The following is a 57,671-nucleotide window of genomic DNA, read 5'->3' on the forward strand; positions in this document are numbered from 1 at the left end:
GCCCCGGGGCGTACGCCCCGGGGCACCTGTCGTCTCACCCGGTCTCACCTGGCCGTCTCACTGCAGCGCGGCGAACGCCACCGTCAGCAGCGCGATCCCCGACCCCCCCAGCAGCCACCCCACCCGCGTCAGCCGCAGCCCCCCGGCCACCACCACGGACGCCAGCAGCAGTGCACCGCCGAGCGGCACCCAGGCGTACAGGATCCCCGCGGGGCCCGACCGCACCACATCACTGGTACCGGGCTTCACGATCACGTCGTACGTCTGCCCCTTGCGCACCGCGACCGACTTGCCGATGACGACACTCGCGCGCTTCGACGCACCGGCCGAGACGGGCGTGAACGGCCCCGTGCAGGTGTCGTCCCCGCACGCCGTCACCTTGACGGTGCCCTGCTCCTTGCCCCTGGTGAGCATCACGTCCTGGGCGGTGCCCCAGGACCCCCACACCCCGGCGACCAGGATCAGCACGGCGACCGCGCCCATCGACAGGACACGCAACGCGTTGACCGAGGCCGCACGGGAGGAGGCGGCGGAGGCAGCAGGCATGGCCGGGATCATTGGCCATGTCCCTACGGCCGGTCAACTGCCGTGGGGGACAAGTCAGGAGTTGTACGTGCTTTGCGCCCGCTCCAGCCCCTCGGTGACCAGCGCCTCCACCGCGTCGGAGGCCCGGTCCACGAAGTAGTCCAGTTCCTTGCGCTCGGCCGAGGAGAAGTCCTTCAGCACGAAGTCGGCGACCTGCATACGACCCGGAGGGCGCCCGATCCCGAACCGCACCCGGTGATAGTCCGGGCCCATCGCCTTCGTCATCGACTTCAGCCCGTTGTGCCCGTTGTCGCCGCCGCCCAGCTTGAGCCGGAGCACGCCGTAGTCGATGTCCAGCTCGTCGTGGATCGCGACGACATTGGCGAGCGGCACCTTGTAGAAGTCGCGCAGCGCGTTGACGGGGCCGCCGGAGAGATTCATGAACGACATCGGCTTCGCCAGGATCACCCGCCGGTTCTCGGGCCCGGGCGCCCCGAGCCGCCCCTCCACGACCTGCGCCTGCGCCTTCCCGGCCCGCTTGAACTTGCCCCCGATCCGCCCGGCGAGCAGGTCCACGACCATGAACCCGACGTTGTGCCGGTTCATCGCGTACTCGGGCCCGGGATTACCGAGCCCGACGATCAGCCAGGGGGCGTTGGCGGGGGTGGTCACGTTCATGTCTCCTTGATACGCGCCAGCCGCCGCTCCCGGGGGAACGGCGGCTGACCGTTGCTCAATGCTTGCCGCATAGTTACTGCTACTGCTGTGGGCAGGCGTTCCGCAAGGCGATGGGGGTCCCCCCGCGCGAGCGAAGCCGAGCGTGGGGGAGGGTGGGCACAGCCACCAGCGCCGGGCGCCTGCTCAGCAGACGGCACCTGAACCGACGGCTCAGGCCTCCGCCGCTTCCTCGGCCGCACCCTCGCCCTCGGCGGCTTCCTCGGCCTGCGCGGCCAGGACCTGGAGGACGACCGCGTCCTCGTCGACGGCCAGGGTCGCGCCGGACGGCAGGGTGATGTCCTTGGCGAGGACGGAGGCGCCGGCCTCCAGGCCCTCGATCGAGACGGTGACGGCCTCGGGGATGTGGGTGGCCTCGGCCTCGACCGGCAGCGCGTTCAGCACGTGCTCCAGCAGGTTGCCGCCGGCGGCCAGCTCGCCCTCGGTGTGCACCGGGATCTCGACCGTGACCTTCTCGCCGCGCTTGACCAGCAGCAGGTCGACGTGCTCCAGGTAGCCCTTGATCGGGTCGCGCACCACGGACTTCGGGATCGCCAGCTCGTTGGACTTGCCGTCGATGTCCAGGGAGATCAGGACGTTCGGCGTACGCAGCGCGAGCAGCAGGTCGTGGCCCGGGAGGGTCAGGTGGATCGGGTCCGAACCGTGGCCGTACAGGACACCGGGGACCTTGCTGTCACGGCGGATACGGCGCGCGGCACCCTTGCCGAACTCGCTGCGGGTCTCGGCGGAGATCTTTACCTCGGACATGGTGATCACTCCTCGTAGAGGTAGAAACGGACGTGGTCACCCGGCCACGAACGGCCTGCTACGAAGAGCGCGTCGATAACGGACCGCCGACACCTGTACGGAACAGGTACGGCCTCCCTCGCCGAGCAACTGCAGCAGTCTACTCGGAGGTGGAGGCCGTACCCAAAACGATCACCGCGGGCTGTGCAGAAACCTCACTGCACGGTGCTTACGGCGCGAAACTCACTGCTCGTCGAAGAGGCTCGTCACCGAACCGTCCTCGAACACCTCGCGCACCGCACTCGCGATCGTCGGCGCGATCGACAGCACCGTGATCTTGTCCAGATCCCGGCTCAGCTCGCCCGGCGTCGGCAGCGTGTTCGTCAGCACGAACTCGCTCACCCGCGAGTTCTTCAGCCGGTCCGCCGCCGGACCCGACAGCACACCGTGCGTCGCCGTCACGATGACGTCCTCCGCGCCGTGCGCGAAGAGCGCGTCGGCCGCCGCGCAGATCGTGCCACCCGTGTCGATCATGTCGTCGACCAGGACGCACACCCGGCCCTTGACCTCACCCACGACCTCGTGGACGGTCACCTGGTTCGCCACGTCCTTGTCGCGCCGCTTGTGCACGATGGCGAGCGGCGCGCCGAGCCGGTCGCACCAGCGGTCGGCCACCCGGACCCGGCCGGCGTCCGGGGACACGATCGTCAGCTTGTCCTTGTCCACCTTCGCGCCGACGTAGTCCGCGAGCAGCGGAAGCGCGAACAGGTGGTCCACCGGGCCGTCGAAGAAGCCCTGGATCTGGTCCGTGTGCAGATCCACGGTCAGGATCCGGTCGGCACCCGCCGTCTTCATCAGATCCGCGATCAGCCGCGCCGAGATCGGTTCACGGCCGCGGTGCTTCTTGTCCTGCCGCGCGTAACCGTAGAAGGGCACGATCACGGTGATGGACCGCGCCGACGCACGCTTCAGTGCGTCGATCATGATCAGTTGCTCCATGATCCACTGGTTGATCGGAGCCGTGTGGCTCTGGATCACGAAGCAGTCGGCACCCCGCGCCGACTCCTGGTAGCGGACGTAGATCTCGCCGTTCGCGAAGTCGAAGGCCTTCGTCGGGACGACCCCGACACCCAGCTGGTGGGCGACCTCCTCGGCAAGCTCGGGGTGGGCGCGGCCGGAGAAGAACATCATCTTCTTCTCGCCGGTCGTCTTGAACCCGGTCACAGCACTGTCTCCTCAGAGGTGTCTCAGCCGTACAGCTGGATCTCCAGCGCCCTGAGTGCCGGGCGCGGGAGGCCGAATCAGCTGGTTAGGTGCGGGTGTGCACTTATCACGGTACGACGTCTTCGGCGCACCTGTTTCCGGTCAGTCCTCGCTCGCGCCCCGCCGGGAAGCCGCTTCGGCGGCCGTCGCCGCCGGACTCCCCGGACGCTTCCGGGCCACCCAACCCTCGATATTCCGCTGCTGACCGCGGGCCACGGCCAGCGAACCGGGCGGCACGTCCTTCGTGATCACAGATCCGGCAGCGGTGTACGCACCGTCCCCGATCGTGACAGGCGCCACAAACATGTTGTCCGAACCCGTCTTGCAGTGCGACCCGACGGTGGTGTGGTGCTTGCTCTCGCCGTCGTAGTTCACGAACACGCTCGCCGCACCGATGTTCGAGTACTCGCCGATCGTCGCGTCACCCACATAGGAGAGGTGCGGAACCTTCGTCCCCTCCCCGATCGACGCGTTCTTCGTCTCCACGTACGTACCGATCTTGCCCTTCGCCCCCAGCCGGGTCCCCGGCCGCAGGTACGCGTACGGTCCCACAGACGCGTCCGCACCGATATGGGCAGAATCGGACACCGTGTTGTTCACCCGCGCCCCGGCACCCACCCGGGTGTCCTTCAGCCGGGTGTTCGGCCCGACCTCGGCGCCCTGTGCCAGGTGCGTCGAACCGAGCAGCTGCGTGCCCGGGTGGACGACGGCGTCCTGCTCGAAGGTCACGGTCACGTCGACCCACGTCGTGGCCGGGTCGACGACGGTCACGCCGTCCAGCATCGCCCGCTCCAGCAGCCGGTCGTTGAGGATGCGGCGCGCCTCCGCCAGCTGCACCCGGTTGTTGATCCCGGCGATCTCCCGGTGGTCGCCGGCCACCGAGGCCCCCACCCGGTGCCCGGCCTCCCGCAGGATCCCGAGCACGTCGGTCAGGTACTCCTCGCCCTGGCTGTTGTCCGTCCGCACCTTCCCCAGCGCGTCCGCCAGCAGCCGGCCGTCGAACGCGAACACCCCGGAGTTGATCTCCCGGATCGCCCGCTGGTCGGCGGAGGCGTCCTTGTGCTCCACGATGGCCGTCACCTCGCCGGAGGCGGCGTCGCGCACGATACGGCCGTAACCGGTCGCGTCCGGCACCTCGGCGGTCAGCACGGTCACCGCGTTGCCGTCGCCGTGATGCGTCCCGGCGAGCCGCGTCAGTGTCTGACCGGTCAGCAGCGGGGTGTCCCCGCAGACCACGACCACGGTCCCGTCGACCGCCCCGCCCAGCTCCTCCAGCGCCATCCGCACGGCGTGCCCGGTGCCGTTCTGCCGCTCCTGCACGGCGGTACGGACGGCGGAGTCCACCTCACCGAGGTGCGCGGCGACCTGCTCGCGCGCGTGCCCGACGACGACGACCAGGTTCTCGGGGTTCAACTCACGGGAGGCGGCGAGCACATGACCCACCAGGGAACGTCCGCAGATCTCATGCAGGACCTTCGGTGTGGCCGACTTCATACGGGTGCCCTCACCCGCTGCGAGAACGACGACGGCTGCCGGGCGAATGGCGCTCACGGAGTTGCCCTTCGGCTTTTTGGATGGGTGGGGGTGACATCCGCAGGATACCGGGGCGTTTCGTGGGGGACATGGGAGCGGGCCCTGACGGAGCTGTCAGGGCCCGAACCGGGTGAGGCTCCCCCGCCAGGACTCGAACCCGGACAAATGGCACCAAAAGCCACGGTGCTGCCAATTACACCACGGGGGAAAATCTCGACTGAACCGGACATTTAGTCAGGTTGCCGAGCGGCGGTTCCTACTATGCCGTACCAGGCGCCTTCCATGCGACGGTACAAGTGGGGCCGCGCTGCCTCTGTCCCCGGTCGCGGTTCCCGGTCCGGCAACTCCCCGGCGGATGCCGTGGCTTTCCGCCGTGCCGCCGCGCGTTCGAGGCCTCTTCGGGCTCTCGAAGTCCCGCCGGCCGCCGCCCGGATACGCCCCGCACATACCGTCCGGGCGGAATGCTCCGGTCCGGGTTCTAACGTGCGTGGTTCCGCAGTTCGAGGGATACGCGGGGGTTTTGGTGTTGTTCGGTTACGGAGTGTGGTGTAGGCGAGTAGACGAAACTCACCGGAAAAGCCCACCCTCGCGCCCGTAGGCTGGAGGCATGACCACGACGGGGGCAGACCACGCGACGGCCTTCACCGGGCCGTGGTGGTGGTCGCGGTGGCGTAGTGCGGTTCTGGACGTGGGGCTCGCACTGGTGTCGGCGCTGGAGTGCGCCGCGGAGGGCATCCCGTTCGCGCGGGACGCGGGAATCCCGCTGTCGGCGGGGATCGTGTTCGGTCTGCTGGCCGGTTCCGTACTGGTGCTGCGCCGGAAGTGGCCGATCGCCGTGGTGCTGGTCGCGATCGCGATCACACCGGCCCAGATGGGCTTCCTCATGGGCATCGTCGGCCTGTACACCCTCGCCGCGGCGGAGCTGCCGCGCCGGATCATCGTGGCGCTCGCGGGGATGTCGCTGGTCGGGACGATGATCGTGACATTCGTGCGGGTGAAGCAGGACATGGCGCGGGGGGACCTGACGCTGGGCGACTGGTTCGTCCCCTTCGCGGCGGTGACCACCTCGCTGGGCCTGACCGCTCCGCCGATGCTGCTGGGACTGTACGTGGGGCAGCGCCGGCGGCTGATGGAGAGCCTGCGGGAGCGGGCGGACAGCCTGGAGCGGGAGCTCCAGCTGCTCGCGGAGCGGGCGGAGGAACGGGCGGAGTGGGCGCGCGGCGAGGAGCGGACGCGGATCGCGCGGGAGATGCATGACGTGGTCGCGCACCGGGTGTCGTTGATGGTGGTGCACGCGGCGGCGTTGCAGGCGGTGGCGCGCAAGGACCCGGAGAAGGCGGTGCGGAACGCGGCGCTGGTGGGGGACATGGGGCGCCAGGCGCTGACGGAACTCCGGGAGATGCTGGGGGTGCTGCGCTCGGGGGAGGCCCCGCAGCGGCGCACCTTCGCGGCACCCGGGCCCGCGCCGGCTTCGGCTTCGGCTTCGGCTTCGGCTTCGGTGTCGTCCGCTTCGGTGCCGCTGGCCGCGGTGGGGGTGGCGGCCGCGGCGGCGGCTTCGCGGGTGGCGGCGGAGGAGGGACCGTGGCTGTCCGAGCTCGAGGTGCTGATCGGGCAGTCGGCGGCGGCGGGGATGGTGGTGGATCTGTCGGTCGAGGGCTCCGCGCGCTCCTATGCGGCGGTCATCGAGCAGACGGCGTTCCGGGTGGTGCAGGAGGCGCTGACGAACGTCCACAAGCACGCGGCGGGCGCGAAGACGCATGTGCGGCTGGCGCACCGGGTGGCGGAGATCGCGATGCAGGTGGAGAACGAACCGCCGCCGGAGCCGGCCTCGGCGGCGTCGGCGAGGCTGCCGTCGGGCGGGAACGGTCTGGTCGGGATGCGTGAGCGGGTGCTGGGGCTGGGCGGCGTGTTCGTGTCGGGTCCGACCGACGCCGGGGGCTTCCGGGTGTCGGCGGTGATTCCGGCGACCTGACCCGACGGCTGCGACCGGGTGGCTGTGACCGGGTGGCTGCGACCGGGTGGCTGCGACCGGGTGGCGGCCTGACCCGTCGGCTGCGACCGGGGCTACGACTTGGTGGTGAGGCGCTGGGGCTCGACGCCTGCGATGAGGGCGGTCAGGGCGTGGTCGATGTCGGGGCCGAGGTACCAGTCGCCGGTGTGGTCGAGCGTGTAGACCCGGCCCTCGGCGTCGATGGCGACGAGCGAGTGGGTCTCGGTCTCCGCTCCGAGGGGACAGACCTCGGTGTCGAGGGCGCGGCCGAGGTCGCCGAGGGTGCGGGCGAGGTGGAGGCCGTGCAGGGGGTCGAGATGGAGGGTGGCGGGGGCGATCTGGCGGCCGGCGCCGGCGGGGGTGACGTGCAGGCCGCCGAACTCGGCCCAGGCCTCCACCGCGGCGGGGAAGACGGCGTGCCGGTGTCCGGCGGGCGAGGCGTGCTCGCGCAGGGCGTCGGCCCAGACCTCGGCCTGTTTTATGTCCCAGCGTCCTGGTTGCCAGCCGGCGGCGCGCAGGGCTGCGTCGACGGGCGCGGAGAAGCGCGAGGTGGGTCCCCCGGGCCGGGCGAGGCCGAGACTGGGGGATGAGGTGCGGTCGGCGTGCATCTGCCCTTCGATCGTCCGGGTGCGGGTGCGGGTGCGGGTGCGGGTGCGGGTACGGGTGTTCGCGGGTCCGTGCGTGGGGGCGTGTGTCAGGCGTCGCCGGTGGTCGGGTCGACGACGCGGACGCCGAAGTGGGCGGTGAGGGCGGCGCAGGCCCGGCAGGGGGCGGCGAAGCTGCCGTGCAGGGGGTCGCCGTCCTCGCGTATCCGGCGAGCGGTGAGTTTGGCCTGCTTGAGGACTTTGCGGGCTTCGCCGTTGGTCATGGGTTTGCGCAGGGCACGTTTGCTGCGGGCGGCGTCGGCCGCGCTGATGTGGCGTGAAATGAGGATGGCTTCGGCACAGCGGCCGGTGAAGCGGTCGCGTTGTCCGCTGGGCAGGGTGTCGAGGAACTCCTGGACCAGCGGGTGCAGCGGAGGCGGCTGGTCGCCGCGGGCGGCGGTGCCGGTGAGGGTGGCGCCGCGGACGGAGAGAGCGGCGGCGACGGTGGGCAGAATGCCGTCGCGGCGGTGCTGCAGGGTGGGCGCGGGAGGTATTTCGTTGCTGCTCCAGCCGATGCGGGGGTCGCCGTCGAAGGCGCCGTGGGCGGCGCCGGGCATGGCGGTGTGCGGTCCCGTCTGTGTGGCGTTCATGATCGTCTTCCCCTCCCGGGCATCCCCCCGAAAGTCACAGACTGCCAAATCCCGTGGCGGGTGCGGTAGCTGGGGCGGTGCGACACGCCCGGGTTTGGGCAGGCTGTCACGGCGGGGTGACGGCTGGTCACGGAACCGGAGGGCCGGTGACCGGGGTTCGTGTACCGCATAGGCTGTCGGCACCGCGATGGGCGCGGTCACGCGTCTGCGACGTGGGAGAGACAGCCGGATACGGGCCGTGGCGCGCCGCAGGGGTGTGGTGTCGGTCCGTACAGAGTGCCGCAGGGGGCAACCGTCATGACGACAGGTCGGCTCGGGCAGCAAGCCGCGCCGCCGAACGTGGCCTATGCCGGGCAGGTCGTGCATTTCCCGGATCCGGTCCGGGCGGCACGTCACCCGAGAGGGGTACGGATCGACGAGCGCGGCTACCCCGACTTCTCGCCCTACGCGCGCGCGGCGGTGGAGATCGCCGATCCGCCGGAGGGTTTCGGGGTCGACGAGTTGCGGCTGACCGACTTCGTGTCCGCGAACGCGGTGCTGTCGGCTTCGGGCCACGAGCTGTGGGACACGGTGCCGGCGGTGGCGACGCCGCACGGCTGGACGTGGCACCACGTGGTGGGGTCGCGGCGGCTGGAGCTGGTCCCGGTCGAGGTGAAGGCGCTGCTGCGGCATCACGGCGGGGTGGCGACCGCGCGGGTGGACCAGGGCAAGCGGGGCACGCGGCCGTTGCAGGAGACGCGTCCGGCGCACTTCGGGCTGCCGAAGTCGGGCGTGGCCGTGTCGGAGTCGCAGGTGCAGGGGGTCGAGGAGGACCTCGGGTACCGGCTGCCGGGTGCGTACCGCTCCTTCCTGAAGGCGGCGGGCGGCTGCGCGCCGGTCGGCACGGCCCTGGACGCCGGCCTCGGGCTGCTGCTGGACCAGCCGTTCTTCACGGTCCGCGACGAGGCCGCGGTGAACGACCTCGTGTACGTCAACAAGTGCCTGCGCGACCACCTGACCAAGGACTACCTGGGCGTCACCTTCGTGCAGGGCGGTCTGCTCGCGGTGAAGGTGAAGGGCGACCGGCTGGGTTCGGTGTGGTTCTGCGCGTACGACGACGCGCGTGACGTGGATCCGGGATGGTCTCCGGCGGAGCGGGTGGAGCGCCTGCTGCTGCCGTGCGGCGAGGACTTCGACGTGTTCCTGTCGCGGCTGGCGGGGTCCCCGCCGGAGTTGGAGACGGTGGCGAACCTGATGGTCGACGGTGGTTTCGCGCGTGCCGCTTCGGTCGGCTCGGGGGAGTGAGGTCCGGCATGGTGACGTTCGCGCAGGCGCAGGAGCGCGCCGAAGAGTGGATCAACGGCGACGTGCCCGCGTACCAGCATCGCGAGGTGCGGGTACGGGAGTTCGGCCTCGGGTTCGTGGTGTGGGGCGAGGACCGTGCGGAGGGCCCGCGCTCGGACGCGGGCGGGCAGCGGCTGGTCATCGCCCGGGACAGCGGTGAGGCCACGCTGTGGCCGGCGCTGCCGGTGGGCGAGGTGATCCGCCGGTACGAGGAGGAGTACGGCCGTGAGGCGGAGATCGCCGACGCGGTGCCGGCGCCTGCCGTCCGGGTGGACCTGAACCAGACGTCGTTCCTGTTGAGCCCCCCGGAGTGGCTCCAGGAGGCGGCGGACAAGCTGGGCATTCAGGATCGGCGCCCGGGGAGTGACGGGGCGTCGGCTGGTGCTGGTGCTGGTGCTGGTGCTGGTGCTGGTGCTGGTGCCGGCTTCGGCGCAGGCGCAGGCGTGGGCGCGGGCTCCGCCGGGCTTGCCGAGACACAGGCCGGGGTGCCGGCGGCTGCCGGTGGGGCCGGTCCGGCGGGCGGTGGTGGTCCTTCCTGGCCGCCGGCCGGAGCGGGTGCGGCCGGCGGGGCGCAGGGTCCGTCGAGCGCGCCGGGTGCGCCTGGGGCGCCGGGCGTGCACAACGTGCCCGCCGGTGCGACTCCTTGGGCCGGCACCGACACGAACGCCGATGCCGGTGAGGACCGTTCCGTCCCGTTGCCCGCGACGGTGTTCGCGCCGCCGCTGAGCGATGCCGACGACGGTGCCCTGGGAGACGCCGAGACGGCGCTGATGTCGGGGGGCAGCCAGCTGCCCCGCACGGCGGAGTCTCCGGCGCTCGACGATTCGGGTGCGCCGGGCGTGCGGCGCGTGCCGGGTGCGCCGGGCGTGCCGGGCGGTGCGCCGCAGGGCGGTACGCCGCCGCGGCCGCCGCAGGACGCCCCGCCGTACGGCTACCCGCAGGGACCGGCGGCCCCGGGTGCGCCCGCGACCCCGCCCGCGCCCTCCTACGGCTATCCGCAGGCGCCGGCCGCCCCGGGCTACGGCTATCCGCAGGCACCGGCCGGTGCTCCGGGCGCGCCCCGGCCTCCGGCGAATCCGGCGAATCCCGCGGGCCCGGCCGCTCCGGGACGGCCTCTCGCGCCCAACGCCAGTGACATCGCGGACGCCGCGACGAGCAAGGCCGCACCGCCGCCGCGCAGGGCGCGTGGTGGGGCCGGTGCGCCGCCTCCGCCGCCGGGCGCCCCGGGAGCGCCGGGAGCGCCGGGCGCCCACCCAGGGGGCACGCCTCAGCCGCCCGCGCCGGGCGCGCCGCCCGCGCCGGTGGGCGGGTACGCACCGACGCAGGTGGTGTCGGCGTTGGGTCCCAAGGGACCTGATGGCCCGGCCGGTGCGGGCGCGGCGCAGGTGCCGGGCGCGCAGACTCCGCCGGGCGCCCCCAGGTCGCACGGTGCGCCGGGCACTCCGGGTGGCACGCCTCCGGGCGACGTTCATCGCGCGGCCACGATGCTGGCCGACCCGAGCGGGATGGGCGGGGGCGCGCAGCAGCCTCCGGGCGCCCCCGGTGTTCCACTCGCGCCGGGCGCACCCCAGCCCCCGAACAGCGCCCTGGGCGCGCCTTTCGCCCACGGCGCACCGCACGCTCCGGGCGCCCCTGGCACGCCTCCCGCGCCTAGTGGTGCGCAGGGCGCCGCCGCCGGCCCGGGCGGACCGGCGGTGCACCGCGCCGAGACCGTGCTGTCCGCGCCTCCGGTGGGAGCTCCGGGTGCCCCCGGCATGCCGCCGGGCGCCGCGCAGATGCCGCCCCCGAGGCCGGCCGGTGCGATGCCGCCGCCTCCTGGCCAGCCCGTGCCCGGTCAGCCCCTGCCCGGTCAGCCCGTACAGGGTCAGCCCTTGCCGGGGCAGCCCGCCCCCGGGCAGCAGCCGCCCGCGTACGGCTACCCGCCGCAGCAGGGGCAGCCGACGGTCGGCCCCGGATACCAGGCGGTGCTGCGCTACCGCGCGCAGGACGGCTCGGAGCAGCAGCTGATCCGGCGTTCGGCGCCGGGCACCCCGCACCCGGAGTGGCAGATCTTCCACGAGCTGCGGGCGATGAACGTGCCGCCGGACCAGGTGCTGGAGCTGCACACGGAGCTGGAGTCCTGCGAGCTGCCGGGTGCCTACTGCGCGCGGATGATCCGGGAGCAGTGGCCGCAGGCGCGGCTGGCGAGCATCGCGCCGTACGGGACGGACCACGCGAGCCGGCAGCAGGGGATGCGCCAGTTGCTGGCGCACCAGGGCGAGTTGCACCAGGTGGCGGCCGGTCCCGCGCGGCCCGCGCCGGTGCGGGCGCCGCTGCCGCAGGTGCAGGCGGCGCCGCCGGTCCCGCCGGAGGCGATCGCGCAGGAGCTGGCGGCGGCGTTCGGTCCCGGCGTGTTCCGGTTCGAGCAGGCGGCGGTGTCGCGGCAGGGGGTGCCGCCGATCGTGGCGCACACCCTGGTCGCGGCTGGACTGCCGCTGGACATGGGGCCGTTCTTCTGGGCGCAGGCGCAGCCGGGCCGTCCGGTGCCGACGCTGGCGGAGCTGGCGCAGGAGCGCGGGTTGCAGCCGGCGCCGGACGCCGCGTCGTACCTCGTCATGGGGACCGACTTCGGCAAGGCGGTCTGTGTGCAGTACGGCACCGCGAACATCGTGGCCGTGCCCGTGGAGGCGGGGCCGGGCGGGGCGTCCGTGCCGCCGCAGTTCGTCAACACGGGGCTCCCGGAGTTCGCCCGCTGCCTGGCCCTGCTGGGCCGGATGTGGCGGCTCAGGTTCGGCCTGAACCAGGAGCAGGCGGGCCGCTGGACCGTCGACTTCCAGGCCCAGCTGGCCTCCCTGGACCCGGCGGCGCTCGGCTCGCCGGAGAGCTGGTGGTCGGTGCTGCTGGAGCAGATGTGGGACGGGCTGCTGTAGCGCGGGCCGCCCGTCTGTAGGACGGCCGTACGGGGGCCGGTCGGGTCGGGAGACCGGACCGGCCCCCACGCGTGCGTGCCCCGCTGTCGTACCCCGCGGGCATGATGGGCGGATGGACTTCGAGCCGTACCGGGGCGAGTTGGTGGCGTACTGCTATCGGATGCTGGGCTCGTTCCACGAGGCCGAGGACCTGGTGCAGGAGACCATGCTGCGGGCCTGGAAGGCCCGTGAGCGCTACGACGCCGCGCGGGCCTCCGTACGGACCTGGCTGTACCGGATCGCGACCAACGTGTGCCTGACGGCGCTCCAGGGGCGGGTGCGGCGGCCGTTGCCGTCGGGGCTCGGGGCGCCCGGTGCCGATCCGGAGGCGCCGCTCACGCCGGCGCTCGACGTGCCGTGGCTGGAGCCGTTCCCGGACGCGCGCTACGACGTGGAGGCGCGCGCGGATCTGCGGCTCGCGCTGGTGGCGGCGTGGCAGGTGCTGCCGGCGCGGCAGCGGGCCGTGCTGGTGCTGCGCGAGGTGCTGGAGTTCAGTGCCGCCGAGGTCGCCGACCAGCTGGAGACCTCGGTGGCGGCCGTGAACAGCGCGCTGCAGCGGGCGCGCGCCGCGCTCGCGGGGGCGGGCGGGGCGGACGAGGTGAGCGAGCCGGACGATCCGGAGGTGCGGGCGGCGGTCCTGAGGTATCAGCAGGCGTTCGAGGCGGCCGACGTACCCGCGCTGGTGCGGCTGCTCACCGACGACGCGGTGCTGGAGATGCCGCCGCTGCCGCTGTGGTACCGGGGCCGAGGCGACTACGGCCTGTTCATGGAGCGGGTGTTCCGGCTCCGTGGCACCGGCTGGCGCACGCGCTCCGGCACGGCCAACGGGCAGCCCGCGCTCGTCGCGTACGCCCCGGAGCCGGGCGGCGGGCACCGGCTGCACTCCGTGCAGGTCCTCACGGTCACCGGCGGCCGGGTCGCGCACAACGTGGTGTTCACGGACCCGCGCGTGCTGACGGCGCTCGCACCGGCGCAGCCGCCCGCGCCCCGCGCCGGCTGAGACGGTCGGGAAGGAATTTCCGGGGACGGCGATGAGCCCGCCCGGTGCCGCCGGTATGTACCGGTGACCATCGAGCGAAGGGACAACCGTCATGAGTGTTGTCGTCATCCAGTTCACCACCCTGGACGGGATCGTGTCCGACCCGGACGGCTCCGAGGGCACGCCGTACGGCGGCTGGCTCTTCCGGTTCGGCCGGGAGGAGATCACCGGGGACAGGTTCGGCCTGGGCCGCACCCTGGACGAGGGGGTCGTCCTGCTGGGGCGGTCCACCTGGGAGGCCTTCGCGCGCCTGTGGCCGGGCCGCGACGACCCGTTCTCCGCGCGTCTGAACGCCGCGCCGAAGCTGGTCGCCTCCCGCACCCTGACCGACGTGTCCGCGTGGGCGAACTCCCGTCTCCTCGACGGCGATCTCCTGGACGCCGTCAAGACCGAGCAGCGGGACGTCGTCGTCATGGGCAGCCTCGGTGTCGTCCACGCCCTGGCGGACGCCGGCCTGGTCGACGAGTACCGGCTGCTGACCTTCCCCACCGTCCTCGGCACCGGCCGGCCGCTGTTCCCGGCCGGCGGCCCGCCCGCCGAACTGGAGTGCCTGGCGGCGGAACGCGCGGGCGCCCTGGTGCTGACCCGCTACCGCAGGGCGCGCGACTGAGCGTGCACGCCCCCTGACGTGCTTGCCGTCCCCTCGCGTGGCGTGCGGTGGTTCGAGCGCGGCATGCGGAGTGTCGCGTTATGAACACTTACGTCCGATCCATCAAGATGTCCGCGAAATCATCATTTCGTGCGGGTCCGGCGGAGAGGGGTTCCAGGTGAGCAGCGCATCGATGTCGCCGTACGACTTCGTGACCGTCCGGGGGCGTGGCTACCGCCCCGATCAGGTCGACACGTTCATGGCGGAGCTCTGCGAGGACCGGGACGCGGCGTGGGAGCGTGCCGCGCGGCTCACCGTGCTCGCCAAGGAGATGGAGGCGGAGGCCGAGCGGCTGCGCGCCGAGGTCGAGCAGCTCCCTCCGCAGACGTACGAGGCGCTCGGGGACCGCGCGCACCGGGTGTTCCGGCTCGTGGTGGAGGAGGCGAAGGCCCTGCACGAGGGCGCCCGGCGGGCGCTGACGGACGGGGTCGCGGAGGCCGCGGCGCGTGCCGACAGCGAGCGCTGTGCGGTGCAGGAGCAGGCCGACGCGCTCCGCGCGGACACCGAGGAACGCGCCCGGCAGTGGCTCCTCGCCGCGCGCGCCGAGGCGGACGACATCCGTATCGGTGCGCGCCTGGAGGTCAAGGAGCGGCGGGGCGAGGCCCTTTCGGCCCTGCGCGAGGTGCGGCAGCGCACCATCGCGATGCTCGCCGACCTGACCAAGGAGCACGCCGAACGCTGGGCCGAGGAGGAGCGCGAGGAGGCCGCGCGCGCCGCCGCGGTCGACGCGCACAACGCCGAACGCGTCGCCCGCGCCGAGGCCGCCCTGGCGGAGGCGGAGCGGGCCCTGGTCGAGGCCGGGGAGTCGGCCCGCCGCTCCGAGGAGGAGGCGCACGCGCGGGCCGGCGAGGTCCTCACGGAGGCCCGGCTCCGCGAGGAGCGCATCGCGCGGGAGACCGAGCGGGTGCTGCGCGAGCACGGCGAGACCTGGGACGACGTCCAGGCGCACATGGACCACATGCGCGACAGCCTCATGTCCCTGACGGGCCGCGCGGCCGCGGCGGAATAGCGCCCACGCCTCCTCGGCTCCGCCCGAGCGGCGCCCGCGAAGTCCGTTGCGGTTCGGCAGCGCCCCGAAGGTGCGCGGGGCTGTACCGATATGCGGCTCCCGCCGCGTGGGCGCGACCAGGCACAGCGGCGCCGCAGCTCGTGGCAGCGCCCCGAAAGGGGCGCGGGGCTGTGTCGATGTGCGGCTCCCGCCGCGTGGGCGCGACCGGCCACGACGGCGCCGCAGCCGACCGACGACACATCGCGGCGCCTTCGGGCGGAACGCCCGCGGCACGTCCGGCGGAGCGCTCAGCTCCCTCGCCGTACCGCCCCCGCGAGGATCCACCCCTCCACCGCCTCGTACTGCCGGCGCTGCTCCGCGGCCCTGCGCCGGCCGGAGGCGACCGTTCCCAGCCAGCCCAGGAGGAAGCCTGCCGGGATGGAGACGAGGCCGGTGGTGGTGAACGGGAACCAGTTGAAGTCGGCGTGCGGGAAGGCGGCGCCCGGCGAGCCCGAGACCAGGTTGGTGCCCGGCATCAGGAGCAGCACGGTGAGGGTGCCGCCGAGGAGGGTGCACAGCAGGCCGGTGCGGGTGTAGCGGCGCCAGAAGAGGCCGTAGACCAGGGCCGGGGCGAGGGCGGAGGCGCCGACGCAGAAGGAGAGGGTGATCAGGGGCTGCAGGCTGTGGTGCTGCACCAGGGTCGCCAGCAGGATCGTGGGGACTCCTATGGCGAGCGCGGAGACCCGGGCCAGGGTCATCTCCCGGCGGGCCGGCATGTCCTGCACGCGGGTCGCGAAGACGTCGTGGGCGAGGGAGTTGGCGCAGGCGAGGATCATGCCGGCGACGGAGGCGAGCAGGGTCAGGAAGACCGCCGCGGTGACGGTGGTGAGGAGCAGGGTCTCCGCCGTCGAGACGCCGGATCCGAACGCCGCGCGGGAGCCCAGCAGATAGGCGGTGTTGCCCTGCGGGTCGGCGGTGGCGATGGCGGCGCGGCCGACCAGGGCGGTGGCGCCGAAGCCGACGACGCTGACGATCAGCACGAACAGGGTCACGCACGACACGGCCCAGGACATCGACCGGCGGACCTGGCGGGCGCCGGCGGCGGTGTACATGCGCATGGTGATGTGCGGCAGGCAGGCGCCGCCGAGGACGACGGTCAGCTCCGAACTGATCATGTCCAGGCGGGGCGCGGGACCGCCGGTGAACTGGAGGCCGGAGTGCAGGTAGGCGGCTCCGGCGCCGCTGCCTTTGGCCGCCGCGGTGAGCAGGGCGCCCGGGTCCCAGTCGAAGCGGTGCAGGATCAGCAGGGCGACCACCGTGCCGGAGCCGAGCAGGGTCACGATCTTCAGGATCTGGATGAGGGCGGTGCCCTTCATGCCGCCGATGGCCGCGTAGCTGATCATCAGGGCGCCGAGGCCGATGACGCAGCCGGTCTGCACGGTCTCGTCGGAGAAGCCGAGGACGAAGGCCATCAGCTGGCCGGCCCCGGCCAGCTGGACCAGCATCAGCGGCAGCAGGGCGGCGATGGTCACCGCGCAGGCCGCGATCCGTACCGACCGGCCGGGCATCCGGCGGGCCAGCGCGTCGCCCATGGTGAACCGGCCCGCGTTGTGCAGCGGTTCGGCCAGCAGGAACATCAGCAGCATCAGCGACAGGGCCGTACTGAGGGCGAGGACGACGCCGTCGTAGCCGCACAGGGCGATCACCCCGGCGCCGGCGAGGACACCCGCCCCGGAGATGTAGTCGCCGGCGATGGCCAGGCCGTTGCGCAGCGGGGAGAGGGAGCCGTAGCCGGTGTAGAACTCGTCGAGGTCGTCGCGGTCCGGGCCGGTCAGCACGCACAGCAGGAGGGTGAGCGTGGCGACGACGGTGAAGGCGACCAGGGACATGGACTGGGCGGAGCCGCCGGAGCCGGTCACCGTACGGCCCCGCGCCTGGCGTCCAGTTCCGCGGTCCTGCGGATGCGGTCGGCGAGCGGGTCCACGTGGCGGCGCGCGGTGTGCTCGTAGAGGGCGACCGCCAGCCAGGTGACGGGGAGCTGGAGGAGCGCGAGGAGCAGTCCCGCGGGTACGCCGTCGGCGACCGCGCTCGTCATCAGGCCCGGGGCGAACGCCGACAGCACCAGGAAGACCGTGAAGTAGCCGAGCGCGGTGAGGGTCGCGGTGCGCCGCTGGAGGCGGTAGGCGCCGCGCAGCACCCGCAGGTCGCTGTGGTGCCCGACCGGCTCCCGGTGCGGCGCGTGCCGGGGTCTCGGCGGCTCGGGCGGCAGCGGCTGCCAGGGGTAGGTGAGGTGTGACGGCTCGCGCGGGGAAGGGCCGGACGGGCGTGCGGGGTCGGAAAGGTCGTCGGACATCCCGGTGCTCCTTGCATGGCTCGGGTCCGTGGCGGCGGACCGCAGGGAGGGGAGGGAGCGGGGGACGCACGTTACTCGCAGGTATCCGGGGTGTGCGGCCATTTTCGGCAACTGGCCGGTCGGTACGCGCTTACTTCACGCGAACGTGTCTGACCTCGGGTGTTACCCGCGTTAACTCCGGGACGGGAGTCAGTCCTTGAGGACCGGGAAGCGTCGCGGTGCCACCGACAGGAGCACCAGGAACGCGAGGGCCGCCGCGCATGCCGCCCCGAAGTACACCGCGTGGACGGCGTCCGCGATGGCGTGCCGGGTGGACTCGGCGGCGGTGCCGTCGTCCAGCGCGCGGGTGACGGAGTCGAGGTCGCCCGTGCCGCCCAGCCGCGCCGCCAGCACCCCGTTGGCGACCGCGCCGAACACCGACGCCCCGATCGTCTGGCCGGTCTGCCGGCAGAACAGCACCGACGCGGTCGTGGTGCCCCGTTCCTCCCAGCCCACCGTCGACTGCACGCCCACGATCAGCGGCAGCTGGAACAGGCCCAGCGCGGCGCCGAGCAGGAGCATCAGCAGCGTCGGCTGCCAGGCCGACCCGGGGTAGGGCAGGAAGGGGAACGCGAACAGGATCAGCGCGGCCGTGCCGATGCCGAGCAGCGCGGTGTCGCGGAAGCCGATCCGCCGGTACACGTGCTGGCTGAGGGCCGCGGAGACCGGCCAGCTCAGCGTCCACACCGACAGCACGAACCCGGCGGCGACCGGGGCGAGCCCGAGGACCGACTGCGCGTACGTCGGCAGGAACACCGTCGGCGCCACCATCAGCAGGCCCAGCGCGCCGAGCGCGAGGTTGACGGCCGCGATCGTGCGGCGCCGCCACACCCACCCCGGGATGATCGGCTCCGCCGCCCGGCGCTCGATCCACACCACGAGCCCCACCAGCGCGAACCCGGTGGCGAACAGCGCGCACGACGTCGCGGACCACCACGCCCACGCCACCCCGCCCTGCACGAGCGCCGTCAGCAGCACGCCCCCGCACGCGAAGACCGCCAGCGCCCCCGCCCAGTCCACCCGCGGGGGCGTGCGCGGCGCGCGCTTCGGCTCGTGGAGGTGACGCACGATCAGCCAGAGCGCGGCCGCGCCGATCGGCAGGTTGACGAGGAAGATCCACCGCCAGTCCGCGTACGCGGCCAGCACCCCGCCGAGCCCCGGCCCGGCGACCGCCGACACCGCCCACACCGTGGACAGCTTCGACTGGATCTTCGGGCGCTCCTTGAGCGGGTACAGATCGGCCGCGAGGGTCTGCACGGTGCCCTGCAACGCCCCGCCACCGAGGCCCTGCACGATCCGGAACGCGATCAGCGCGGCCATGTTCCAGGCGACCGCGCACAGCAGCGACCCCAGCAGGAACACCGCGGCGCCCGCGACCAGCACCGGCTTGCGGCCGAAGGTGTCGGAGAGCTTGCCGTACACCGGCAGCGTCACGGTGACGGCCAGCAGGTAGCCGGAGAAGAGCCAGGAGAAGACCGAGAAGCCGCCGAGGTCGCCGACGATCTGGGGGACGGCGGTGGAGACGACGGTGGAGTCGAGCGCCGCCAGCGCCATGGCGAGCATCAGGGCGGCCACCACGGCCCCCCGCCGGCCCGTCCCGGCCTCGCGCTCCGCCACGCGTATCGCGGGCTTCGTGTTCTCCTTCGCCACGCCGGATCCCCTCCCGATGTGTTCCTCATGTATCTATCTCGCGTACGACAGCTTCCCATCCGCTCCGGCAGTGCGGGAGTACGCGTCCACCTGGTGGAAGTGCGCCGCCACCTGGTCGGTGTCCACGGCGACTTGACCCTTCCGCGATGGGAGGGTGGAGGCTGCCTGGGCCGGTGGGTGGAGCGCGACCCTGAGAAGGGCTCCACCCGGCGGTGGACGTCCCCTAGGGGGTCCTCCGTACCAGGGCTCGGGGAGGGTTCGTACCGCCGGAGGACGAGACGGCACCCCGCCCGTCCTTAACCTGGCTTTACGCCGCCGGGGGTGGTCGACCGAACCGGCGGGGGTGGGGTTTTCCCCCCGGAAAGACGGGGCTTCGCACCAGCGCGGGACAGACCCGCGCACGGACAGACTCATCGTCGTACCAACTCGTCGTACCAACCGCTTCGCAGCAGGGCGCGGCCCAGTGCTGCGCACTCGCTGACCGACTTAGGAGACATACCGTGACATCGGCTGTGACCATTCCCAGGCACGGGGGTACTGGAGGGCGTACGGCCGTTGCCGCGCGGGCGCGGCAGGTCGTCAAGGCGTACGGGGCCGGAGAGACCCGTGTCGTCGCCCTGGACCATGTCGACGTGGACATCATGCGGGGGCAGTTCACCGCGATCATGGGCCCCTCGGGGTCCGGGAAGTCCACCCTGATGCACTGCCTCGCCGGGCTCGACACCGTGACCAGCGGTCAGATCTACCTGGACGACACCGAGATCACCGGCCTCAAGGACAAGAAGCTCACCAAGCTGCGCCGGGACCGGATCGGCTTCATCTTCCAGGCGTTCAACCTGCTGCCGACGCTGAACGCGCTGGAGAACATCACGCTCCCCATGGACATCGCCGGCCGCAAGCCCGACAAGGAGTGGCTGCAGCGCGTGGTCGAGACCGTGGGGCTCGCGGAGCGGCTCAAGCACCGCCCCACGCAGCTCTCGGGCGGCCAGCAGCAGCGCGTGGCCGTGGCGCGCGCCCTCGCCGCGCGCCCCGAGATCATCTTCGGTGACGAGCCGACCGGAAACCTCGACTCCCGCGCGGGCGCTGAGGTCCTCGGCTTCCTGCGCCGTTCCGTGGACGAGCTGGGCCAGACGATCGTGATGGTCACGCACGACCCGGTCGCCGCCTCCTACGCGGACCGCGTGCTCTACCTCGCCGACGGCCGGATCGTCGACGAGATGTTCAAGCCGACCGCGGACACCGTCCTGGACCGCATGAAGGACTTCGACGCGCGGGGGCGTACGTCATGACCGTCATGAAGACCTCGATGCGCAACTTCTTCGCGCACAAGGGCCGCATGGCCCTGTCGGCGGTCGCCGTCCTGCTGTCGGTGGCGTTCGTGTGCGGCACGCTCGTGTTCACCGACACCATGAACACGACGTTCGACAAGCTGTTCGCGGCGACCTCGTCCGACGTCACGGTCAGTGCCAAGAGCGCCTCCGACACCGGGGAGACGACCTCCGACAACGGCAGGCCGCCGGTCATGCCGGCCTCGGTGGTCGGCAAGGTCCGCGCGGCGGCCGGCGTCAAGGCGGCCGAGGGGACGGTCTTCTCGACGTCCGTGACCGTCGTGAACGCCGACAAGGACAGCCTGTCGCCGTCGAGCGGCGCGCCGACCATCGTCGGCAGCTGGAACTCCAACGACGCCCGCACCATGAAGATCACCTCCGGTGCGGCGCCGGAGAACTCCGGCCAGGTCATGGTCGACGCCGACACCGCCGACAAGCACCACCTGAAGCTCGGCGACGAGATCTCCGTCATCAGCGCGGTCGGCACGCACACCGCGAAGATCTCCGGCATCGCCGACTTCACCGTCACCAACCCCGGTGCCGCGATCTTCTACCTGGACACCAGGACCGCCCAGCAGACGCTCGTCGGGCGGACCGGCGTCTTCACGAACGTCAACGTGACGGCCGCGGCCGGGGTGACCGACCCGCAGCTGAAGAAGAACGTGACCGGCGAGCTCGGTTCCGCCTACAAGGTGCAGACCGCCAAGGAGACCGCCGACGCCAACCAGAAGGACGTCGAGAGCTTCCTGAGCGTCATGAAGTACGCGATGCTCGGCTTCGCCGGGATCGCCTTCCTGGTCGGCATCTTCCTGATCATCAACACCTTCTCGATGCTGGTCGCCCAGCGCACCCGCGAGATCGGCCTGCTGCGGGCCATCGGCTCCAGCCGCGGCCAGGTCAACCGGTCCGTGCTCGTCGAGGCCCTGCTGCTCGGCGTGGTCGGCTCGATCCTGGGCGTCGGCGCGGGCGTCGGCATCGCGGTCGGCCTGATGAAGCTGATGGGCCAGATGGGTATGCACCTGTCGACGAGCGATCTGACGATCGCCTGGACGACCCCGGTGTTCGGCCTGCTCCTCGGCGTCGTCGTCACCGTCCTCGCCGCCTACCTGCCCGCGCGCCGGGCCGGCAAGGTCTCCCCGATGGCCGCGCTGCGCGACGCGGGCGCCCCCGCCGACGCCAGGGCGGGCCGCATCCGCGCCCTGGTCGGCCTGGTACTGACCGGCGCCGGCGGCTACAGCCTCTACCTGGCCTCGGCCACGGAGCAGGCCAAGCAGGGCTCGGCCTGGCTCGGCCTCGGCATCGTCCTCTCCCTCATCGGGTTCGTCGTCATCGGCCCGCTGCTCGCGGGCGCCGTCGTCCGCGCCCTGGGCGCCGTCCTGCTCCGGATGTTCGGCCCGGTCGGACGCATGGCCGAACGCAACGCCCTGCGCAACCCGCGCCGCACCGGTGCCACCGGCGCCGCGCTGATGATCGGACTGGCGCTGGTCGCCTGCCTCTCGGTGGTCGGCTCCTCCATGGTCGCCTCGGCCTCCGACCAGCTCGACAAGACCGTCGGCACGGACTTCATCATCCAGTCCGACAGCGGTCAGCGGATCACCCCGCAGGCGGTCAAGGCGATCAAGGACGTGCCGGGCCTTGCCCGCGTCACCGAGTACCGCACGACCACCGCCGACTACACCACGCCCGACGGCAAGACCCTCAAGGACACCGACATCACGGCGGCCGACCCCACCTACGCGACCGACCTGCGCACCAAGACCGTCGCCGGTGACCTCAAGGACGCCTACCTGCCCGACTCGATGTCCGTGCACGACAAGTTCGCCAAGGCGCACGACATCCACCTCGGCTCGAAGATCACCGTCAGTTTCAAGGACGGCCGCACGGCCCACCTCACGGTCCGCGCGATCACCAGCAGCGACGGCCTCATCGACGCCGGCTCCAAGTACACGAACATCACCACCCTCGCCAAGTACGTGCCGGCCGCCAAGATGCCGCTCGACGACCTGGTCTTCGCCACCGCCGAGGACGGCCGCCAGGACGCCGCGTACACGTCGCTCAAGTCCGCGCTGCACGACTACCCGCAGTACACCGTGCGCGACCAGACCGACTACAAGCAGGCGCTCAAGGACCAGATCGGCCAGCTGCTGAACCTGATCTACGGCCTGCTCGCCCTGGCGATCATCGTCGCGGTCCTCGGCGTCGTGAACACCCTCGCCCTGTCGGTGGTCGAACGGACCCGCGAGATCGGCCTGATGCGGGCGATCGGCCTCTCCCGCCGCCAGCTGCGCCGCATGATCCGCATGGAGTCCGTGGTGATCGCCCTCTTCGGCGCCCTGCTGGGCCTCGGACTGGGCATGGGCTGGGGCGCCACGGCCCAGAAGCTGCTCGCCCTGCAGGGCCTGAAGGTCCTGGAGATCCCCTGGCCGACGATCATCGGGGTCTTCGTCGGCTCGGCCTTCGTGGGCCTGTTCGCCGCCCTGATCCCGGCGTTCCGCGCGGGCCGCATGAACGTCCTGAACGCGATCGCGACCGACTGAGCCGACCGAAGAGACCCCGCATACGGGGTTACCGAAGAGACCACCGCATACGGGGGTTGCGGGGGAACGCCCGGCGCCGGGGAGTCCTGGGGGACTCTTCGGCGCCGGGCACGTCTTTGTCTTTCGTCTGTCCTTCGAGTCCCGCCTTTCAACTCACCGAGTCGGGTGGTGCGCGTCTTTGTCTTTCGAGTCCGGCTTCTCTGCTCACCGAGTCGGGTGGCGGGTGGGCATAGGCTTCGGAGGTCCAGGGGGCGGAGCCCCCTGGTACGGCCACCGGGACGGGCGGTACCTCACAGGGCGACGGAGGTTATCCACAGCCCCGGCACCCGCGCCCGCGTAGTCGTAGGCTGGAGACCCCCCGGTCGCAGTCCGCGCCGGGCACTTCGCGTTGCCCACCCCCCGACGAAAGCCGCCCTGAATGAGCCTGCACGGTCTGCTCGACGCCGTCGTCAAGGACCCCGCCCTCGCGGAAGCGATCAAGGCGGCCGCGGACGGCAACCGCATGCACGTCGACCTGGTCGGCCCCCCGGCGGCCCGCCCCCTCGCGGTCGCCGCCCTGGCCCGCGAGGCCGGCCGACCCGTGCTCGCGGTCACCGCCACCGGCCGCGAGGCCGAGGACCTCGCCGCGGCCCTGCGCACGCTCCTGCCCTCCGAGGGCGTCGCGGAGTACCCCGCCTGGGAGACCCTCCCGCACGAGCGCCTCAGCCCCCGCAGCGACACCGTCGGCCGCCGCCTCGCCGTCCTGCGCCGCCTCGCCCACCCCAGCCCCGACGACCCCGAGACCGGCCCGGTCTCCGTCGTCGTCGCGCCCGTACGATCCGTGCTCCAGCCGCAGGTCAAGGGCCTCGGCGACCTGGAGCCGGTGGCCCTGCGCACCGGCCAGAGCGCCGATCTGAACGAGGTCGTCGAAGCCCTCGCGGCCGCCGCCTACGCGCGCGTGGAGCTCGTCGAGAAGCGCGGCGAGTTCGCCGTCCGCGGCGGCATCCTGGACGTCTTCCCGCCCACCGAGGAACACCCGCTGCGCGTCGAGTTCTGGGGCGACGACGTCGAGGAGATCCGCTACTTCAAGGTCGCCGACCAGCGCTCCCTGGAGGTCGCCGACCACGGCCTGTGGGCACCGCCCTGCCGCGAGCTGCTGCTCACCGACGACGTCCGCGCACGGGCGCGTGCCCTCGCCGAGGAGCACCCGGAGCTCGGCGAGCTGCTCAACAAGATCGCCGAGGGGATCGCCGTCGAGGGCATGGAGTCCCTCGCCCCGGTCCTCGTCGACGACATGGAACTGCTGATGGACGTGCTGCCCAAGGGCGCGATGGCCGTCGTCTGCGACCCGGAGCGGGTGCGGACGCGCGCCGCCGACCTGGTGGCGACGAGCCAGGAGTTCCTGCAGGCCTCCTGGGCGGCCACCGCGGGCGGCGGCGAGGCCCCCATCGACGTCGGCGCGGCCTCCCTGTGGTCGATCGCGGACGTCCGCGACCGCGCCCGCGAGCTGGACATGATGTGGTGGTCGGTGTCGCCGTTCGCGGCGGACGACGAGCCGGCCGCCGACACCCTCAAGCTGGGCATGCACGCCCCCGAGACCTACCGCGGCGACACCGCGAAGGCCCTCGCCGACACCAAGGGCTGGCTGGCCGACGGCTGGCGCACGGTGTTCGTCACCGAGGGCCACGGCCCCGCCTCCCGCACCGTCGAGGTGCTCGGCGGCGAGGGCATCGCCGCCCGCCTCGACGTCGACCTGGGCGAGCTGAGCCCCTCGGTCGTGCACGTGTCGTGCGGCTCGATCGACTACGGCTTCGTCGACCCCGCGCTCCGCCTCGCCGTCCTCACCGAGACCGACCTGTCCGGGCAGAAGGCGGCCGGCAAGGACGGCGCCCGGATGCCGGCCCGCCGCCGCAAGACCATCGACCCGCTCACCCTGGAGCCGGGCGACTACATCGTGCACGAGCAGCACGGCGTCGGCCGCTACATCGAGATGGTGCAGCGCACCGTCCAGGGCGCCACCCGCGAGTACCTGGTCGTGGAGTACGCCCCCGCCAAGCGCGGCCAGCCCGGCGACCGGCTGTACATCCCGACCGACCAGCTGGAGCAGATCACCAAGTACGTCGGCGGCGAGGCCCCCACCCTGCACCGCCTGGGCGGCGCCGACTGGACGAAGACCAAGGCGCGCGCCAAGAAGGCCGTCAAGGAGATCGCCGCCGACCTGATCAGGCTCTACAGCGCGCGCATGGCCGCCCCCGGCCACGCCTTCGCCGGCGACTCGCCCTGGCAGCGCGAGCTGGAGGACGCCTTCCCGTACGCGGAGACCCCCGACCAGCTCACCACCATCGCCGAGGTCAAGGAGGACATGGAGAAGTCCGTCCCCATGGACCGCCTGATCTGCGGCGACGTCGGCTACGGCAAGACCGAGATCGCGGTCCGGGCCGCCTTCAAGGCCGTCCAGGACGGCAAGCAGGTCGCCGTCCTCGTCCCCACCACCCTGCTGGTGCAGCAGCACTTCGGCACGTTCTCCGAGCGGTACTCGCAGTTCCCGGTGAGTGTGAAGGCGCTCTCCCGCTTCCAGACCGACACCGAGGCGAAGGGGACCCTTGAGGGCCTCAGGGAAGGCGCGGTCGACGTCGTCATCGGCACCCATCGCCTCTTCTCCTCGGAGACCAAGTTCAAGGACCTCGGCCTGGTCATCGTCGACGAGGAGCAGCGCTTCGGCGTCGAGCACAAGGAGCAGCTGAAGAAGCTGCGCGCCAACGTCGACGTACTGACCATGTCGGCCACCCCGATCCCGCGCACCCTGGAGATGGCGGTCACCGGCATCCGCGAGATGTCCACGATCACCACGCCCCCGGAGGAGCGGCACCCGGTGCTCACCTTCGTCGGGCCGTACGAGGAGAAGCAGATCGGCGCCGCGATCCGCCGCGAACTGCTGCGCGAGGGCCAGGTCTTCTACATCCACAACCGGGTGGAGTCCATCGACCGCGCGGCCGCCAGGCTCCGCGAGATCGTCCCCGAGGCGCGCATCGCGACCGCCCACGGCCAGATGTCGGAGTCGGCCCTCGAACAGGTCGTCGTCGACTTCTGGGAGAAGAAGTTCGACGTCCTCGTCTCCACCACGATCGTCGAGTCCGGCATCGACATCTCCAACGCCAACACGCTCATCGTCGAACGCGGCGACACCTTCGGCCTCTCCCAGCTGCACCAGCTGCGCGGCCGCGTCGGCCGCGGGCGTGAGCGCGGGTACGCGTACTTCCTGTACCCGCCGGAGAAGCCGCTGACGGAGACGGCCCACGAACGCCTCGCGACCATCGCCCAGCACACCGAGATGGGCGCCGGCATGTACGTGGCGATGAAGGACCTGGAGATCCGCGGCGCCGGCAACCTGCTCGGCGGCGAGCAGTCCGGGCACATCGCGGGCGTCGGCTTCGACCTGTACGTCCGCATGGTCGGCGAGGCCGTCGCGGACTACCGGCGGCAGCTGGAGACCGGTGAGATCGAGGAGGAGCCGCCGCTGGAGGTCAAGATCGAGCTGCCCGTCGACGCGCACGTCCCGCACGACTACGCGCCCGGCGAGCGGCTGCGCCTCCAGGCCTACCGTGCCATCGCCTCCGCCAACTCGGAGGAGGACATCAGGGCCGTCCGCGAGGAACTCACCGACCGCTACGGCAAGTTGCCCGAGCCGGTGGAGAACCTGCTGCTGGTCGCCGGCCTGCGGATGCTGGCCCGTGCGTGCGGGGTCGGCGAGATCGTCCTCCAGGGCACCAACATCCGCTTCGCGCCGGTCGAGTTGCGCGAGTCCCAGGAGCTGCGGGTCAAGCGCCTGTACCCGGGGACCGTCATCAAGCCGGCCGTCCACCAGCTCCTGGTACCCCGCCCGAAGACCGCGAAGGTGGGCGGCAAGCCGCTGGTCGGCCGGGAACTGCTGGGCTGGGTCGGGGAGTTCCTCGCCTCGATCCTGGGGTCGTGACAGGCGAACGGGCCGACGGATGACGTGTGACGAGGGGCGCGGGATGTGCGGATCGGTGAGATGGCGCGGGCGACCGGATCGACACCGCGCGCCCTGCGCCACTACGAACAGGCGGGCCTGATCACCTCCGTACGTGCCGCCAACGGCTATCGCGCGTACGACGCCCGGACGGCCGTACGCGTCCGCAACATCCGCCGGCTGCTGGCGGCGGGCCTCACCCTGGACGACGTACGGGCCTTCCTGCCCTGCCTGGACGGCGAGGTCACCGCCGGTCGCGCCTCGGCGCGGGGCCTGCGGATCGCCCGGGACCGGCTGGCGGTCCTGGACGCGCGGATAGCGGCGCAGACGGAGGTACGGGAGCGACTGGCGGCGGCGCTGCGCGAGGCGGGGGAGCCGCGCGAGACGGTCTGACCCGGCGCCGTCCCGGGTTCAGGCGACGACCGCCCCGCCGTCCACCGGCAGCACCACGCCGGTCACGAACGACGCCTTGGGCGAGGCGAGCCGCGTGATGGCCCAGGCGACCTCCTCGGGGCGGCCGATCCGGCCGAGCGGGGTGTGGTCGAGCTGCCATCTGCGCAGGGCGGACCGCTGTTCCGGGGTGTACCCGGAGTGGTCGGCGATCGGTGTCTCGATCGCGCCCGGGGCCACCGCGACCACCCGGATCCCGAGCGGGGCCAGTTCGACGGCCCAGCTGCGGGTGAGCACTTCGAGGGCGGAGGCTCTCGCTCATGCCGGAATCGTCGGACCCTGACACCGGCGTCAAGGTCAAGTCCACCCCGAGCGGCTCCGCGGGCCCCGAGCGGCTCCGTGGGACCCGAGCGGCTCCGTGGGACCCGAGCGGCTCCGTGGGACCCGAGCGGCTCCGCGGGCCCTGAGCGGCTCCACGGGCCCGCAAGACCCCGAGGCTTCGGGAGGCGTTCGGGCATGGCAAGGTGTGCGGCGCGCCATCGGGGGCATTCGGTCGCCGCGGGGAGTGAGCGGGCGCGAAGGTCTGCGGTCCGGGCTTCCCCCCGGGCGGCGATCGGATGCCGATAAGGGCGAGTTGGCGGCATAAGCCCCTTTGGGCGGCATCTGGCCCGAACCGTGCGGCAGTTACCGTTGGACCAGCAGAAATCCGCCCGTGCGGAGGCGGACAGAGGCAAGAAAGAGGGGGCGCACGTGGCGCGTCTGTGGAGCGGGGCGGTCACCGCCGTCGTCGTGTTGTTCGCCGTGGCCGGATGCAACGACCTGGAGGACAAGGGGAGTTCGGGAGCCCAGGGCTCGGGCGGCGGGGGAGCGGCGCTGACCGCCGCCGACTCGCTGACCGTCAAGGGCAGGGCGCCGAAGACCGGTTACTCCCGGGAGAAGTTCGGCTCCGCCTGGGCGGACACGGACTCCAACTCCTGCGACACCCGGGACGACATCCTCAAGCGCGACCTGAAGGAGGTGAAGTTCACCGACGGCGACTGCAAGGTCTCCTACGGAGTCCTGGAGCCGGACCCGTACTCCGGCAAGGAGGTCACCTACCGGCGGGGCCGCAGCCTGGTCGACATAGACCACCTCGTCGCCCTCTCGGACGCCTGGCAGAAGGGCGCCAAGTACTGGGACGCCAGCAAGCGCATAGCCCTGGCCAACGACCCGCTGAACCTCCTGGCGGTCGACGCGAGTGCGAACCGGGGCAAGGGCGACGGCGACGCGGCCACCTGGCTCCCGACGAACAAGGCCTACCGCTGCACCTACGTCGCCGCGCAGGTGGCCGTGAAGAAGAAGTACGGCCTGTGGGTCACCGCCGCCGAGAAGGCCGCGATGAAGAAGGTCCTCGAAACCTGTCCCGGGCAGGAACTCCCCTCGGGCGGCAACCCGACCAAGGCACCGGAGAGGTTCCACGCGGCCTGAGGGCGGCGGCCCCCTCCGCGGGGTCCGGCCTTGGCAAACGTAAACGCGGGCACAAGTGCATAACGGCTCGGCGTAACGGGAGTGGTGTGAGCGTAAGGAATTGATAAAGAGCAAAAGGGGGCAGCCGGGGTAAGACGGGGCCGGTTCAGCAAGCGCTGGTCAAGATCGCTCCAAGGGTCCCCCTTCGCTTCTGTTCATAGCGTGTACACAACAGGCAGGATCTCTTCGTTTTCCCTGCCCTTCCTGCCTGTTGGAGTCACTCCCGTGCGCTTCAGGTCACTTCGCCGTGCCCGCTCCGCCCGTCGCACCCGACGGCTGCGGCGCTGTGCCGCGCTGTTCGCCCTCGTCGGACTCGCGCTGACGCTGACCACCCAGGAGGCCGCGGCCGAGGGCATGCAGCTGGCGGCGGTCCAGCTGCCCGGCCTCAGCCTGAAGTCGCTGGCGTCCTGGTTCGAGGACCCGCACTGGGGCAAGCTGCCGCACCAGCAGTCGGGCACGGCCGCCGGCCGCGCACACCACGTCTCCGCACAGGCCACCGCCGCCCACCGCGGCAAGGGGCAGAAGCCCGGAAAGGGCCGCGGCGAGCTGTCCGCCTACCAGGCGCACAACGCCAAGCCGGCCCAGGGCCGCAGCGCCGGCGGCCACTTCGACCCGAAGACCAGCAAGCTCAGCACCACCAAGTCCTCGCGCACCGAGAGCGTCTACCGGAACGCGGACGGCAGCACCACCCGCGAGATGTACACCAGACCCGTCAACTACCAGGTCGGCAAGGGCAGATGGGCGCCCATCGACGTGGACGTACGGGCCGGACCCGACGGCCGCTGGTACGAGAAGGCCAACTCCGTCGCCGTCGACTTCGGCGCCAGGGCCACCGACTCCGCCCTCGCCTCCCTGGCCGACGGCAACGGCCACCGCATCGCCTACGCCCTGCAGGGCGCCGCCCCCGTCAAGGGCACCGCCGACGGCTCCACCGTCACCTACCACGGCGTCCTGGCCGACACGGACCTCGCGCTCTCCCCCACCGCCACCGGCGTCAAGGAGTCCGTCGTCCTCGACTCCGCCGACGCGGACAACACCTGGACCTTCCCGCTCACCCTCAAGGGCCTCACCCCCGTCCAGCAGCAGAACGGCTGGACCGACCTGCGGGACTCCGCCGGCAAGACCGTCGAGCGCATCCCCCCGGCGTACGCCTTCGACTCGAAGGTGAACCCGCGCTCCGGCGACCCGGCCACCACCCACGACGTCACCACCAAGCTCGTCCGCACCGACAGCGGCTACGCCCTGCGGATCACCCTGGACAAGGGCTGGCTGCACAGCGCCAAGAGGCTCTTCCCCGTCACCGTCGACCCCACCGTCGACGACGGCTGGACCACCACCTACGTCGAGTCCGGCTACGCCGCCCAGGACCGCTCCTACGAGCAGACCATCAAGGTCGGCTCCTACGACTCCGGCACCCACAGCGCGATCAGCCTCGTCAACCACTGGGACACCGCCTGGGACGCCAGCGGCGCCACCGTCACCGAGTCCCACCTGGACATCTTCGACACCTGGGCCGCCACCTGCACCGCCGAGCGCTTCGACGTCGCCCTGGTCACCTCGGCCTGGACCCCGGAGACCGCCACCAGCTACCCGGGCCCCTCCACCGGCTCCTCCATCGGCAACCTCACCCCGAGCGTGCCCAACGCCTGCGCCAACACCGCCGCCGACCGCACCGTCGGCGACTGGCTCCAGGTCCCGCTGTCCACCTCCGCCATCCAGGGCTGGTTCAGCGGCACCAGCGCCGACTACGGCCTCGCGGTGTACGCCTCGACGAGCGACGCCCTGCACTGGAAGCAGTTCGGCTCCTTCAACGACCCCGGGGACGGCCCGCACCTCCTGGTCACCTACACCGGCAACACCGCGCCGCAGCTGTACGAGCAGTTCCCGGCCGACAACGCCGTCGAGTACACCACCACGCCCGAGCTGACCGCCTGGGCCGGCGGCGCCAACTCCACCAGCGGCTCCAGCAACCAGTACCTGTTCCGCGTCTACGACTCCAGCGGCACCAAGGTCGCCGACTCGGGCCTGGTCTCCACCGGCGACTGGACCGTGCCCACGGGCAAGCTGGCCTGGGGCAAGAGCTACTCGTGGACCGTGCAGGCGTACGACTCCACGACCGCCCTGTACTCCACGGCGACGTCGTACGCGATGTCCGTGGAGGTCCCGCAGACCGTCATCACCTCGGGGCTGTCGCAGAACAGCAGCGACCACGGCTTCGACGCGACCAGCCGCAACTACACGACCAACGACACCGACGCGTCCATCTCCACCGTCGGCCCGTCCCTGGACGTCGAGCGCGACTACAACTCCCGCGACCCGCGCTCGACGGGCGCGTTCGGCGCCGGCTGGTCGAGCATCTTCGACGCGCGGGCCGCCGAGCACTACACCGCCGCCGGCGCGGTCTCCAGCGTCTTCGTCACCTACCCCGACGGCTCCGAGGTCGGCTACGGCAAGAACAGCGACGGCACCTTCACACCCGGCAACGGACGCTTCGCCACCTTCCAGACGGTCACCGCCGGCGGCTACAAGCTGACCGACAAGGACGACACCGTCTACGCCTTCACCAAGAGCCTGGGCTCGGGTGTCTACGGCCTGGACTCGGTCACCGACGCCAACGGCCGGTCCGTCAACTTCACCTGGACCAGCGGCCACGTCACCCTGATGAAGTCCGCCGTCTCCGGCCGCTCCCTCAGCCTGACCTGGTCCACGCCCAGCGGCGCCTCGGCCGCGCACGTCGCCACCGTCACCACCGACCCCGTCACCGCGGGCAACTCGGCCACCACCGAGACGTGGAACTACGGCTACACCGGCGACCAGCTCACCACCGTGTGCCCGCCGGTGTCGGCCACCAAGTGCACCACCTACGGCTACACCAGCGGATCGCCGTACCAGACCGCCTCCCTCGACCTCGACCCGCACGCCTACTGGCCGCTGTCGGAGTCCTCCGGCACCACCGCCAAGGACGCCGTCGTCGCCAACGAGGGCACCACCGACGCCACCTACCAGAACGTCACCCTCGGCGCCGCAGGACCGCTGACCGGCTCCTCCGCCACGGCCGCCACCTTCAACGGCACCACCTCCGACATCTCGCTGCCGAAGAACCTCGGCAACGACACCGACTCCGGCGCGATCTCGCTGTGGTTCAAGACGTCGGCGGGTCCGGGCGTGCTGTACTCCTACGCCTCCCAGCCGATCGGCTCGGGACAGGCGGCCGGCTTCTACACGCCGTCCGTCTACGTCGGCACCGACGGCAAGCTGAACGCCGAGTTCTGGTACAGCGGCGGCGAGAACCCGATCCAGACCTCCGCCTCGGTCGCCGACGGCAAGTGGCACCACGTGGTGCTGTCCGCCGCGGGCAACTCGCAGACCCTGTACCTGGACAACACCAAGATCGGCTCGCGGACCGGCACCGTCTCCATCAAGAGCGCCACCGCCTTCGGCAAGAACCAGGTCTACAACTACCTCGGCACCGGCTTCCTCGGCGGCGCCTGGCCCGACGAACCGAACTACTCCACCTCGTCCTCGGCCGGCACCGCCAGCTACTTCACCGGCTCCATCGCCGACGTCGCCTGGTACAGCCGCCCCCTGGTGGCCGCCGACGTCAGCGACCTGTACAAGTACGGCACCCACAGCGCCAGCCTGCTGACCTCGGTCAAGCGGCCGTCCGGCAAGACCTACGCCGCGATGGTGTACGACACCGACTCCACCGCGCTGACCCAGCTCACCGACGAGAACGGCGGCGTGTGGAAGCTCGGCGCGCCCACCGTCACCGGCTCCAGCGACACCTACCGCGGCGCGGTCCTCGGCGGCGCCCCGCTCCAGTACTACCGCCTCGGCGAAGCGGCGGGCGCCACCCAGGCGCTGGACGAGGTGCGCGGCGGCAACGGCACGTACAGCGCGGTGACGCTCGGCGCGAGCGGACCCTTCAGCGACCACACCACCGCCTCCTTCAACGGCAGCACCTCGTACGTGGAGGTGCCCGCCGCCCTGCTGCACGCGAAGAGCGACCGCAGCGTCGAGCTGTGGTTCAAGACCGCCGCGCAGGGCGTCCTGATCGGCGACCAGTCCGTGGCCATCGCCGGCGCGACCTCCGCGACCGGCACCTGGACGCCGGTGCTGTACGTCGGCAGCGACGGCAAGCTGCACGGCCACTTCTGGTCCGGCAGCGGCTCGGGCTCCACGGCCTTCGGCTCCACCGGCACGGTCACCGACAGCGCCTGGCACCACGTGGCGCTCACGGTGAGCGGCACCACCCAGACGATGTACCTGGACGGCATCAAGCAGGCCGCCTACACCGGCGCGCCCAACGACCAGTCCAACAGCCACGTCTACATCGGCGCCGGCTTCGCCAAGAGCTGGCTGAACACACCGGGCGAGGTCAGCCACTTCAACGGCTCCATCGCCGAGGTGTCCTTCTACGGCACCGGCCTCACCCAGGACGACGTCGACGCCCACTTCGAGGCCGCCAAGGACTCCACGGGCCTGCTGCCGGTGAAGACGGTGAAGGTCACCACCCCGACCACCGCGACCACCACCTACACCTACGACGTCCTGCACGACGACCGCGAGCTGAGCGAGACCGACGCCCTCGGCAACACCACCCGCTTCGGCTACGACACCGCCGGCTTCGAGCACACCGTCACCGACCCCAACGGGGCGATGACCACCACCGGCCACGATGTCCGCGGCAACATCGTCTCCTCGACGACCTGCCAGGACCAGGCCGCCAACAAGTGCAACACCGAGTACTACACGTACTACCCGGACGACACCACGGCCCAGCTGACCACCGCCGACCCGCGCAACGACCAGCTGCTGACCGAGCGGGACGGCCGCTCCGCGTCCGCCACCGACACCACGTACCTGACGTCGTACACGTACGACTCGGCGGGCGACCAGACCGCCGTCACCGGCCCGGCCGTCCCCGGCTTCCCGAACGGCCGTACCTCCGCCACCCAGTACAGCGACGGCACCAGCACCTTCCCGTCGGCCGACGGCGGCGTCGTCCCGGCCGGCCTGCCGGTGAAGACCACCAGCCCCGGCGGCGCGGTCAACCAGGTCGCCTACTTCGCCGACGGCGACGTGGCCTCCACCACGGACGCCATCGGCCTGGTCACCTCGTACAGCTACGACGGCCTGGGCCGGGTCACCAGCCAGAAGGCGGTCTCCGACACCTACCCGAACGGCCTGGTCACCTCGTACAAGTACGACGCGGCCGACGAGGTCGTCGAGGAGCACGACCCGCAGATCACCGACCGGCTCAGCGGCGCCACCCACTCCGCGGTGAGCAGCACGGTCTTCGACGAGGACGGCAACGTCACCTCGCAGACCGTCGCCGACGCGAGCGGCGGCGACAGCTCCCGCACCCAGACGTGGACCTACGACGCCTACGACCACGTCCTGACCGAGGCCGACGCCAACGCGGCCGCGGGCGCGAGCAACGGCAACACCACCACGTACACCTACGACTCCTCCGGCAACCGCACGAAGGAGGTCGCGTCCAACGGCGACGAGACCCGCTACTCGTACGACGCCGAGGGCAACCTGCTCACGCAGGGCCTGATGTACACGGGCGACCCGGTGAGCCCGCAGACCGCGAGCCTGCTCACCGAGGAGTCGCGCGCCTACGACCCCTCCGGCCGCCTGGCGTCCGTCACCGACGCGATGGGCAACACCACGTCGTACACCTACACGGACGACGGCCTGCTCGCGACGGCGACGAAGAAGAGCGCCGACGGCTCCGGCAGCTACGTCCTGGAGTCGGACGCGTACGACGCGGCCGGCAACATGGTCTCCCAGACCACCGACAACGGCGAGACGGTCACCAACTTCACGGTGGACGCGGCCGCCCGCACCACCGCCACCACCGTCGACCCGACCGGCGTGGACCGCGTCACCAGCGTCTCCTACACGCCGGACGACCAGGTCGCCACTCAGACCGACCACGACGCCACCGGCGCCGACCGCACGGTCACCAGCACCTACGACGACATGGGCAACCTCCTCGGCGAGACGCTGTACGGAGACGCCTCCGGGCACCCCGCGGGCTGGTGGAAGCTGAACCAGACCGCCGGCCGCTCCGTCACCGACTCCTCCGGCAGCGGCAACACCGCGACCGCGGGCAGCGGCGTGACCTGGTCGGACGGCGCCGCGCAGTTCAGCGGCGACACCTCAGGCAACGGCGACATCGTCGCCACCAACGGCCCGGTCCTGGACACCAGCGCCTCCTACACCGTCTCGGCCTGGGTGAAGCTGCACGACACCTCCACCTTCCGGACCTTCGTCGCCCAGGGCGGCACCAACCGGGGCTCCTTCTACCTGCAGTACGCGTCCAGCCAGGGCGTCTACCGCCTCATCTCACCCAGCTCGGACTCCTCCGGCACCCCGTCCGCGTACTACAACGCGTACGCCTCCACCGCCCCGGCTCTGGACACCTGGACCCAGCTGGTCGGCGTCTTCGACGCCTCGACCGGCACCATGAGCCTCTACGTCAACGGCTCCCTCGCGGGCACCGCCGCCAACACCTCGCCGTGGACCGGCACCGGCCCGCTGTCCGTCGGCGGCGTGAAGACCGCCGGCGGCTCCGTCGCCAACGTGGTCAACGGAGCGGCGAGCAACGTCCAGACCTACCAGCGGGCCCTGTCCGCCTCCGAGATCTCCTCCCTCTACGGCAAGGGCCGCTCGGGCGGCACGGTCGGCTCGTCCGACGAGCAGACCACCAAGTGGACGTACGACAAGCGCGGCCTGCCGACGTCCATGACGGACGCCGACACCAACACCACCAACTACGCCTACGACGAGGCGGGCAACCTCGCGCTCACCACCGCACCGGCCGTGCAGGTGGAGAAGGACGGCACCAGCCCGGACACCGAGCGCCCGACGACCGTCTCCGGCTTCAACACCTTCGGCGAGGCGGTCGAGGAACAGGACCCGGACGGCAACACCACCACCACGGCGTACGACGCCAACGGCGACAAGGTCTCCGAGACCCTGCCGACGTACACCCCGGCGGGCGCGGCCTCGCCGAACGCCGGCACCACGGTGTGGACGTACGACAGCCAGGGCAACCAGACCTCGGTCACCACCCCCGGCGGCAAGACGACGTCCTACCTGTACGACCAGATGGGCGACCTCGCCCAGATCACCGAGCCGGACACCACCAAGACGCACGCCACCTACGACACGGCCGGCGACCAGCTGACGTCGACGGACGCCACCGGCGCCCAGACCCAGGCGACCTACGACTACCTCGGCCGCCAGCTGACCCAGACCACCCTGGAGCGCTACCCGTCGACGCGCACGCTGACGTCGCACTACTCCTACGGGGTCACGACCGGCAACCCGTACGGCTCGCACCTGGCCTCGGCGACATCGCCGGGCGGGGTGGCCACCTCCTACGGCTACAACCGGGCCGGTGACACCACCTCGGTCACGGACGGCGCGGGCAACACCACCCGCTACACCTACGACTTCGAGGGCAACCAGCAGAAGGCGATCCTCGCCGACAACAGCTACACGCAGACGGACTACAACGCCGCCGGCGACCCGGCGCAGACCACGCAGTACGACGCGAACGGCACCGTCCTCGCGCAGTCCTCGACGGGCTACGACGGCGTCGGCAACGTCACCTCGATCACCGACGCCCGCAACCACACCAGCCACTTCACCTACGACGCGGCGGGCACGATCACCCAGGAGATCCAGCCGGTCGACGACACGACGTCGATCACGACGACGTTCGGCTACGACGCGGCCGGCAACCGCACCCGGTTCACCGACGGCCGGGGCAACTCCTGGCGCTACACGTACACGCCGTGGGGCCAGCAGGAGAAGGTGATCGAGCCGACGACGGCGCAGTACACGTCGGCGGCGGACTCCACGACGACGTACGCGTACGACAACGACGGCCAGCTGACCGACGTGACACTGCCCGGCGGTGTCACCACGTCCCTGTCCTACGACTCGGTCGGCCAGCTCAAGTCGATGTCCGGCTCCGCCGCGGACGCGGCGACGGCCACCCGCAGCTTCAGCTACGACTCCGACGGCCGTGTCCTGTCGGCGGACACCGCCGAGGCGGGCACCACGGGCGCCGCCGACCACCAGGCGTCCACGCACGACGCGTTCACCTACGACGACCGCGGCGACGTGCTGACCACCTCCGGTTCGGCCGGCTCGTCCAGCTTCGCGTACACCGACGACGGTTCGATGTCCTCGCGCACGGATGCGGCGGGCACCACGAGCTACGGCTACGACTCCGCGGGCCGCCTGTCGTCACTGAACGACGCGGCGACCGGCAAGCAGCTGACGTACTCGTACGACAACCTGAACGAGCTGACGTCGATCAAGTACGGCTCGACGGGCCAGACCAGGTCCTTCGGCTACAACAGCGCACACGAACTGACCAGCGACACCCTGGTCCAGGGCGCGTCCACGCTGGCGAGCTTCGCCTACGGCTACGACAAGAACGGCAACCTGACGTCGAAGACGACGACCGGGGTGACGGGCGCGTCGGCGAACACCTACGCCTACGACTACGCGAACCGCCTGACGTCGTGGAACAACGGCACGACGACCACCGCCTACGCCTACGACGCGTCGGGCAACCGGATCCGCAACGGCTCGAACGTGTACACGTACGACGCCCGGGACGAGCTGACGTCGGACGGCGTGAACTCGTACGCCTACTCGGCACGCGGCACGATGACCCAGCAGTCCGCCACGTCCGGCACGGTGGCGCTCAAGGCGGACGCCTTCGGCGGCCAGGTGGTGGCCGGCTCCCAGTCGTACACGCTGGACGCGCTGGGCCGGAACATCACGGACACGGACACAAGTGACAGCTCGTCACGGACGTTCGCCTACTCCGGCGCGGACAACACGATCGCCTCGGACGGCGACACCACGTACACCTACGACCCCGCGGGCGGCGTGGTCGGCATCAAACCGTCCGGCGGAACCGCCGTCCTGGCCCTGACGGACCAGCACGCGGACGTCGTCGGCACGTTCACCTCGGGCGCGACGACCCTCTCCGGCTCCCAGTCCTACGACCCGTTGGGCAAGGTGCTGTCGACGTCCTCGATGGCCGGCCACCTCGGCTTCCAGTCCGGCTGGACCGAACCCGGCACCGGCGATGTCGGCACGGCGTCCCGCTGGTACGACCCGGCCACGGGCCAGTTCCTCAACAAGGACAGCGTCTCCCTGGACGCGACGCCTAACTCGGTGTCCGCGAACCCCTTCGCCTACGTCGACGACAACCCGATGGCCGGCACGGACGACTCGGGCAACTGCTCCTGGTACGACGTGGTGTGCGGTGCGAAGAAGGCCGTGCACCACGCCTCGCACGCCTACCACGCCGTCAAGCGCGCGGCCACGCACATCTACCACCGGGCCAAGGCTGCGGTGCACCGGGTGGTCAAGCGGGTCAAGCACACGGTGCGCAAGGTCGTGCACCACGTGCAGGACGTCTACCGCTCCACGGTGCGCTACACGCGGCACGTGTACCAGTACGCGGCCAGACACGTCAGGCGTGTCACCCACTACGCGGTCCATGCGCTGCATACCGCCTACCACAAGGTCTCCCACGCCGTGCACCGCGTGGTGCACGCGGTCAAGAAGGCCGTGCACAAGGTCGAGCACGTCGTGAAGAAGGCGGCGCACGCGGTCGCCCACGTGGCGCGGACCGCGTACCACGCGACGGTCACGGCGGCGAAGGCGACGGCGAAGTTCGTCAAGCACCACGAGGCGGCGATCACCTCGCTGGTGGTCTCCACGGTGGTGTTCGCCGGCTGCGAGGCGGCGACCGCGGGCGTGGGCTCCATCGGCTGCGCCGCGCTGGCGGGCGCGGCCGGCTCCCTGGTCGAACAGGGCTTCAAGTGCGCCGACAACGGCGGCGGCGACTGCAGCGTGGGCGCGTTCGCCGGCTCGGCGATCGAGGGCGCGGCCGCGGGCGCGGTCGGCGGAGCCCTCGGCGAGCTCGGCGGCCAGCTCCTGGCGAAGGCGGCCCCGAAGGCGATGAGCGCGGTGGGCGGCCTGTTCGGGAAGGGGGCGGCCGAGGCCGGGGAGTCCGCTGCGGCGGATGCCACGGAGGAGGCGGCTACTACGGGGGAGGCGGAGGCTTCGAGTACGAATGCGCAGTCGCATTCGGATGAGCCTGCGGCGGAGGAATCCGGGCCCAGCTGCGAGAAGCCGCACAGCTTCACCGGTTCGACGCCGGTGCTGATGGCCGACGGTTCGGCCAAGGCCATCGACCAGGTCAAGGTCGGCGACTCGATCGCCGACTCGGTGCCGGGCGTGACGGGTACGGAAGCGCACAAGGTCACCGCGGTCATCGTCACCTACACGGACCACGACTTCGTGGACCTGACCATCAAGCATGCGGCGTCCGAGGCGACGGCCAAGTCCACGCTGAAGGCGGGCGCGAAGGCGCTGGCCGGGAAGATCGCCAAGAAGGCGGCGCGCAAGGCGGCGTTCGGGCTGGCGGCGTCGGCGGCGGTGCTCGGCGCGTTGTCCGCGGGTCACGGCCATGCTGCGGCCGACCAGCCGGCGACGGCGACGGTTGCGGCGGTCAGCAACGCGGGCACGGCCCACCACACCAAGGCAGAGGCGGCGACCGCCGGGAACGGGGACGCGCGTCTCACGACGACGTTCCACCACCCCTTCTACGACAAGACCCGGTCGGCCTTCGTCGAGGCCAAGGACCTCATGACCGGCGACGTCCTCCAGACTCCGACCGGCACCACCGAGGTCACGGGTGTGCGTCTGTACCACGCGCACACCACGACCTATGACCTCACCATCGGAACCCTCCACACGTACTATGTGGAGGCCGGGGACACTCCCGTCCTCGTCCACAACGACAATTGCCCGGTATTCAAGGGCAGGTACAAAATCTCTGAACGGCAGAAGCAGAGTAATGTCGGATTCCGGTACCAGGAACATGTCACTGGTACAGATGAAGAACAATGGTGGGAGCATGACGGGGCGCTGACCAAGGTGGACGGTGGTCCGGATGAGAACGGTTTCATCACCGAGGCGAAGTGGACTGGAAACGACTATCCCAGTGCCTGGTCCCGGAGTCGCTATAATCCTTCCCATCCTGAGACCGTCTTCAATGAAAGCACCACTGTCGACCAAGCGCGGCGACTCTTGAACCTGAACAGTGCCCTGGGTGGTAGTGGTGTTCGCTACGCTGTTTCGAATTCGGGTGGCGCTGCGTTTTATCGGGCGGTCTTCCGAGAATGGTTCCCAGAGGAGATGGAAAGCGGTGTTCTGCAGGTATTCCATGTGTCGGCAGTGGGGATGAAATGATGCTCGATCTCGATCTGGAGCCCGTACTTCAGTTGGTGGGCCTGGCTGTACGGTTCGAGCGTCCGTGGGACGCGGAGCATGTGTCATCCGAGCTCGTCCGCTCAGGTTGGGAACCCATCGGCTCGGTATCCCTTCCGTATCCTAGGCGCTTGGAGCGGGATGGCTTGCCCCTGGGTATCACATATGATCAAGATCTTGTTGCCCTCGGCGTCACCCTCGCAGAATGGCCGGTCGATTGGAATTCTCCTGACTATGCCGGAGCTGTAGCCGACGATTACGAAGGTAAAATTCAGGATTGTCGGGAGCTGGCCGGCCGGCTTGCTGCCCTGCTCGGCCGCGAGTTTTCGGTCGAGTCGGAGGATCCGGTGCTTGATCAGGAAGAGTTTCCCTTCCTTCATGTGGACTGTTGGAAAGCGGCAAGCGTTCACGTGTCTTTGGGACTCATGCATCTGGACCCCGATGACACCCCCATCAGGGTTTCTCTGTACGTGAGTCAGGGGCACGCGGATTCACCCTGAGCAGGGTTTGAGATTCTCGGCCGATTTCGGCGTCCGGTTGGGCGGGGACCTGGTCCTTGCCGGGACTCGATGTGACGAGCACGGTGGGTACTTCGGCGGGGATGTTCGCCGTGCGGCGGCTCTCGCGCTTCGCTTCGGTCAGTGATCTCGACGATTGGGAGGACGGGGCCGCCGCGGGGTGTCGGCGCATTATGGCCTCAGGGGCCGGGAGGAACGGTACCGACTGATGTCGTCGCAGCCGTTCCTTCTTGTTTCTGACGGGCTCATTGCCCTGGGAGGACTCGAAGCTGTGGGGGGTGTCGGCTTCAGGTCCTTCGGGAAACCGACGAAGGATGCTTTGGGAGATTTCGTCTTCGAGATCTTTCGACAAGTGCCAGAGGCGGGTCGCCAGTACCGGCAGAGCCTGGAGAAGTTCACCGGGTAGCAGCCAACTTCGAGTCAGTTGTCCTGGTCGGTAGCGGCTGGGCTCACGCCAAGTGACATCGAGGCTGGAGCGACTTCAGGAAGTCGATCAGCTGTCCGGGCATTCTCTCGAACTCATGGGCACTCATCCGACAGTCCTCGAACTGCCCGTACATGTCCCCGAGTTCGATCTCGCCCGGCCCCACACGACTGACCTGTGCGCTCGCGGTCGCCAGGGTGTAGTCGTCGCCGAACTCCTCCGCCACTCGCGCAGATAGCTCTCCACGGAGTCGGGCGACTCGCCGAAGGGAATCAGCGCGGTCTCGACGGCGAGCCGCACGTTGTCCGGCACACCGGCGGGTGCGACGACCAAGACCATGCCATCCTCGTCCATCGTGAAGGACCACTCGTCGGTGTCCGTCATTCGTCGTCTTCCAGTCTCGAGTAAGCAGAAGGTGCCTCCGGCCGGCGTATCGGCCCATACCTCGAAGAGGAGAACATGTCTCCTGTCGGACGGCAGATCCAACTGCTCCTGCTGCCCGAAGACGAAGATCGGATACTGCAAGCGATTCGGGGCAGGTATCCGGAGGTGAAGCTCATCGACTACGTACCGTGGGCGGATGAGGAAACCCCGCCGGTGCGCGAGTCGGCTGCCGACTGTGGAACCATCGCAACCATCTGGAACCCCAGCATCCACCACAAATTGCCTGTGTATGTCGGTTCGAATGGTGCAGTCACCGGACCTGCAGTCGGGCCTGTCGTCCAATGGGTGCGGAGTTTGGAGAAGGTGCCCGGGACTCTGGAATCCGGGCGCTGGGCTGCGGGGTTCGACAAGGAGAGGGATCCGGAAATGGCCTCCTTCGTCGGGTCTCTTTGGAGGATATTGAACCGCTTCACGACCCACCGGATGGTGTGCACGAGAGGGGCTGGGGTGGACGCTCCCCCAGTTGCTCCGGAACGGCGCTTCAGAGTGGGTCGGAAGGCTGCCGAGCGGGCACTGGAGGGCAGCCTGAATCTGCGGTCGGGGGCGATGTACATGCGGCCCGAGGTCGGCTGAAGCCAGTGGCCCGGCGTCAGCGCGTCACCGGCAACCCCGCCGTGAACCGCGGCCCGTCCCCCCCCGGTGCTGCACCGGGAACGTCACCTTGAGGCCCTGCTCCTGGCCCGCCACCGACAGGTGGGTGACGTACTGCAGCCCCAGGAACGCCTTCTTCGAGCCGCCTGCGGAGACGTACGGCCGGGGCAGGCTCAGCAGCAGCTTGCCCGGTCTGCCGCCCCGGTTGCCGTCGAAGAAGAGCAGGCGCTGGTCGGCCATCACTATGTACAGCGGGCGAGGCGTGACCGTGGCCATGACCGTGCCCGCGCTGAGGACGCCCACCACGGCCGCGGTGAGTGCCTGCCTGCGTACGGAGACCGAGCCGACGCCGGCCAGGGAGGTGAACTCCACCTGTTCGCCCTGGAGCAGCAAGGGAGCTGCGGCGTCCAGCAGTTGGCGGGTGCGGCGGCTGTTGAGGGCCATGCCCCCGAGGCCGCCTGGCTGCGGCAGGCCGCCGCCGTGTCCGACTGGGCGTCGATCCGGCAGTACGTCGACGGGCTGCCGTACGGGACGGACCGCAGCTTCGCCGTGAGCGTGCTCTCCGAGGTCGACGGGGTCGAGCAGTGGCTGCACCCGCTCGTCGCCGCCGCTCCCGACGACGTGCTCGCCCTCACCGTGCTCGGCGCCCGTGAGGTGGACATCGGGTGGAAGATCCGGACCACGGCGCGCGCCAAGGACGTCAGCCGTGAGCAGTTCGCGGCACTGCACACACACCTGCGCCAGGCCGAGCAACTGCTGATCCGGGCCACCGCGCTCGATCCTTCGTACGACGCGGCCTGGGCCGAGCGGATCACCACCCCCATGGGGCTGCAACTCGGGCAGAACGAGGCGCGGCGCCGCTACGACCGGCTGGCCAGGCACCACCCGCACCACTTCAGCGCGCAGGGGCGGCTGCTGCAGCAGTTGCGCCCCAAGTGGAGCGGGAGCCGGGAGGCGGCCCACGACTTCGCCCGGGAGTGCCTGCTGCCCGCGCCCGAGGGGGCCATGACCGGCGGACTGGTGGCCGAGGTGCACATGGAACACTGGCTCGCCCTGCGCGGGCCGGAACGCGAGCAGTACCTGCGCCAGGACCACGTGCGCGCCGAACTCGTAGAGCCGCCGAGCGGTCCGCCCTCCACCCGTACTTCCACCGCGGTTATGGCTGGGTCACCGTCCTGGGCTGTTTCGCCGCGGTCTTCTCCCTCATGGAGGACACGGCACGGGCCGCCGCCTGCTTCCGCGCACTCGGCAGCCTCGCGTCCGGCTACCCCTGGAGCAATCTGGGCAAAGACGCCGCCGCGACCTACACACGCCACCGGGACACCGCCCTCGCCCGAGGATGACCACCGATCCCTCGTCCGATGACAACCACCCGATCTCTCGCCCGAGGTGACCTCCGCGATGCAGAGCCCGAACAGAGGCCGAAGATGAACCCCCAGGCCCATCAGGCCGCCGCGCACGCGGCCGCCCTCCACCTCACCGAGGTCGACGGCATACCGGCCCTCTTCGCGTACGCCTCCGGGCCGGTGCGCGCGGGTCTCGTCTTCCGTGTCGGCGTCGCCGACAAGACACTCGCCCGCGCCAGCGTCACGCACCTCGTCGAGCACCTGGCCCTGCACCGCCAGGGCCTGGCCGACTACCACTTCAACGGCGCGACCAAGGCCGCCTTCACCCACTTCCACGTGGAGGGCGCCGAACACGAGGTCGCCGCCTACCTCCAGGGCGTCTGCGCCTCCCTCGCCGACCTGCCCATGGACCGCCTGGAGACCGAGAAGGAGATCCTGCGCACCGAGGAGTCCCGGCGCGAGAACCCCCAGCTCCCGCTGTGGCGCTACGGGGCCCAGGGGCACGGCCTGGTCAGCTATCCGGAGTGGGGCGTGCGCGACCTGCGCCCGGACGACGTACGGCACTGGGCGCACACCTGCTTCACCCAGGGCAACGCCGTGCTGTGGATCGCCGGCGAACGGCTGCCGGCCGGGCTGTCGGTCAAGCTGCCCGCCGGCTGATCGGCACCGACGGCATCGCCGTCGAGATGGAGCCCGCTCTGTACGGGGTCGGCGCGCACACGATGGCGGCCGTCGCCGCCGCCGTACCGCCGGCCGCAGTGGTCCGGCTGCCGCCCCGGCAGCAGCCGCCCGAGCCCGGGGCACACCGGTCGGCGTCGCCCGAGCGGGCACAGGGACAGACGCAGACGCCGGACCGGCCCGCCCCCGTCCGGCGCACCGGAGGGCAGACGGCCGCAGTGGTCGTCCTCGGCCTGTTCGGCGGTCTGTTCGCCTTCCTGGCCCTCGCCGTCACCGTCTTCGGCGGCAGCGATCCCGAGACCAGTACGGGGGAGTGGATCGCCCTCGCGGGCTTCCTGCGGGGCGTCACCGCGCTGCTCGCCTGGCCCGCCGTACGGATCCTGCGGCGGACCCGGCGGGTGTGAGAAGCGCTAGCGCAGGTACGGGTTCCCCACCACCGGCGGCGGCGCCATCACGCCGTACCCCTGCCCCTGCCCCGGCCCCTGCGGCCTCGGCGTCCTCTTGTCGAACAGGGCGAACAGGAGCAGGCCCGTCGCCATCAGCAGACACAGGACGACCACCACGCCCAGCACCGGATCGCCGTCCTTGCTGGGGACGAGGGACTCCCAGCTCAGCGTCACCGTCTCGTAGAGCGCGAACGAGGCGAAGGCGCCCCAGTCCGAGCCCCGGCCGCGGCGGATCGCCACGTACAGGAACGGCACCCAGGCCAGCAGGCCCAAGGTTCCCCATACCAGGACCGACCAGGCTATTCGCTGGAACCAACCGGCCTCGAGACGCTTTTCCAACCCGACCCCCACGCAGGCCCCCGCAGCGGAGGAAGCGGAGGGTTCGGCGAAAGGTTAGAGCAATGGCCCGGCGCTGTCAGACGGTGTCGTGCGCCGGGGCGGTGCTGGGGCGGTGCTGGGGCGGCGCGGGGTCGGTGCGGGGGTGGCGGCCGGCGGTCGCCGGTCCGTCGGGGCTTCGGGCGTCGCCTGGGAGTTTGCTGTGTCTTGAGGGAATCTTGTGGCGCCTTGGGGACGGGGTTTCCCGATCTTGGCGGTGGTATCGGCTATCGTGCGATGCTCCTACGGCGTCGCGTGACGTGTCATCGTCAATCGAGTCATCGTCAATCTGGCGCGCCGTACCGGGGATTCAGAGGTTTTCAGCGGGCGTACGCCGTCGCCAGACGCCGCGGTACGCCGCTCAGACGCGTACGGGAAGACGTACGCACGGAGGGGTGGGGGATGGCCGAGCACCGGCAGTCCAGGAAGCTCAGGTACATCGCGTGGTCGGTGGCCGGTGCCGCCGTCGTCGCGGGCGGCGGCATCGCGGCGCAGGCCTCGATGGCGGCCACCACCTGGCCGGCCCAGAAGACGTTCACGGGCCACGCCTTCGACACCTGCGCCGCGCCCTCGCTGAACGCGATGACGGCCTGGAAGGGCGGCCTCTACGGCGCCGCCGCCGTCTACGTCGGCGGCAAGAACCGCGGCTGCAGCCAGCCCAACCTCACCGCCTCCTGGGTCAAGTCGGTCAACTCCCTCGGCTGGAAGCTCATCCCGCTCTACGTCGGCGCCCAGCCGCCCTGCCAGAGCGGCTCCAACCCCGAGAAGCTCACCGCCTCCACCGCCGCCTCCCTCGGCGTGAGCGACGCCACGGACGCGGCGGCCAAGGCGTCGGCGCTCGGCATGAAGACCGGCAGCCCGATCTACCTCGACATGGAGTCGTACGACACCACGGACACGGCCTGCAACAACGCCGTGCTGACGTATGTGCGTTCCTTCTCCAAGACGCTGCGCGCCAAGGTCTACCGCAGCGGCTACTACGGCTTCACCAGCTCCAGCGCCAAGGCCGTCGCCACCGCGACCGACAAGACGGACCTGCCGGGCAACCTCTGGTACGCGCTCTGGGACAAGAAGTACACGACCACGACGGACTGGCCGTGGGGCTCCACCCAGTACACCGGCCACAGCCGCGCGCACCAGTACATCGTCAACAGCAAGGAGACGCGGAACGGTTACACGATCACTGTGGACCGCGACGCGTGGGACGCACCGGTCGCGATCGTCGGCTGAACCCGTGTGACAGCCCGTGTGACAGCCCGTGTGACGGCCCGTGTGACGGCCCGTGTGAGACCCGTGTGACGACGGAGAAGGGGCGGGAGATGAAGGTGGTCGCCGTACCGGCGGCGGTCCGGAGGGGCGCGGTGCGCGTGGGGTTCGCCGCGCTGCCCGTGCTCACCCTGGGACTGCTGTGCAACGTACCGTCCCTGATCCTCGCCCTGCGCCGGCGCACCCGCGCCGACTGGTGGGCCTTCGCCGGGTTCAGCGCGGTCCTGGTGGCCTGGATCACCGATCTCGGACTGACCCCGGACGACACCCACGGCCTGCTGTTCACGTCCGACCTGCTGCTGATCCTGCTGTCCATGGCGGGCGCCTCACTGCACGCCTGGACGATGTGGCCCCGGCTGGCCGCCGGGCGGCGCTGACGTACACAGGGCAACAGGGCAAGGCGCAGAGTTCGAAAGCAGGCAGGAAAGCAAGTGGCCAAACAGGTCAGACAGGTGTCGCAGGCGCGCACCAACCGGCCGGAGCCGTCCGGGCGGTTCGCCGTCGTGGGGAGCGCCGTCGTCACCCGGCTGCGCTCCCTCCGCGGGCGCACCATCGCGCTGGCGGCGGGCGGGGTCGCCGTCGTGGCCGCCGTCGTCGTCACCGTCGTACTCGTCTCCTCCGGGGACGACGGCCGGCCCCCGATCCCCGACACCCGGGCCCGCCACTACACCGACGTCGACGCCTGTCTGCTCACCGGCGAGAAGGGCATCAGCGGCGGGACCGCCGCGGCCGTCTGGCAGGGCATGCAGGACGCCTCGCTGAAGACCCACGCGCGCGTGAGCTACGCGCAGGTGCTCGGCGAGCAGAGCACCGGCAACGCACGCCCCTTCCTCAACAGCCTGCTCCAGCGCTCCTGCGACGTCGTCCTCGCCGTGGGCCGGCCCGAGGTCACGGCCGCGGCACAGTCCGCGGTCACGCACAAGAAGGTCGGCTTCGTGCTGGTGGGTGGCGGCGGAACGGCCGCGTCCAACGTGGCCGACGTCTCCGCCGGGGAGGGAGTGCGGGCCGATGTCGCCGGCGCCGTCGAGCGGGCGGTGGCCGGACGGGGCTGAGCGCCGTTCCGTCTCGGGGCGCGCGTGGCGGGTGCACGGTGGGTACCTGGCGAGTACGCGGCGACCCGCAAACCCTTCCGGGGGTGGCGCGGCGGTGCCGGATACGGCTGTGAATCGTTGGTCGAATGGGTTGGCCAGAGCTTGCCCACTGCCTACCATCGATCACCGCAAGACTTTGTGCACCGTCGCACAATCTCCTCGGGAGGCACCCTTGCACCGCCGCCGTCGCACCGCGCTCGTCCTCTCCGCCGCGATCGCCGCCGCGGCCCCCTTCCTCACCGCCTGCGGAAGCGACGCGCACCCGGGCGCCGCGGCCGTCGTGGGCGGCCAGCGGATCACCGTCTCGCAGCTGGAGACCCGCGTGAACGAGGTGCGCCAGGCCCAGCGCGCCGCGGTCCCGGACGAGACGCAGTACCAGCAGGTGCTGTCCGCCACCAGCAGCCTCACCCGGGACACCCTCTACAACATGGTCCTCGACCGGGTGCTGCACCAGGCCGCCCAGACCGCGGGCGTCACCGTCACCCGTGCGGAGGTCGAGCAGATGCGCTCCGGCCTCGAACAGCAGGCCGGCGGCTCCGCGGCGCTGCAGACCGCCTGGCTGCAGAAGTACGGCATCGCCCCGCAGCGCCTCGACGACAACCTCCGCTTCCAGGTGGAGGCCAAGAAGCTCGCCCAGGTGCTCGGCACCGACACCTCGCAGCCTGCCTTCTGGAAGGCTCTGGCGAGTGCCTCCAAGGAGCTCCACGTGGACCTCAACCCGCGCTACGGCGCCTGGGACGTCCAGAAGAGCAGCCGGGTGGACGCCAAGACGCCGTGGGTACGGGAGGTCACGTCTGCGGGGACGCAGGTGTCGGCGTAGGGGAGGTCACGGGGGTAGTCACCTTGATACCGGTCATACGATCACTTGATCACCCCCACCCTGTGGACAAACCGCGAGGTCGGCGGCGGTGGTGCGTTACGTTCGGAGCGTGAACACCACCAGGCCCGAATCCACCACCCCGGAACCCACCCCGACCTCCCGGTCCGACGCCGGCCGCGTCGTCCTGCTGACCACCAGCCACCGGGTCGCCCCCGGCCTGCTGTCCTGGCCCGCCTGGCAGGCGCTGCGCGCGGCGGACCGGGTGCTGTGCGCGGACGGTGCGCATCCGCAGCTGCCCTACCTGCGGGAGGCCGGGACGGCCGTGGACGAGGCCGCCCCCACCGCCCAGGAGCTGGTCGACGCCTGCGCCGGCGGCCGGACGGTGGTGGTCGTGGCCGCGGGCGAGGGCGAGCCCGCCCTCACGGACGGCCTGGCCCGCCTGGCCGGCTCCGGCCGCGTCCGGATGCCCGAGCTGGAGCTGCTCCCCGCCTCCTACGACCTGCCCGGCGCCCGCCTCCTCGACCTCGTCCAGGTCATGGACCGGATCCGCGCGGAGTGCCCCTGGTCGTCCCGGCAGACCCACAAGGGCCTCGCGAAGTACGGCATCGAGGAGGCGTACGAACTCGTCGAGGCGATCGAGGAGGGCGACCGCGACGAACTCCGGGAGGAACTGGGCGACGTGCTCCTCCAGGTCGTCTTCCACGCGCGGATCGCGGAGGAGGACCCGGACGCCCCCTTCTCGATCGACGACGTGGCGGGCGGCATCGTCGCCAAGCTCATCCACCGCCACCCGCACGTCTTCGGCGACGAGACCGCGGCGACGCCGGAGGAGGTCAAGGAGCACTGGCTGCGCACGAAGGCCATAGAGAAGCGACGCGAGTCGGTGACGGACGGGATACCCCTCGCGCAGCCGGGTCTCGCGCTGGCGGCGAAGCTGGCCTCGCGGGTGCGGACGGCGGGACTGGAGGTGCCGCTCCCGCAGGAGCAGGGCATCGGGTACGAGCTGCTCGCGCTGGCGGCCCGCGCGGAGGCGGAGGGCGTCGACCCGGAGGCGGCACTGCGGGCGGCGGCCCGGGCCTACCGGGACGCGGTGCGGGCGACGGAGGGAGTGGAGAAGTGACCGCGCCCGCCCCCGACCTGTTCACCTGGGAGTTCGCCGCCGACCCCTACCCCGCCTACGCCTGGCTGCGGGAGCACGAACCCGTGCGGCGGACCAGGTTGCCCAGTGGGGTGGAGGCCTGGCTGGTCACGCGGTACGGGGACGCCAAGCAGGCGCTGGCCGACCCGAGGCTCTCCAAGAACCCTGCGCATCACGACGAGCCCGCGCACGCCAAGGGGAAGACCGGCATCCCCGGGGAGCGCAAGGCCGAGTTGATGACGCACCTGCTGAACATCGATCCGCCCGACCACACCCGGCTGCGGCGGCTGGTGAGCAAGGCGTTCACACCGCGCCGGGTGGCCGAGTTCGCGCCGCGGGTGCAGGAGCTGACCGACCGGCTCATCGACGGGTTCGCGGCGTCCGGGTCCGCCGACCTCATCCACGAGTTCGCCTTCCCGCTCCCCATCTACGCCATCTGCGACCTGCTCGGCGTCCCGCGCGAGGACCAGGACGACTTCCGGGACTGGGCCGGCATGATGATCCGCCACGGGGGCGGGCCGCGCGGCGGGGTCGCGCGGTCGGTGAAGAAGATGCGGGGGTACCTGGCCGAGCTGATCCACCGGAAGAGGCAGGAGCTGCCCGCCGAACCGGCCCCCGGCGAGGACCTCATCTCCGGGCTCATCCGGGCCTCGGACCACGGCGAGCACCTCACCGAGAACGAGGCCGCGGCCATGGCGTTCATCCTCTTGTTCGCCGGGTTCGAGACCACCGTCAACCTGATCGGGAACGGCACGTACGCGCTGCTCACCCACCCCGAGCAGCGCGCCCGGCTGCAGGACTCCCTCGCCGCCGGTGAGCGCGGGCTGCTGGAGACCGGCGTCGAGGAACTGCTCCGCTACGACGGACCGGTGGAGCTGGCCACCTGGCGGTTCGCCACCGAGCCGGTCGACATCGGCGGGCAGCACATCGCGCCCGGCGACCCGGTCCTGGTCGTCCTGGCCGCGGCGGACCGGGACCCGGAGCGGTTCGCCCGACCGGACATCCTCGACCTCTCACGCCGGGACAACCAGCACCTCGGATACGGCCACGGCATCCACTACTGCCTCGGCGCCCCGCTGGCCCGCCTGGAGGGCCAGACCGCCCTCGCCACCCTCCTCACCCGCTTCCCCGACCTGCGACTCGCGGTCGACGAAGGGGAGTTGCGGTGGCGCGGCGGGCTCATCATGCGCGGACTGCGCACGCTGCCCGTGGAGTTCACGCCGACCGGCCGATGAGCCTTCGCCGGGCCCTCGCCGAACCCCTTACCGGTCCGTACGGGCAAAAGGTGACTAGCGTTCAAGTCTGTGATCTTCACGTGATCTGCGCGGCATTAACTTGTGACAAGTGATCGTCTGCCGATACGTTCACCCATCAGCGCGGCGCCCTGCGGGACCCGCCGCGCCGGTCACCGCTGTCGCTCGAAAGGTTTCCGCATGCTCTCCGGGAACGGTCGTCACCGTCGCCCCCGTCAGGCTCCGGCTCTCCTCGTCGCGGCCGGCGTGACCGGCTCCGCCATCGCCATCCCGCTTCTCGGCGCGGCGAGCGCCAACGCGGCCGACGGCTCCACCTGGGACCAGGTGGCCCAGTGCGAGAGCGGCGGCTCCTGGAGTGCCGACGACGGCACCGGCTACTACGGCGGCCTCCAGATCTCCCTGGACGACTGGAGCGAGTACGGGGGCCTGGACTACGCCGGTACGCCCGACCAGGCGAGCCGTTCGCAGCAGATCGCGGTCGCCGAGAAGATACTCGCCGACCAGGGCACCAAGCCCTGGCGGACCTGTGCCCTGATCGCCGGACTCTCTTCCGACGACGCCTCGGTGAACGTCGACACGGGACTTGGCGACTCGGGTGATTCGTCTGGTTCCTCCGACTCGTCGGACTCGTCCTCCGGGCTGTCGAATTCGTCGTCCTCCTCTGATTCCGGTTCCTCCTCGGGTGCCGCGGACTCCGGGGACGACTCCGCCACTCCCTCCCCGAGTGCGAGCGGTGACTCCAAGAAGGACACCCCCAGTAAATCCACCAAGACGGACAAGTCGGAATCTTCCGACTCTGACGCCTCGAAGCCGAGCGAGAATCCCGTCGTCCCCGAGAGTGACGACTCGGACAATTCGGGGCAAGCTGAAGGCTCTTGGAGCCTGGTCGACACGGGGGCCGTCAGCGCTGGCGGCAAGCATCGCGGCGGCTCGGCGGACGAAAGCGTGACAAACGGTCAGGGTGCCACCTCCTCCGGCCGGCACGCCGTGCGCGACAGTGACACCTACACCGTCCGCGCCGGCGACACCCTCGCCTCCATCGCCGACTCCCTTGACCTCGACGGCGGATGGCGTGCGCTCTATGCCGCGAACAAGGCGGCCATCGGTGCCGACCCGAACGACATCAGCGCCGGTCAGACCCTGAAACTCGGTAGCTAAACGGACGAAAAGCGGCGGGAGTTGGCGTCTGTAAGCCGCCCCACTTCGAAGTTAAATGTCCGGTTTGGTGAAAGTGTGGGATGAGTCTCAGAAGCCCTGATCATCTTTGAAATTCACCTGATGCCCTGTTTACGGTCAAGGCCGCTCGTCACCACGAGCCCCGGCCGTCGCAACGCCGAGTCCTGCCAGCGGCCGTCCGGGAACAGTCGACGCGTCATGCGCCGTAGGCAGGAGCGGGGGACCCAAGGTAAGTGCCGGGACCGGTGGTTGAGGCCGCCGATCCGGCTCGGGGTGAAGCCGCGCACCGACACACGGGTGTGCGGCCGGGCAACTCAACCGGCCCGAACCCGACAGCTCACCTCGCAGGCGTCGGTGAGGGGATCGATCCATGCTGTTTTCCGGCAAGGGCAAGCACCGTCGTCCGTCCAAGGCCGTCCGCGCCATCGCTGTCGCCGGTGTCACCGGCGTCGCCGTCGCCGCCCCGCTGATGGCGGCCGGCAGCGCCTCCGCCGCCACCGCCTCCGAGTGGGACACCGTCGCCCAGTGCGAGTCCGGCGGCAACTGGGCCATCAACACCGGCAACGGCTACTACGGCGGTCTGCAGTTCTCCGCCTCCACCTGGGCCGCGTACGGCGGCACGCAGTACGCCGCGCAGGCCAACCAGGCCACCAAGGCGCAGCAGATCACCATCGCCGAGAAGGTCCTCGCCGCGCAGGGCAAGGGTGCCTGGCCGGTCTGCGGCACGGGCCTGTCCAGCGCCGCCTACGCCGGCGGCAGCACCTCCGGCTCCTCGTCGAGCGGCACGGGCACGAGCAGCCGTACGACCGACACGCAGGCCGCCTCCCGCTCCGCCGAGCGTCCGGCCGCGACCAAGACCGTCACCACCCCGGCCGGCAAGAAGGTCAAGAAGGGCGACGGCGAGTACAAGGTCGTCAAGGGCGACACCCTCAGCTCGATCGCCGAGAAGCACAAGGTGAAGGGCGGCTGGCAGGCGCTGTTCAAGCTGAACAAGGACATCGTCGCCGACGCCGACTTCATCTACCCGGGTCAGCAGCTGCACCTGAAGTAGCAGGACGCGGGGCGGTCGCCGCACGTATGAGGTCGTCGCAAGTATTAAGCGGCACCCAGCTGAACCACAGCGCCCGCACAACCGTGGTCCCCATAGTGGAGACCACGTGAGGGCCACCCCCGTCCCCACGGGCCCCCGCCCCGGTGCGTTTTCCCCCGTACGCACCGGGGCGGGGTTTCTCTTTGCCGTCCCCTCCCCTTCTCGGCCCCCTTCTTGGCCCGCTCTTCTTCCGTTCTTCATCGGGCCCCCCTTTGTTCCGCACGTGAACAATGAGTACCGTCTGTGTGTCCACGGGCCGGTCGGTCGTGCCGGCCGACGGCCCTGGGACGGTTAGGCTCTAGTCGCAAGGCTGAGCAAGGGCCGACGAGGCCCGCGTGCGCCCCGCACAACCAGCGTCACATCCCAAGAAGGAGATGCTCGTGCCGTCCATCGACGTCGTCGTAGCCCGGGAAATCCTGGACTCCCGAGGCAACCCCACGGTCGAGGTCGAGGTCGGCCTCGACGACGGCAGCACGGGTCGTGCCGCCGTCCCGTCCGGCGCCTCCACCGGTGCCTTCGAGGCCATCGAGCTCCGTGACGGCGACCCCAACCGCTACCTGGGCAAGGGTGTCGAGAAGGCCGTCCTCGCCGTCATCGAGCAGATCGGCCCGGAGCTGGTCGGCTACGACGCCACCGAGCAGCGCCTGATCGACCAGGCCATGTTCGACCTGGACGCCACCGACAACAAGGGCTCGCTCGGCGCCAACGCCATCCTCGGCGTCTCCCTCGCCGTCGCGCACGCCGCCTCCGAGGCGTCCGACCTCCCGCTGTTCCGCTACCTCGGTGGCCCGAACGCGCACCTGCTGCCCGTCCCGATGATGAACATCCTCAACGGCGGCTCGCACGCGGACTCCAACGTCGACATCCAGGAGTTCATGATCGCCCCGATCGGCGCGGAGTCCTTCTCCGAGGCGCTGCGCTGGGGTGCCGAGGTCTACCACACCCTCAAGAAGGTCCTGAAGTCGAAGGGCCTGTCGACCGGCCTCGGCGACGAGGGAGGCTTCGCGCCGAACCTGGAGTCCAACCGCGCCGCCCTCGACCTCATCCTCGAGGCGATCAAGCAGGCCGGCTACGTCCCGGGCGAGCAGATCGCGCTCGCGCTCGACGTCGCCGCGTCCGAGTTCTACAAGGACGGCAAGTACGAGTTCGAGGGCAAGTCCCGCTCGGCCGCCGAGATGACCGAGTACTACGAGGAGCTCGTCGCCGCGTACCCGCTGGTCTCCATCGAGGACCCGCTGTACGAGGACGACTGGGCCGGCTGGAAGGTCATCACCGACAGGCTCGGCGACAAGGTCCAGCTCGTCGGCGACGACCTGTTCGTCACCAACCCGGAGCGCCTCGCCCGCGGCATCGAGGAGGGCACCGCCAACGCCCTGCTGGTGAAGGTGAACCAGATCGGTTCCCTGACCGAGACCCTGGACGCCGTCGAGCTCGCCCAGCGCAACGGCTTCAAGTGCATGATGTCGCACCGCTCCGGCGAGACCGAGGACGTCACCATCGCCGACCTCGCCGTCGCCACCAACTGCGGCCAGATCAAGACCGGCGCCCCGGCCCGCTCCGAGCGCGTCGCCAAGTACAACCAGCTGCTGCGCATCGAGGAGATCCTCGACGACGCGGCGGTGTACGCCGGCCGCTCCGCGTTCCCGCGCTTCAAGGGCTGAGCAGGCCTGCCGCGCTGAGCCCGTAGAGGGTAAGGCTTAGCCAGTCGTACGTACGTCCCCGTACCCGGTCCCGTACCGTGTCCGGGGACGTACGCACGTACCAGGGTCGACCCAGGGAGGCGGGGACATGGCCGTGAAGGACCGGGACCGGTTCTCCACCGCGACCAGGCTCAAGCTGCTCGGCGAGCAGACGGCGGCCCGGGTGTACCGCTCCCAGACCAGGCGCCAGGCCCGCCGCTCCCGGCTCACCGGCCGTGCGGCGCTGCTGGCGATCGTGCTCTGCACGATGATCGTCGCGCTCGCCTATCCGATGCGGCAGTACGTCTCCCAGCGCGCCGAGATCTCCGACCTCGAACGTCAGCAGCAGCAGGCCCGGCAGCGGGTCGAGCAGCTGCGGGACCTCAAGGCGCGGTGGCAGGACGACGCGTACGCCGAGCAGCAGATCCGGCTGCGGCTGCACTACGTGATGCCGGGGGAGACCGGGTTCGTCGTGATCGACCCCGGTGTCGCCAAGCAGGCGCACGCCTACCTGGGGGCTGCCGACCGGCCCTGGTACGCGAACGTCTGGGACGGCGTCGACAAGTCCGACGCGTCCGACCAGTGAACCGACAGAAAGCCACACAGAACACAGTCATGGAAACGGCTCCTCCCTCCACCCCGCGTACCGAGCCGACCGACGCGGACGTCGAGGCCTTCAAGCAGCAGCTCGGGCGGCCGCCGCGCGGACTGCGGGCGATCGCGCACCGGTGCCCGTGCGGGCAGCCGGACGTCGTGGAGACGGCGCCCCGGCTGCCGGACGGGACCCCCTTCCCCACGCTGTACTACCTGACGTGCCCCAAGGCCGCGTCCGCCATCGGCACCCTCGAGGCCAACGGCGTGATGAAGGAGATGACGGCGCGGCTGGAGAGCGATCCCGAGCTGGCGGCGGCGTACCGGGCCGCGCACGAGGACTACATCCGGCGCCGGGACGAGATCGAGGAGCTGACGGGCTTTCCGAGCGCCGGGGGGATGCCGGACCGGGTGAAGTGCCTGCACGTCCTGGTGGCCCACTCGCTGGCGGCGGGGCCGGGCGTCAACCCGCTCGGCGACGAGGCGATCGCCATGCTGCCGGAGTGGTGGGCCAAGGGCGCGTGTGTAGTCACCGGCGAGTGACACCCCCAGGGGGCTCCGCCCCCTGGACCCCCGAGCCCTTCGCCCACCCACCACCCGACTCGGTCGATTGAGCAGGCGCCGCCTCGACTCGAGTCGTCACGAACAGACAAGGAACCCACCGCCATGACCCGCGTCGCCGCCATCGATTGCGGAACCAACTCCATCCGGCTGCTCGTCGCCGACGCCACTGTGTCCGACAGCGCCTCCGGCGCGGGGTCGACCGGGGAGCTCGTCGATCTGGACCGGCGGATGGTGATCGTCCGGCTCGGGCAGGGGGTCGACCGGACCGGGCGGCTCGCGCCGGAGGCGCTGGCGCGGACCTTCGCGGCCTGCCGGGAGTACGCCGCGGTCATCAAGGAGTACGGCGCGGAGCGGCTGCGGTTCGTGGCCACGTCCGCGTCCCGTGACGCCGAGAACCGGGACGAGTTCGTGCGCGGCGTGCTCGACATCCTCGGCGTCGAGCCCGAGGTCATCAGCGGCGACCAGGAGGCCGAGTTCTCCTTCACGGGCGCGACGAGGGAGCTGACGGGACGCGACGACCTCGCCAAGCCGTTCCTCGTCGTGGACATCGGCGGCGGCTCGACCGAGTTCGTCGTCGGGGACGCGCACGTACGGGCGGCCCGGTCCGTGGACGTCGGCTGCGTGCGGATGACCGAGCGGCACCTCGTGCACGAGGGGCACGTCAGCGACCCGCCCACCGAGGCCGAGACCGCCTCCATGCGGGCCGACATCGAGCGTGCCCTCGATCTCGCGGAGGAGACCGTCCCGCTGCGCGAGGCGCACACCCTGGTCGGTCTCGCCGGGTCCGTCACCACCCTCTCCGCGATCCACCAGGACCTGCCGGAGTACGACTCCGCCGCCATCCACCACTCCCGCATCCCCTACGCCCGGGTCCGGGAGATCACCGGGTGGCTGCTGCGGTCGACCCATGCGGAGCGGGCGGCGATCCCCTCCATGCACCCCGGGCGGGTCGACGTCATCGGGGCCGGCGCCCTCGTGCTTCAGTCGATCATGGAGCGGGTGGGTGCCGAGGAGGTCGTGGTGAGCGAGCACGACATTCTGGACGGCATCGCCTGGTCCGTCGCCTGACCCACAGGTCGGCGTGATCGATCCTCGGATGAGCATGCGAATCGACGGGTGAGCGCCCCGAACGGCCTGTGACACGCCGTGCCACGACACCCCGCCGGGAAACTTCGTGAAGTTCTTCACAAGGAATTCGGTGCAGGTGAGGGGTCCCGGGGGTCCCATTGGCCCGTTCGGGGGCCGAACGGACCCTTGCGCGTGTTCGGGAGGGCGTCCAGGGGGTGTTCCGGGAGGTGCTCCTGAGGGTGACATCGGGTGCCCTCACGGTGCCCCCGGAAGCCTGGAGAGGCAGCTCACGCGGCATTGACAACGGGTCGTATCGGAAGTGGGTTCCCGCTGTTGACCATGACCTGCGTCACGTGAGCGGCGGAGTGTAGCACGGGCCCTGTGGAAGCTTGTGAAGGGGCGCACGAGCGGCCCCCCTGGGGCGGGTGGATACTCGATGCCATGAGCACCACGGAGCGTCCCAGGATCCTCGTAGTAGGCGGTGGGTACGTAGGCCTGTACGCAGCTCGGCGCATCCTCAAGAAGATGCGCTACGGCGAGGCGACCGTCACGGTCGTCGACCCCCGGTCGTACATGACCTACCAGCCCTTCCTCCCCGAAGCCGCCGCCGGCAGCATCTCCCCTCGGCACGTCGTCGTCCCGCTGCGGCGCGTCCTGCCGAAGGCGGAGGTCCTCACCGGCCGGGTCACCACCATCGACCAGGACCGCAAGGTCGCCACGATCGCGCCGCTGGTCGGCGAGTCGTACGAGCTGCCTTTCGACTACCTGGTGATCGCGCTCGGCGCGGTCTCCCGGACCTTCCCGATCCCCGGCCTCGCCGAGCAGGGCATCGGCATGAAGGGCATCGAGGAGTCCATCGGCCTGCGCAACCACGTCCTCGAGCAGCTGGACAAGGCCGACTCCACGACCGACGAGGAGATCCGCCGCAAGGCGCTCACCTTCGTCTTCATCGGCGGTGGCTTCGCGGGTGCGGAGACCATCGGCGAGGTCGAGGACATGGCCCGCGACGCGGCCAAGTACTACAAGAACGTGTCCCGTGAGGACATGCGCTTCGTCCTGGTCGAC

43 protein-coding genes, 1 tRNA gene, 1 pseudogene and 1 riboswitch (1 of these 46 cut by a window edge) are annotated in these 57,671 nt (G+C 70.9%); of the genes and pseudogenes, 30 read left to right on the forward strand and 15 right to left on the reverse strand.

The genetic code is table 11. The features are described 5' to 3' along the window. Positions 1-57: 57 nt before the first annotated feature. The 6 genes from ACFWPQ_RS29050 to ACFWPQ_RS29075 all read right to left on the reverse strand — a co-directional run bounded on the left by ACFWPQ_RS29050 (position 58) and on the right by ACFWPQ_RS29075 (position 4,990). Entirely contained in the window at positions 58-546 is a 489-nt protein-coding gene (locus ACFWPQ_RS29050; protein ID WP_384040938.1) for a hypothetical protein, read from the reverse strand. Positions 547-600: 54 nt separating this feature from the next. After that, a complete protein-coding gene (gene pth, locus ACFWPQ_RS29055) occupies positions 601-1,203 on the reverse strand; it encodes an aminoacyl-tRNA hydrolase (RefSeq protein ID WP_384040940.1) in 603 nt (200 codons plus the stop codon). Positions 1,204-1,413: 210 nt separating this feature from the next. Next, on the reverse strand, positions 1,414-2,007 hold the full coding sequence (locus ACFWPQ_RS29060) for a 50S ribosomal protein L25/general stress protein Ctc (RefSeq protein ID WP_384040943.1): 594 nt from the start codon (positions 2,005-2,007) through the stop codon (positions 1,414-1,416). Between the two features lie 222 nt (positions 2,008-2,229). Further along, on the reverse strand, positions 2,230-3,210 hold the full coding sequence (locus tag ACFWPQ_RS29065) for a ribose-phosphate diphosphokinase (protein WP_362596192.1): 981 nt from the start codon (positions 3,208-3,210) through the stop codon (positions 2,230-2,232). Positions 3,211-3,351: 141 nt separating this feature from the next. After that, positions 3,352-4,800 (reverse strand): bifunctional UDP-N-acetylglucosamine diphosphorylase/glucosamine-1-phosphate N-acetyltransferase GlmU, encoded by a 1,449-nt coding sequence (gene glmU, locus ACFWPQ_RS29070; protein ID WP_384040947.1) that lies wholly within the window; start codon positions 4,798-4,800, stop codon positions 3,352-3,354. A 118-nt stretch (positions 4,801-4,918) separates the two neighbouring features. Beyond that, positions 4,919-4,990 (reverse strand) — tRNA-Gln (locus ACFWPQ_RS29075). Positions 4,991-5,389: 399 nt separating this feature from the next. Between ACFWPQ_RS29075 and ACFWPQ_RS29080 the strand changes: the two genes are divergently transcribed. After that, positions 5,390-6,754 (forward strand): sensor histidine kinase, encoded by a 1,365-nt coding sequence (locus ACFWPQ_RS29080; RefSeq protein ID WP_384040950.1) that lies wholly within the window; start codon positions 5,390-5,392, stop codon positions 6,752-6,754. Between the two features lie 92 nt (positions 6,755-6,846). On the opposite strand, the gene ACFWPQ_RS29085 is transcribed toward ACFWPQ_RS29080, so the two are convergent. Together ACFWPQ_RS29085 and ACFWPQ_RS29090 are read right to left on the reverse strand one after the other, a co-directional pair. After that, positions 6,847-7,380, reverse strand: a complete 534-nt coding sequence (locus ACFWPQ_RS29085; RefSeq protein ID WP_384040953.1) for an SUKH-3 domain-containing protein — start codon at positions 7,378-7,380, stop codon at positions 6,847-6,849. A gap of 86 nt (positions 7,381-7,466) precedes the next feature. Beyond that, complete coding sequence (locus tag ACFWPQ_RS29090; protein ID WP_384040956.1) at positions 7,467-8,006, reverse strand: YwqJ-related putative deaminase; 540 nt, start codon at positions 8,004-8,006, stop codon at positions 7,467-7,469. Between the two features lie 297 nt (positions 8,007-8,303). On the opposite strand from ACFWPQ_RS29090, the gene ACFWPQ_RS29095 reads away from it, so the two are divergent. The 5 genes from ACFWPQ_RS29095 to ACFWPQ_RS29115 all read left to right on the forward strand — a co-directional run bounded on the left by ACFWPQ_RS29095 (position 8,304) and on the right by ACFWPQ_RS29115 (position 14,974). Continuing rightward, the gene (locus ACFWPQ_RS29095) at positions 8,304-9,290 is read left to right on the forward strand and encodes an HNH endonuclease (RefSeq protein WP_361287071.1); all 987 of its coding nucleotides are present in this window, start codon (positions 8,304-8,306) and stop codon (positions 9,288-9,290) included. Between the two features lie 8 nt (positions 9,291-9,298). Then, a complete protein-coding gene (locus ACFWPQ_RS29100; RefSeq protein ID WP_384040960.1) occupies positions 9,299-12,238 on the forward strand; it encodes an SUKH-4 family immunity protein in 2,940 nt (979 codons plus the stop codon). 112 nt (positions 12,239-12,350) lie between these two features. Next, a complete protein-coding gene (locus ACFWPQ_RS29105) occupies positions 12,351-13,277 on the forward strand; it encodes an RNA polymerase subunit sigma-70 (protein WP_384040963.1) in 927 nt (308 codons plus the stop codon). 91 nt (positions 13,278-13,368) lie between these two features. Further along, entirely contained in the window at positions 13,369-13,926 is a 558-nt protein-coding gene (locus ACFWPQ_RS29110) for a dihydrofolate reductase family protein (RefSeq protein ID WP_384040966.1), read from the forward strand. 157 nt (positions 13,927-14,083) lie between these two features. Then, positions 14,084-14,974, forward strand: coding sequence for a cellulose-binding protein (locus ACFWPQ_RS29115; RefSeq protein ID WP_384040969.1), 891 nt, complete (start codon positions 14,084-14,086; stop codon positions 14,972-14,974). 287 nt (positions 14,975-15,261) lie between these two features. Here ACFWPQ_RS29115 and ACFWPQ_RS29120 read toward each other — a convergent pair whose 3' ends face one another. The 3 genes from ACFWPQ_RS29120 to ACFWPQ_RS29130 form a co-directional block, all read right to left on the reverse strand. Beyond that, complete coding sequence (locus ACFWPQ_RS29120) at positions 15,262-16,842, reverse strand: cation acetate symporter (protein ID WP_384041261.1); 1,581 nt, start codon at positions 16,840-16,842, stop codon at positions 15,262-15,264. A 26-nt stretch (positions 16,843-16,868) separates the two neighbouring features. Continuing rightward, positions 16,869-17,306, reverse strand: a complete 438-nt coding sequence (locus tag ACFWPQ_RS29125) for a DUF485 domain-containing protein (RefSeq protein ID WP_384040971.1) — start codon at positions 17,304-17,306, stop codon at positions 16,869-16,871. 189 nt (positions 17,307-17,495) lie between these two features. After that, positions 17,496-18,995, reverse strand: a complete 1,500-nt coding sequence (locus tag ACFWPQ_RS29130) for an MFS transporter (protein WP_384040974.1) — start codon at positions 18,993-18,995, stop codon at positions 17,496-17,498. Between the two features lie 500 nt (positions 18,996-19,495). Here ACFWPQ_RS29130 and ACFWPQ_RS29135 point away from each other — a divergent pair, with 500 nt between their 5' ends. From ACFWPQ_RS29135 to ACFWPQ_RS29150, 4 genes are all read left to right on the forward strand, one after another. Beyond that, positions 19,496-20,284: an ABC transporter ATP-binding protein gene (locus ACFWPQ_RS29135; protein ID WP_384040977.1), complete on the forward strand. Its 789-nt coding sequence runs from the start codon at positions 19,496-19,498 to the stop codon at positions 20,282-20,284. Beyond that, entirely contained in the window at positions 20,281-22,860 is a 2,580-nt protein-coding gene (locus ACFWPQ_RS29140) for an ABC transporter permease (RefSeq protein WP_384040980.1), read from the forward strand. The genes ACFWPQ_RS29135 and ACFWPQ_RS29140 overlap by 4 nt, the downstream gene beginning before the upstream one ends. 418 nt (positions 22,861-23,278) lie before the next feature. Next, positions 23,279-26,812: a transcription-repair coupling factor gene (gene mfd, locus ACFWPQ_RS29145; protein ID WP_384040983.1), complete on the forward strand. Its 3,534-nt coding sequence runs from the start codon at positions 23,279-23,281 to the stop codon at positions 26,810-26,812. Between the two features lie 45 nt (positions 26,813-26,857). Continuing rightward, entirely contained in the window at positions 26,858-27,223 is a 366-nt protein-coding gene (locus ACFWPQ_RS29150; protein WP_384040986.1) for a MerR family transcriptional regulator, read from the forward strand. An 18-nt stretch (positions 27,224-27,241) separates the two neighbouring features. Here ACFWPQ_RS29150 and ACFWPQ_RS29155 read toward each other — a convergent pair. Continuing rightward, a pseudogene (locus ACFWPQ_RS29155) lies at positions 27,242-27,538 on the reverse strand (SDR family NAD(P)-dependent oxidoreductase); the annotation flags it as partial. A 432-nt stretch (positions 27,539-27,970) separates the two neighbouring features. Between ACFWPQ_RS29155 and ACFWPQ_RS29160 the strand changes: the two are divergent. The 3 genes from ACFWPQ_RS29160 (at position 27,971) to ACFWPQ_RS29170 (ending at position 40,548) form a co-directional block, all read left to right on the forward strand. Continuing rightward, entirely contained in the window at positions 27,971-28,687 is a 717-nt protein-coding gene (locus tag ACFWPQ_RS29160) for an HNH endonuclease family protein (protein WP_384040989.1), read from the forward strand. Between the two features lie 264 nt (positions 28,688-28,951). Next, complete coding sequence (locus tag ACFWPQ_RS29165; protein ID WP_384040992.1) at positions 28,952-40,030, forward strand: LamG-like jellyroll fold domain-containing protein; 11,079 nt, start codon at positions 28,952-28,954, stop codon at positions 40,028-40,030. Continuing rightward, on the forward strand, positions 40,027-40,548 hold the full coding sequence (locus ACFWPQ_RS29170) for a hypothetical protein (protein WP_384040995.1): 522 nt from the start codon (positions 40,027-40,029) through the stop codon (positions 40,546-40,548). The genes ACFWPQ_RS29165 and ACFWPQ_RS29170 overlap by 4 nt, the downstream gene beginning before the upstream one ends. 467 nt (positions 40,549-41,015) lie before the next feature. On the opposite strand, the gene ACFWPQ_RS29175 is transcribed toward ACFWPQ_RS29170, so the two are convergent. After that, positions 41,016-41,216 (reverse strand): hypothetical protein, encoded by a 201-nt coding sequence (locus ACFWPQ_RS29175; protein ID WP_384040998.1) that lies wholly within the window; start codon positions 41,214-41,216, stop codon positions 41,016-41,018. Between the two features lie 233 nt (positions 41,217-41,449). Between ACFWPQ_RS29175 and ACFWPQ_RS29180 the strand changes: the two genes are divergently transcribed. Beyond that, the gene (locus tag ACFWPQ_RS29180; protein ID WP_384041002.1) at positions 41,450-42,007 is read left to right on the forward strand and encodes a hypothetical protein; all 558 of its coding nucleotides are present in this window, start codon (positions 41,450-41,452) and stop codon (positions 42,005-42,007) included. A gap of 24 nt (positions 42,008-42,031) precedes the next feature. Here the strand turns inward: ACFWPQ_RS29180 and ACFWPQ_RS29185 are convergent, their stop codons facing one another. Next, positions 42,032-42,469, reverse strand: a complete 438-nt coding sequence (locus ACFWPQ_RS29185; protein ID WP_384041005.1) for a hypothetical protein — start codon at positions 42,467-42,469, stop codon at positions 42,032-42,034. Positions 42,470-42,505: 36 nt separating this feature from the next. Here ACFWPQ_RS29185 and ACFWPQ_RS29190 point away from each other — a divergent pair, with 36 nt between their 5' ends. The 3 genes from ACFWPQ_RS29190 to ACFWPQ_RS29200 all read left to right on the forward strand — a co-directional run bounded on the left by ACFWPQ_RS29190 (position 42,506) and on the right by ACFWPQ_RS29200 (position 44,453). Next, positions 42,506-43,390 (forward strand): hypothetical protein, encoded by an 885-nt coding sequence (locus tag ACFWPQ_RS29190; protein ID WP_384041007.1) that lies wholly within the window; start codon positions 42,506-42,508, stop codon positions 43,388-43,390. Between the two features lie 62 nt (positions 43,391-43,452). Further along, positions 43,453-44,031 carry a hypothetical protein gene (locus ACFWPQ_RS29195; protein WP_384041010.1) on the forward strand — a complete coding sequence of 193 codons (579 nt, stop codon included), beginning with the start codon at positions 43,453-43,455 and terminating at the stop codon, positions 44,029-44,031. 26 nt (positions 44,032-44,057) lie between these two features. Further along, positions 44,058-44,453 (forward strand): hypothetical protein, encoded by a 396-nt coding sequence (locus ACFWPQ_RS29200; protein ID WP_384041013.1) that lies wholly within the window; start codon positions 44,058-44,060, stop codon positions 44,451-44,453. 6 nt (positions 44,454-44,459) lie between these two features. On the opposite strand, the gene ACFWPQ_RS29205 is transcribed toward ACFWPQ_RS29200, so the two are convergent. Continuing rightward, on the reverse strand, positions 44,460-44,768 hold the full coding sequence (locus ACFWPQ_RS29205; protein ID WP_384041016.1) for a hypothetical protein: 309 nt from the start codon (positions 44,766-44,768) through the stop codon (positions 44,460-44,462). A gap of 504 nt (positions 44,769-45,272) precedes the next feature. Here ACFWPQ_RS29205 and ACFWPQ_RS29210 point away from each other — a divergent pair. The 13 genes from ACFWPQ_RS29210 to ACFWPQ_RS29270 form a co-directional block, all read left to right on the forward strand. After that, positions 45,273-46,100, forward strand: coding sequence for a glycoside hydrolase domain-containing protein (locus ACFWPQ_RS29210; RefSeq protein WP_384041019.1), 828 nt, complete (start codon positions 45,273-45,275; stop codon positions 46,098-46,100). Positions 46,101-46,165: 65 nt separating this feature from the next. Further along, on the forward strand, positions 46,166-46,513 hold the full coding sequence (locus ACFWPQ_RS29215) for a hypothetical protein (RefSeq protein WP_384041022.1): 348 nt from the start codon (positions 46,166-46,168) through the stop codon (positions 46,511-46,513). Between the two features lie 54 nt (positions 46,514-46,567). Further along, positions 46,568-47,188: a hypothetical protein gene (locus ACFWPQ_RS29220; protein ID WP_384041025.1), complete on the forward strand. Its 621-nt coding sequence runs from the start codon at positions 46,568-46,570 to the stop codon at positions 47,186-47,188. 211 nt (positions 47,189-47,399) lie between these two features. After that, complete coding sequence (locus tag ACFWPQ_RS29225; protein WP_384041028.1) at positions 47,400-48,047, forward strand: SurA N-terminal domain-containing protein; 648 nt, start codon at positions 47,400-47,402, stop codon at positions 48,045-48,047. A gap of 109 nt (positions 48,048-48,156) precedes the next feature. Next, positions 48,157-49,167 carry a nucleoside triphosphate pyrophosphohydrolase gene (locus ACFWPQ_RS29230; protein WP_384041031.1) on the forward strand — a complete coding sequence of 337 codons (1,011 nt, stop codon included), beginning with the start codon at positions 48,157-48,159 and terminating at the stop codon, positions 49,165-49,167. Continuing rightward, a complete protein-coding gene (locus ACFWPQ_RS29235; RefSeq protein WP_384041034.1) occupies positions 49,164-50,420 on the forward strand; it encodes a cytochrome P450 in 1,257 nt (418 codons plus the stop codon). Before ACFWPQ_RS29230 ends, ACFWPQ_RS29235 begins: the two co-directional genes overlap by 4 nt. Before the next feature lie 198 nt (positions 50,421-50,618). Further along, the gene (locus tag ACFWPQ_RS29240) at positions 50,619-51,596 is read left to right on the forward strand and encodes a transglycosylase family protein (protein WP_384041036.1); all 978 of its coding nucleotides are present in this window, start codon (positions 50,619-50,621) and stop codon (positions 51,594-51,596) included. Positions 51,597-51,805: 209 nt separating this feature from the next. Beyond that, positions 51,806-51,980, forward strand: a riboswitch (cyclic di-AMP (ydaO/yuaA leader). Positions 51,981-51,984: 4 nt separating this feature from the next. Beyond that, positions 51,985-52,665, forward strand: a complete 681-nt coding sequence (locus ACFWPQ_RS29245; protein WP_384041039.1) for a transglycosylase family protein — start codon at positions 51,985-51,987, stop codon at positions 52,663-52,665. 413 nt (positions 52,666-53,078) lie between these two features. Beyond that, on the forward strand, positions 53,079-54,365 hold the full coding sequence (gene eno, locus ACFWPQ_RS29250) for a phosphopyruvate hydratase (RefSeq protein WP_384041042.1): 1,287 nt from the start codon (positions 53,079-53,081) through the stop codon (positions 54,363-54,365). Positions 54,366-54,492: 127 nt separating this feature from the next. Beyond that, complete coding sequence (locus ACFWPQ_RS29255) at positions 54,493-54,969, forward strand: septum formation initiator family protein (RefSeq protein WP_384041045.1); 477 nt, start codon at positions 54,493-54,495, stop codon at positions 54,967-54,969. A gap of 29 nt (positions 54,970-54,998) precedes the next feature. Continuing rightward, positions 54,999-55,517, forward strand: a complete 519-nt coding sequence (locus tag ACFWPQ_RS29260) for a DUF501 domain-containing protein (protein WP_181803871.1) — start codon at positions 54,999-55,001, stop codon at positions 55,515-55,517. A gap of 123 nt (positions 55,518-55,640) precedes the next feature. Then, complete coding sequence (locus tag ACFWPQ_RS29265; RefSeq protein WP_384041049.1) at positions 55,641-56,606, forward strand: exopolyphosphatase; 966 nt, start codon at positions 55,641-55,643, stop codon at positions 56,604-56,606. A 441-nt stretch (positions 56,607-57,047) separates the two neighbouring features. Beyond that, positions 57,048-57,671: the 5' end (the start) of an NAD(P)/FAD-dependent oxidoreductase gene (locus tag ACFWPQ_RS29270; protein ID WP_089102266.1), read on the forward strand. 756 nt of this gene lie beyond the right edge of the window; 624 of the gene's 1,380 nt are visible here — the first part of the coding sequence; its start codon is at positions 57,048-57,050; its stop codon lies off the right edge, out of view.

This window comes from Streptomyces sp. NPDC058464 (assembly GCF_042721035.1).
GTDB lineage: Bacteria > Actinomycetota > Actinomycetes > Streptomycetales > Streptomycetaceae > Streptomyces.

Coding starts and splice junctions, on each gene's coding strand:
- ACFWPQ_RS29240 (WP_384041036.1), top strand. CDS start 50,619: ATGCTCTCCGGGAACGGTCGTCACCGTCGCCCCCGTCAGGCTCCGGCT.
- ACFWPQ_RS29085 (WP_384040953.1), bottom strand. CDS start 7,380: ATGCACGCCGACCGCACCTCATCCCCCAGTCTCGGCCTCGCCCGGCCC.
- ACFWPQ_RS29180 (WP_384041002.1), top strand. CDS start 41,450: ATGTCTCCTGTCGGACGGCAGATCCAACTGCTCCTGCTGCCCGAAGAC.
- pth (WP_384040940.1), bottom strand. CDS start 1,203: ATGAACGTGACCACCCCCGCCAACGCCCCCTGGCTGATCGTCGGGCTC.
- eno (WP_384041042.1), top strand. CDS start 53,079: ATGCTCGTGCCGTCCATCGACGTCGTCGTAGCCCGGGAAATCCTGGAC.
- ACFWPQ_RS29185 (WP_384041005.1), bottom strand. CDS start 42,469: ATGGCCCTCAACAGCCGCCGCACCCGCCAACTGCTGGACGCCGCAGCT.
- ACFWPQ_RS29140 (WP_384040980.1), top strand. CDS start 20,281: ATGACCGTCATGAAGACCTCGATGCGCAACTTCTTCGCGCACAAGGGC.
- ACFWPQ_RS29245 (WP_384041039.1), top strand. CDS start 51,985: ATGCTGTTTTCCGGCAAGGGCAAGCACCGTCGTCCGTCCAAGGCCGTC.
- ACFWPQ_RS29105 (WP_384040963.1), top strand. CDS start 12,351: ATGGACTTCGAGCCGTACCGGGGCGAGTTGGTGGCGTACTGCTATCGG.
- ACFWPQ_RS29210 (WP_384041019.1), top strand. CDS start 45,273: ATGGCCGAGCACCGGCAGTCCAGGAAGCTCAGGTACATCGCGTGGTCG.
- ACFWPQ_RS29255 (WP_384041045.1), top strand. CDS start 54,493: ATGGCCGTGAAGGACCGGGACCGGTTCTCCACCGCGACCAGGCTCAAG.
- ACFWPQ_RS29100 (WP_384040960.1), top strand. CDS start 9,299: ATGGTGACGTTCGCGCAGGCGCAGGAGCGCGCCGAAGAGTGGATCAAC.
- ACFWPQ_RS29260 (WP_181803871.1), top strand. CDS start 54,999: ATGGAAACGGCTCCTCCCTCCACCCCGCGTACCGAGCCGACCGACGCG.
- mfd (WP_384040983.1), top strand. CDS start 23,279: ATGAGCCTGCACGGTCTGCTCGACGCCGTCGTCAAGGACCCCGCCCTC.
- ACFWPQ_RS29200 (WP_384041013.1), top strand. CDS start 44,058: ATGGAGCCCGCTCTGTACGGGGTCGGCGCGCACACGATGGCGGCCGTC.
- ACFWPQ_RS29060 (WP_384040943.1), bottom strand. CDS start 2,007: ATGTCCGAGGTAAAGATCTCCGCCGAGACCCGCAGCGAGTTCGGCAAG.
- ACFWPQ_RS29110 (WP_384040966.1), top strand. CDS start 13,369: ATGAGTGTTGTCGTCATCCAGTTCACCACCCTGGACGGGATCGTGTCC.
- ACFWPQ_RS29120 (WP_384041261.1), bottom strand. CDS start 16,842: ATGTCCCTGGTCGCCTTCACCGTCGTCGCCACGCTCACCCTCCTGCTG.
- ACFWPQ_RS29265 (WP_384041049.1), top strand. CDS start 55,641: ATGACCCGCGTCGCCGCCATCGATTGCGGAACCAACTCCATCCGGCTG.
- ACFWPQ_RS29050 (WP_384040938.1), bottom strand. CDS start 546: ATGCCTGCTGCCTCCGCCGCCTCCTCCCGTGCGGCCTCGGTCAACGCG.
- ACFWPQ_RS29095 (WP_361287071.1), top strand. CDS start 8,304: ATGACGACAGGTCGGCTCGGGCAGCAAGCCGCGCCGCCGAACGTGGCC.
- ACFWPQ_RS29195 (WP_384041010.1), top strand. CDS start 43,453: ATGAACCCCCAGGCCCATCAGGCCGCCGCGCACGCGGCCGCCCTCCAC.
- ACFWPQ_RS29080 (WP_384040950.1), top strand. CDS start 5,390: ATGACCACGACGGGGGCAGACCACGCGACGGCCTTCACCGGGCCGTGG.
- ACFWPQ_RS29125 (WP_384040971.1), bottom strand. CDS start 17,306: ATGTCCGACGACCTTTCCGACCCCGCACGCCCGTCCGGCCCTTCCCCG.
- ACFWPQ_RS29170 (WP_384040995.1), top strand. CDS start 40,027: ATGATGCTCGATCTCGATCTGGAGCCCGTACTTCAGTTGGTGGGCCTG.
- ACFWPQ_RS29090 (WP_384040956.1), bottom strand. CDS start 8,006: ATGAACGCCACACAGACGGGACCGCACACCGCCATGCCCGGCGCCGCC.